Source organism: Veillonella intestinalis (assembly GCF_943192895.1).
GTDB lineage: Bacteria > Bacillota > Negativicutes > Veillonellales > Veillonellaceae > Veillonella_A > Veillonella_A intestinalis.
Genome location: NZ_CALPCB010000003.1, coordinates 173,014 through 230,684 on the forward strand (window position 1 = coordinate 173,014; position 57,671 = coordinate 230,684).

Consider the following 57,671-nt stretch of genomic DNA (forward strand, 5'->3'; position numbering starts at 1 on the left):
GTTCTGTGTGAGCCCATACTTTGTCGTGGCGATTTAAATAGCCTAAGAATGTAACCGGCACCCAACTATACATAAATAATGGATATACTAAATAATATAACCAAACTTTAGGTGGTACTTTGATACTTGCCAATACAATCAGCGGGAATAAATACTGTCCTATCCCAATAATCGTCCATACTGTAACCGGTAAAATCTGGTAAATAATATTAGTATAAATTGGCACATATGCATTGATATATGTCATAATCAAATAAAAAGTAGATACTAATAAGAAATATGGCTGACTAATTTGAACAATCCCATCTAAAATACGGAAATTGCCTTGTTTAATCCCTTCGACAAATAATTTAGGAATATAACGTTCACCACAATCAAAATGGCCTTGTGCCCAACGCTTACGTTGACGCCATGACTGCATAAAGCCTAACGGTTTTTCATCGTATACGATAGCATCATGTGCCCACGTTGTCTTAATTCCATGAATTAATAATTTCATAGAAAATTCCATATCTTCAGTCAAGCAATTACAATCCCAACCATAGTCTTTAATAATATCTGTACGAATACACATCCCTGTGCCACCTAGTGCCGTTGACAGGCCTAGATTATATTTCGCCAAATGCCACATATGGTTCACTTGCCAAAAAGCGATGGCAAATGTGCCAGCTACCCATGTATCAGTAGGATTTTTAGCATTTAAATAGCCTTGAATAACTGGTTCTCCTAACTCTAAATGGTGATTCATCTCCAATAAGAAATTAGGATGGACTAAATTATCGGCATCAAATATGACAAAGGCATCATATTTACGATCCATTTCATAAATCCGATTAAACATCCAGCCCATGGCATAGCCTTTACCGACTTCTTCGCGATTTTCACGCTCATATACACAAGCCCCTGCTTCACGAGCAATAATCGCTGTTTGATCGGTACAATTATCTGCTACTACAAAAATATCATATAACTCCTTAGGATAATCTAAAATTTTCAGATTTTCCACTAATTGGCCTACAACAGCCTCTTCATTATGAGCACATATGATAATGGCAAACGAGTTCTTAGGCGTATAATTCTTTTTTTCTTTCCTTCGCCACATTCCCGATACAGCTAACACAAAGTAATAAATTGTATAGAATACAATAATTACTTGTAAGGGAATCATGATAAGGTCAAGAATATAATCCATTTACGTCCTTCACCTCTCACCGTTTTACAAGATTAATAATAGTATTACAAATGCCAAAGACAGCGTATAACGCAAAGATAAGAACTGGCCAACTATGCCAATCAAGCACTAAGGCGATAATCCCTAAAATGGCAACAATAGCTAAGGCTAATGTATTAACTGGATCGGCCCCTTTGCCTTTAAAATCAGGATGATGAACACGGCTCACCATTAAATAGCCCACAATAATCATTAATATCATCAATACCCATTCTGGTAATTGAATACCTGATAACACATAGGTTGCCGCCATACAACCAGCTGCAGGAATTGGTAAACCTAAAAAGTAACCATGTACTTCATCCGTCATAATATTAAACCGCGCTAAGCGAAAAGCACCAAAAACAGAAAATGCCAACAATGGCACATAGCCAAGCCAACCAGTATGACTCAATTGATACATATATAACATATATGCTGGCGCTACACCAAAGCCGACTACATCAGCTAAGGAATCTAATTCGCGCCCCATTGGGCCTGACACGCCAAGTGCGCGTGCTACACGACCATCACAGCCATCAGCTAATAATGACAATAACACACAAATCGCTGCCCATGTAAATTCACCGTTAGCCGCCATAGTAATGCCTACGACGCCAAAGGATAAATTAGCAGCCGTAAACAAATTTGGAAATATTGATTTATCCATTTTTTTGCAGCCTCCCGATAATTGATTCTCCACCTCGTACGTAATCGCCTTTTTTAACGCAAATATCTACTGACTTAGGCACAAAAATTTCCGTACAAGAACCAAATTTAATCATCCCATATAATTGGCCTTTCGCTAATGTATTCCCTAAATCAGTCCACGATACTATACGACGGGCTAATAATCCTGCTATTTGTGTAACTAAAATTTCAATGCGTCCATTGTCAATGCCAATGGAGTGACGTTCGTTTTCATAGCCTACGCTTTTTTTATAAGCTGGTAAAAAACCGCCACATGTATATTGTCGGAACGTAATTTTCCCTTCCATCGGTGCCCGATTTACGTGCACATCAAAAACAGATAAGAAAATTGTTACCTTTTTACATTCTGTATTTAAGAATAAATCTTCATATACTTCACTTACTTCCATGACCTTACCATCAGCTGGTGAAACCAATACATCTGGATCAATAGGAATCACACGGTTAGGATTCCTAAAAAAGAACGTGAAAAAGCAAGCCAGTATTAAGGGTATAATCGCTATATAAGGGGATAAAAAATATCCTGTCAAAATAGCTATCAGAAAGGTTACCCCAATGAAAGGATACCCATCTTTAACAATAAACCCTGTGGGCATCTCGCACCACCTCTCTATTTTTTTGCTTGTTTCACTGCCCACATAAATTTAGGCAGTGCCATCATACGACCAAGCCGTTGAGGCTGATTTAACAATCGATATAACCATTCCAATCGATTCCGTTGCATCCATTTAGGAGCTCGTTTTACCGTACCAGCCATTACATCAAAAGAACCACCTAAACCAATAGCTACAACACCATCTAAATGAGCTAACTTAGTAGTCATCCATTTTTCTTGCTTAGGCACACCTAATGCGACTAATACTAATTTAGTCTGCCCTGCTTCAATCGCCTGAATAATCTTTGTTTCCTCTTGCTCATCAAAAAAGCCGGAGTGGATACCGACTACTTCTAACGAACCTACTTTAGCCTCCATATTTTTTACCGCTTGCTCAGCTACGCCAGGTGCGGCCCCTAAAAAATACACAGGCGTTTTATGTTGCGCTGCTTTTTGCAATAAAGCCACTGCTAAATCACAACCAGCTACGCGTTCTGGAATATGCTGCCCTAGTTGTTCGGCAGCCCATAATACACCAGCCCCATCTGGGACGGCTAAATCTGCTTGTTTTAAAATGTCGTGCAATTCTTTATCATGTCGGGCACGCATAACCATTTCAGCGTTAACCGTGACTACAGTATGTAGCCCCGGCTCAGAATATAAATTCTGTACACGCTGAACTGCTTCATTCATGGTTATAACATCAACCGGCACATCAAGAATGCTCAATTGATTACGCAAAACAAATACACCTCAATAATCAGCCGCTATAGTTAGGCGCTTCCACCGTGATGCTTACATCATGTGGATGACTTTCTTTAAGCCCAGCAGCAGTAATTTGGATAAACTGAGTATCATTAATCATTTCTTGGATATTATGACAACCACAATACCCCATACTTGCTCGTAAACCACCTACCATTTGGAATATAGTGTCCGCTAACATACCTTTATAAGGTACGCGTCCTTCAATACCTTCTGGTACAAGTTTCTTAGCTTCTGTTTGGAAATAACGATCTTTACTTCCAAGTTTCATAGCGCCTAAGCTGCCCATACCACGGTACACTTTGTAGCTACGACCTTGATAAATAACAGTTTCGCCTGGACTTTCATCAGTACCAGCTAGAATGTTACCCATCATAACAACATTAGCACCTGCTGCAATAGCCTTCGCAATATCGCCAGAATATTTAATCCCCCCATCAGCAATGATTGGAATATTGTAACGACGACCTACGGCTGCACATTCATAAACAGCTGTAATTTGTGGTACACCAATACCAGCAATAACGCGAGTAGTACAAATAGAACCAGGCCCAATACCAACTTTAACAGCATCTGCACCAGCTTCAATTAAAGCCTCTGTGCCCGCTGCAGTAGCTACATTCCCCGCAATTACTGGAATATGTGGGTTCGCTGCTTTTAATTCTTTTAAAGTACGTAACACGCCTGCTGAATGACCATGCGCTGTATCTACGATAATTACGTCAACTTTAGCAGCCACTAAAGCATCCATACGATCATATAAATCTTTACTTACCCCTACAGCCGCACCTACTAACAAACGGCCACTACCATCTTTTGCAGAATTAGGATATTTAGTTGCTTTTTCAATATCTTTAATGGTAATTAAGCCTTTTAAAATGCCCGCTTCATCTACCAAAGGTAATTTTTCAATACGATGTTGACGTAAAATCGCCTTTGCTTCCTCTAAAGAAGTTCCTACTGGTGCAGTGACAAGATTTTCTTTAGTCATAACTTCACCAATTGGTCGATTTAATTCATTTTCAAAGCGCATATCACGGTTCGTAATAATACCTACTAATTTACCATTTTCCGTAATAGGCACTCCTGAAATGGCATACTTACGCATTAATTCTTCTGCATCCGACAATAGATTTTGTGGACTCAAATAAATTGGATCAACGATGATACCATGTTCGGAACGCTTTACTTTATCCACCTCATGAGCCTGTTCTTCGATGGACATATTTTTGTGAATAACGCCCATGCCACCTTCACGAGCCATAGCAATGGCCATCCGAGATTCCGTAACAGTATCCATACCAGAACTAATCATTGGAATATTGAGCTTAATATCACGAGTTAGGTGCGTAGTCAAATCCACTTGATTTGGCAACACATCAGATGCTGCTGGCACTAATAATACATCATCAAATGTTAGACCACGTAACCCAAACTTATCTTCTCTCATGGTAACTTCCTTTCTCCTTAATTTCTTATCGATTCACTCTACTTAGCCATACAATGTAATTGGCTTATATTACCAATCCATTGTTAATACATCAAAACTGGTAATTCGCTTATTTTTCGCAGCGCATTACGCCAGCTTCCATAAAGTTATCTGCTTTCATATCAGTAAAAATAACTTTTACCGCTTCTTTAGGCACTTTAATAATTTCAGCTGTCGCTTTAGTAATCACTTCGCCTAATTCTTTCTTCTGTTCAAAGGTACGCCCTTCTACTAATTCTACACGAATAATTGGCATTCTACTCAACCTCCATCATCGAAAACGTCTTTACCTATACAAACCTTTATCATTTAGCTGTATAGACTTCTCTATCGTATTATTATACTTCAAAAGGCCTATTCTGTACATGCTAAAATACAGTATTTTCTCAAATTCTATCAAGATGAAAGCAGAATTTTTCATTCCCCCATATCATAATTAGCTTAGCTATAAATAATACGCTGAAAACTATCACCAAAACGACGTATCAATTCAGGTTTCATCTGTATAACACCCGCTTCAAAGCCAACTTGCTGTAACCACAATTTAGCATCTTGTCGTGCCGCCACAAGTAAATCTATATCTTTTAAAATATTCGCTAATCTTAAATCAGGTAATCCTGATTGGGCTAACCCAAAAAGTTGACCTGAGCCACGTAGCAATAAATCTTGTTCAGCTACCACAAAACCATCTTGTGTTTCAGTCATAACTTGTAAGCGCTGGCGACTCTCTTCACTACGGCTATCGCTCACTAAAACACAATATGACTGCGTACTGCCACGCCCAACTCGACCACGCAACTGATGTAGTTGGGATAGACCAAAACGCTCGGCCCCTTCCACACACATAATTGTTGCATTAGGTACATTAACCCCTACTTCAATAACCGTCGTCGACACCAAAAGCTTAGTTTGCCCTTTATAAAAAGCTTCCATAACCGCTTCTTTATCAGTCGCACTCATACGGCCATGAACAAGACCTACGCCAAATTTGCGATTATATTTTTCAGCTAACTCCTCATATAGTTGCTCCGCTGCTACTAAATCAAGTTTTTCAGACTCTTCTACTAAAGGACAGACTACATATACTTGATGGCCTGCGGTCATCTCTTTTTCAAAGAAAGTATGTAAACGCTCTTTATACGATGAATCTACCGCATAAGTAAGCACCGGCTTACGCCCTGGTGGCATTTCTTTAATCAAACTGACCTCTAAGTCACCATAAATAGATAATGTCATAGTCCGTGGAATCGGGGTAGCCGTCATAACTAGCATATGTGGATTTGTGCCTTTACGCTGTAAAGTCGCCCGTTGCTCTACGCCAAATCGGTGTTGCTCATCAACGATGACTATTGCCAATTTCTTAAACTGCACCGCCTCTTGAATAAGCGCATGCGTACCAATTACTACATCAATTGTCCCATCAGCTAGCCCTTCATAAATAGCCTGACGATCAGCGGTTTTAGTAGAGCCTGTTAATAAAGCCATCCGCAAGTTCGGAGCAACGTTTGCTAACTCCGCTTCATCACGAGTAGCTATACCCCTATCACCAAGAGTAAATAAATCCTCACTCTCATTTGGTTTAGTGTCTGTAGCTATTGGTTTTAGCCAAGGTTTCATAAGTTCTTGCAAACTCTCATAATGCTGCTGTGCCAAAATTTCCGTAGGCGCCATCAAAGCTCCTTGATAGCCATTCTCTACCGCTTTAATTAAAGCTAATGCCCCCACAACAGTTTTACCAGATCCAACATCACCTTGTAATAAACGGCGCATCGGTCGTTCCGCTTCCATATCTGTAGCAATATCCTGAAACGCTCGACTTTGATCGCCAGTCAATGCAAAAGGTAATTGTTCTAAAAACGCCCTTACCATAGCCCCTGAAGGCTGCATTTTGATGCCTTGCTCTTCTTGTTCTTTAGCGCGTAACAATAATAATCCTGCTTGCATAATAAATAATTCTTCATAGGCTAATTGTTTGCGAGCCAATTCATAGCGTTCAACCGTCAAAGGACTATGCATTTCTTTAAACGCTTCATAGCGAGACATAAAATTCTGTTCTTGCCTAATCTCAGCTGGTAGCAGTTCTGGCAGTGAATCATTAGCTGCCAACCAATTAGTAATAGCTTGGCGAACAACAAATTGACCTACCCCTTCAACCAAAGGGTATACTGGTACAATACCAGCCTCTGCCTGTTGTCCATCACGCAATGTTTCAATATGAGGCGTATTCATTTGTAAAGAGCCATAGGCAAACTCCACCTTACCATATACATGAAGACGCTGGCCTACTTTATAAAAGTTTTTCTTATAGCCCTGATTAAACAATACCACTTTCATGCGACCAGTAGCATCACCAATGGTAATCTCCAAAATAGATAGACCTCGACGAGGCTTCTTTTCCTGTATATGTAAAACAGTGCCTTCCGTAGCACCTACAGCGCCTTGCTTCAAAGCGCCAATACAATATGTAGCACTACGATCTTCATACGTGCGAGGAAAATATATTAACAATGAAGATACATCGGTAATGCCCAGCTTATTCAGCTGTTTCACACGGCTAGGCCCTACCCCTTTAATAGTTAACAGGGATTCTTCCATATATTTCACTACACCTCCTAACGTCCACTACCTTTATACAAACTTAAACTATTAAACTACTATTTAAACCTATATCTCACTGCGGAAAATCCATTTATAATCTGTAAATCTATGATATAATAATACTGTTAAGAAAGATAGTACGGCAATTTATATGATTCGTCAACGAATTTAATTATGTACTTGCTTTATTCTGTCCCCTTGTGATAAAATACATATGTTATGTTGTAAATTATGCTTGGAGGTGGAAATTATGGCAAACCTTTGCGAAGTATGTGGCAAAACCACCACTAGCGGTATGAACGTGAGTCACTCTCACATCCGCACGAAAAGGACCTGGAAGCCAAACATCCAGAGAGTACGAGCAATTGTAGACGGCGAAACCAAAAAGGTAAATGTATGCACTCGCTGCCTTCGTTCCGATAAAATTACACGCGCGTAAAAAATAAGAAGGTACATGTACTCTAAAAAAACTGCTATGACATTTGTCATAGCAGTTTTTTATTGCCCTTTTTAAGAAATACCATATTTTAATTAGCGGGATCCCAAATTCTAGGGATATATATCTCTTTAAACAGTTTAATAGCATACTGATCTGTTAAACCAGCCACATAATCTACAATATCAGTCAGTGTAATCATGCGCTCTGCATCACCACCATGACGGACGATTTCATGGCGCAATAATTCAGGATTCTCTAAATAATGTAAAAATAAATATTTCACTACATGAGCCGCTCGATTTCGATCAGGTATTAAAGTAGGTGCTTTATATACTGCTGTAAACATAAATCGCCTAAATTCATTCATCACATTGGTTACATCATCGGACATAAAAATTTCTGTTTTGTCCATTGATTCACGCACCATATCCATAACCATCGTGGTAATCATCTGCGATGGTGTAGTCCCCAATACTTCTCGCACTGAACTTGGCAAATCTTCAATGGATAACATCCCCGCACGCTGTGCATCATCAAAATCATGACACAAATAAGCAATTCGATCGGCTAAACGTATAATTTGCCCCTCCATAGTCATAGGTTTATGAACACCAGTGTGACCTAAAATACCATCACGCACTTCCTTAGTCAAATTAAGACCTTGCCCATCTTTTTCTAAAACTTCTAAGGTTCGCAAACTTTGTTCATTATGATTAAAATGTCCCACCAAATCACGTAAGGCATATTCCCCCACATGCCCAAACGGCGTATGTCCTACATCATGGCCCATAGCAATAGCTTCTACTAAATCCTCATTAAGGCGCAATGCTCGTGCTACAGTACGTCCTATCTGCCCTACTTCAAGAGTATGAGTCATCCGTGTTCTGTAATGATCCCCTGGTGCAATATATACTTGGGTTTTATGTTTTAAGCGACGAAAACATTTACTGTGAATAATACGGTCTCTATCGCGTTGAAAAGCTGTACGCAAAGGATCTGGCGCTTCTTCTCGATCTCGTTTAGCCGTGCTACTTTTAGTTGCCTGTGGCGACAATATTAAGTCTTCTCTCGCTTCAATTTCTTCTCGAATAGTCATGTAAGCCTCCTAACGGCCTTGCTCCTGCTGTTTATTTCGTTCAATAATCTGCATCACAAAAGAAGCTGTTTCTTCAATTGATTTATTCGATACATCCAATACAGGACAATGTACCCGGCGCATAACCGCTTTCGCATATGCTAATTCTTCTTCAATGCGAGCAACGGTAGCATAATTAGCTTCCCCATCAAGCCCCATTGTACGCAAGCGTTCACTACGAATATTATTCAATTTATAGGGATCAATAATAAGGCCCACTACTTTTTTAGGTGGTACTTTAAATAATTCTTCTGGTAATGGTACTTCAGGCACTAACGGCAAGTTAGCGGCCTTTATTTTTTTATACGCTAAAAACATAGATAATGGTGTTTTACTTGTACGAGAAACACCAATAATAACGATATCTGCTTTTTCAAAACCTGATGGGTTTTTGCCATCATCATACTTAACAGCAAACTCAATCGCTTCTACCTTTTTAAAATACTCTTGGTCCAATTTATGAATCATACCCGCTGTCAAACGTGGGCGAGTATCTGCTACACTCCCTACAGCATCCAAAACAGGTCCCATAATATCAACCGCTTTTACACCTTGATTTTGTGCTTCATTATGTAAATAGCGGCGCAAAGTAGGCGATACAATAGTATGACAAATAATATGTTTTCCTTGAGCTGCTTCTTTAACTACATCATCAATCTGCGATTCTTGACTAATATAGGGAATACGAATAATATCTATACTTTCTTTATCAAATTGACTGGCCGTTGCCCGAGCCACAGATTCAGCAGTTTCACCTAATGAGTCAGAAATTGCAAAAATAATCTTATTTTTTTCCATGCCACACCTCACTTATGAGAGCTTATTTAATCTACTTGTAATAGCCTAACCAAACTTGTACAAGCTATATACAATCTACATACGCTATATATTTATTATACAATGCTTATTACTATTAATGCACCTAAAAATTATAGGTATATATTATTTCACACCACAATCTAAAAATAATTTAGTCACGGTTGTTTTAGAAACACGCCCTAATACTTTATAGCGTCTACGGTTATTCTCTATTTCCAATTCAACAATAGGTAAGCAATCTACTTCATAATCAATCATGCGCTGCGCTGCCTCTACAACGCTATCTTCTATATAGCAGGAAATCATTTTACTTACGGGGGTCATAATCATAGAAATAGGCATTGTTTTGGGGTCATTTTGCCCAATCGCTGCACGCAATAAATCTTTACGTGAAACTAAACCTAGCAAATAACCTTCATCACAAATCAGCACGGTTCCCACATCTTCCGTAAACATGGTTACAATCGTATCATACAAATTAGTATCCGCTGTTACCGCTACTGCTTGAGCCATCACTTGCCCTACAGTAAATTGACGAATCTCATTAGCTACTGGGCTAACACCTTGTTGACCAATATAATAATACCCTACTTTAGGTCTTGCATCGAGCAGCCCCATCATAGTTAACACTGTTAAATCAGAACGTAACGCCGATCTTGTTAATTCTAATTTTGCGGCAATAGCTTTACCTGTAATAGGGCCTTCTTCCTTTACAATATGAACTATTTTATCTTGCCGTGCGGTTAATTGCAAAGTATACCCTCCTTTCACTTTAGTAGCTGAAACATAGTAGGCTTTATGTGCTTCTACTGTATATTACATATGTTTCCACATTATATTTCATATGATTCCATATTATGTTTCACATGTTTCCATATGATACTTAATAATTTCTATATAATACTTCATATAATACTTCACATGTTGCAGCGTCTATAAAAAACAGGAGGCTATGTAGCCTCCTGTTTATTTCACATAGTATTATTACCACTCTAATTCATTACCAAGAGTGCGACCGCGACCAGTCACAGCGTCAAGCATAATACGTTGTTCTAACTGAGCCACCATTTTCTTCGTAGCTTTTACAGCATCTGGATTTACAGAAATGGAGTCAATACCACTGCGTACCAAGAATTCACAGAAATCAGGATATACACTTGGTGCTTGTCCACAAATAGATACTGTTTTGCCATCACGATGAGCTACTTCGATTAGGTGATGAATCGCACGACGGATTGCCAAATTACGTTCATCATAAATATGTTGTACCGTTTCATTATCACGGTCACAACCAAGAATTAACATAGTTAAGTCATTGGAGCCGATAGAGTAGCCATCTACATATTGGTTAAATTGATCAGCTAAGATAATGTTTGCTGGAATTTCAGCCATGAGCCAAATTTTGAAATCAGCACTGCGTGCCAAACCATTTTCAGCCATTACGCGCGTTACTTCTGCAGCTTCTTGTACGGTACGGCAGAATGGAATCATAACTTGTAAGTTTTTGAAACCATATTCTTCACGAACTTTACGAATAGCTGCTAATTCCAATTGGAAAGCTGGTGCATATTTAGGGTCATAGTAACGAGAAGCACCACGCCAGCCAAGTAAAGCACTGGATTCATGTGGTTCGTGCTTATCGCCACCATTTAAATCACGATATTCGCTAGATTTGAAATCGCTTAAGCGAAGCACTACTTGACGAGGTGCCAATGCCTGACATACTTTACGCATACCTTCAGCTAATGTATCAATAGCGAATTGGCTACGACCAGTTTCAATCAAATGCAATGGATGTTCATGGATGAAGGTAGTCCAAATAAACTCTTCACGCATCAAACCAATGCCATCACATGGTAAAACACCATATTTTTCAGCTAAATCAGGGTCACCAAGATTCATATATACTTTAGTGCCTGTTACTGGAATATATTCACTAACTACTTGTGCCGAAGCTTCTGCTTTTGGTTTTACAGCATCTTCTAAAATGCCATCATATACGATACCATTTGTTGCATCTACAGTAATCATCTGACCATCAGCAATGCGTTTTGTGCCTTCTTCACTGCGGCTTTTAGTACCAACGATACAAGGAATGCCTAATTCACGACTTACGATAGATGCATGACAAGTCATACCGCCCGCATCAGTTACAATCGCTTTAGCTTTTTTCATAGCTGGTACCCAGTCCGGTGCCGTCATTGTAGTAACAAGAATTTCCCCTTCTTTGAAACTATCAATATCAGCTGGGTCTAAAATAACATGAGCTTTACCAGCCGCTTTACCAGGACTAGCTGGTAAACCTTTTACCACGATTTCACGAGATGTTGTAGTTTGTACAGCTTCTTCCGCTGGTTTTTCATCTTTATTTTTACGGGACCAAACTGTTTCTGGACGAGCTTGTAAGATCCAAATCTTATTATCTCGTTCATCAACGCCCCATTCCATATCCATGTAGCAACCGTAATGTTTTTCAATAGCTTTAGCATAGGAAGCTAACTCAAGAACTTGTTCATCAGTAAGCACTTGTGCCTTAGCTTGTTCTTCTGGAATTACTATTTCAGCACAGTCTCCATCAGGATTACGAACAAGCGCAATATTTTTATCGTTAATCATACGACTTTCGATTTTCATTGCTTTTTTATTAACAGTGAAGTTATCTGGCGTAACTGTTCCTTGTACTACATATTCCCCAAGGCCCCAAGACCCTTCAATTAAAATACTTTCATCATTACCAGTCACAAGGTCAACTGTAAACATAACACCAGCAGATTTGGAGAATACCATCATCTGAATAGCTGCACTCAAAGCTACAGTCATATGGTCAAAACCTTGTTTTACACGATAGTAAGTAGCGCGATCTGTAAATGTAGATGCGTAGCATTCTTTTACTTTTTGGATAATTACATCAGCACCACGAACATTTAAGTATGTATCTTGTTGGCCTGCAAAACTTGCATCTGGTAAATCTTCAGCCGTCGCACTAGAACGAACTGCTACGAAAGGATTGTCTTCATTTACTTTCTGTCCCAATTCAGCATAGGCTTTTTCAATAGCTTCTGCTAATTCCTGTGGCATTTCTGCATCACAAATTAATTTGCGAATATTAGCACAAATTTCACGTAACAAGGCAGAATTTTCTACATCATCTAATTTATCAAGTTCTGCTTTAATTTTGTCTTCTAAACCAGTACGTTCCATAAAGAACCGATAGCCATGAGCAGTTGTAGCAAAACCGTATGGTACAGGTACATTTGTGGAGGAAGTCATTTCCCCTAACGAAGAAGATTTACCACCAACTAAGGCTACATCTTCACGCTTTAATTCATCAAACCAAAGTACATATGCATTTTCACGATTCATTATATGAAACCTCCTGAAGAAAAGAAATACATCAACTAAGTAAATAGTACAACACATTTAATGAAATGTCAATTATATTTCACACTTTATAGAATATTATTCATATATTGCATAGCCATTAGCACAGAAACAACTACACTAAATATAGTTACATATACCTATTAAGCACTATCTAACTATGTAATCAAAATAAAAAGACCCAGAGTTAATTGTACGTTTTAACTCTGGGTCTTTTATACATTAAAGTATATTTCTTGTTATAGCTTATCTCATACAGTGTACGTTATAGCTTATATTCATATAATACATGTATAACTGCATTATATAGTGCAACATATTATATAGTGCAGCACATTAATTGAATTTAATTTTGATAAATTTACGTTTACCTACTTGTAGCACCATATCATCTGCTAGTTCAATATTTTCGTCAGCACATTTTTCACCATTAATTTTAAAGGCACCAGCTTTAATGGAACGACGTGCTTCACTATTACTTGCTGTTAAACCTGCATCTGTTAATAACTGTGGTACATATACAGGCTCTGATGGTTTTGCCATAGCATATTCAGGAATATCCGTTGGTAAATCATGCTTTTGGAATACCCGAATAAACTGTTCCTGCGCTTCATTAGCCGCCTCTTCACCATGATACAAACGAACAATGGTATGAGCCAATTTCATTTTTGTATCACGAGGATGCGCTGTGCCAGCTTCTAAGGCTTTGCCTAATTCTTCTTGTTCTTCAATAGACATATCCGTTACTAACATAAAGTAACGCATCATAAGCTCATCAGGAATTGACATAGCTTTACCATACATTTCTGCTGGAGCCTCGCTAATGCCAATGTAATTCCCCAAGGATTTACTCATCTTTTGAACGCCATCAAGACCTTCTAAAATAGGCATAGTAATAATTGTCTGTGGTGCTTGACCATATTCTTCTTGTAAATGACGCCCCATTAATAAGTTGAAGGTCTGATCAGTACCGCCAAACTCAATATCAGCTTCAAGTGCTACTGAATCATAACCCTGCATCAATGGATACATAAATTCATGAACTCCAATAGGGCGCCCTTCTGTATAACGCTTTTGGAAATCATCCCGTTCCAACATGCGAGCCACCGTATATTTAGCAGATAGTTTTAGTACATCTTCAAAAGATAATTTACTAAGCCATTCGCTATTATAAACAACTTTAGTCTTTGACTCATCAAGCACTTTAAAAATCTGTTCTTTATAGGTCATAGCATTATGTGCTACAGCCGCTTCATCAAGAGGAGGACGAGTTACACTTTTACCAGTAGGATCACCGATACGAGCTGTAAAATCACCAATCAAAATAATAATTTGATGACCTAAATCCTGGAATGTTTTTAATTTACGTAACACTACCGTATGTCCCAAATGAATATCTGGTGCGGTTGGATCAAGGCCCAGTTTAATTTTTAATGGTTTATTTTCAGCAATAGATTTTGCTAATTTCTTTTTAAAATCTTCTTCTGGAAGTAAATTTTCCACGCCATGTTTAATCAGGCGTAATTGTTCTTCCAATGTTTTCATCAATCTTCCTCCTCTAAACTAACTACTCATCTTTACTCGATTTTGATGATTTCTTAGCTGGCTTTTTAGCTGGTTCTTCTTTGCTCTCATCTTCAGAACTCGCAGACTCCTCGCTTACAGCTTCTTCTTTACTATCTTTATCGTCTTTTTTTACTTTATCTTTATCTTTCTCCTTAGGATCTTCTTTCTTAGGAGGAGGTGCATAGCCTTGGTTAGCAATAGCTGCAGCCCCTGGCGGCACCGTGAAATCACTAGCTGGAATATCCATAGCTGTTAACGCTTCAGACATAAAATCACGCCAAATTACTGCTGGTACAGTACCACCAGTAATTTCATTCAGTGTCTCAACACCATAGTCATCGCCCATCCAAACAGCAGCGACTAAATCAGGTGTGTAACCTACAAACCACGCATCTTTTGATTCATCAGTTGTCCCTGTTTTACCAGCTGCAGGACGACCAATTGAGGCGCCACCACCAGTACCACCAGACATAACTGATTCTAACATGTTAGTGATAACATACGCATATTTAGGATCTACTACGCGTTTTTCTTCAGTGCTATTTTCTTCAACCACTTGTCCATTGCGATCCACAATCTTCGTAATCGCTACTGGTTTTACTTTAACACCACCATTAGCAAGGGTACCATAAGCAACAGCCATGTCAATCGGTTTAACCCCTTGTGTTAAACCACCCAAGGCAACTGCCAAGTTATAGTCATTAGGCTCGCCATCTTTAACTAAGGTAGAAATACCCAATGCGGAGGATAAATCAATGATTTTATTCATCCCTACTTTATCCGCTAACTGCACGGCAATGGTATTAACCGAATGCTGTAACGCATAGCGAAGGGTCATATTACCAGAATAAGTGCCTTCATAGTTTTTAGGACTCCAACCATTAAAGTCGAGCTTCTTATCTTCCATAACAGTACCTGGTGTCATGCCATCTTGGATAGCCGCCAAGTAAACAAATGGTTTAAAAGCTGACCCTGGTTGACGTTCTGCTAGCACAGCACGATTAAAGGAGTCATCACCACGACCACCTACCATAGCTACAATATACCCATTGTGTGGATTAATCGCTACCAAAGCGCCCTGTGGTTGTTGTAAACCATTAGAATCAGTATAGAAGTCAGGCAAATTATGCATAGCTCTAACAGCTGCTTCCTGAGCTTTCATATCAATTGTAGTATATACTTTCAACCCATCTTTATAGATAGCATCATCACCATATTTTTCAGCAATTTCTGAAATAACATAATCGATGAAGTATGACGCATTTGTATCACTATGAGCTACTTCAGCCTTTTCACGAAGCCCTAAATCAGCTTCTTTAGCTGCATCGGCTGTAGCTTGATCAATATATTCATACTTTGCCATCTGATTTAATACAATGGCTTGACGCGCTTTACCAGCTTTTAAATTCGTCAATGGCGAATAATAGTTAGGGCTTTGTGGTAAGCCAGCTAACATAGCACATTGTGCTAAATCTAAGTCCTGTACATTTTTACCAAAGTATACATGAGCCGCTGCTTGCACACCATAGGCCCCTTGACCGAAGTATATTTGGTTCATATACATTTCTAAAATTTCTTGTTTTGTATAGTACTGTTCTATGCGCAACGCCAACATAGCTTCCATAATCTTACGTTTAAGCGTGCGGTCTTGCGTTAAAAAGGCATTACGCGCTAATTGCTGCGTAATGGTACTACCACCTTCAGCTACTCCATCATGAGCAATATTTACCCAAATAGCACGCATAATGCCGACGGGGTCAATACCATGATGACTATAAAAACGAACGTCTTCTGTAGCAATAAAAGCATTTTGCAAGTTTTTTGGTACTTGCGATAATTTTACAGGTAACCGATTTTCCGTAGCATGAACGGTAGTAAGCAGATTACCATGCACATCATAAATTTGCGAGGATGCAGCTGGTTTTACATTGGCCACTTCTGGCAAATCTGACATAGTGGCACCAATAAAGCCACAGCCAGCTCCTGCAATAATCAAAAACAGTAGAATGCCCACAATCCATAGGAAGCGACGGACTGGAGACTTCTTCTTCGGTGATTTACCCGCTGTTGTTCTACTCTTAACTTGTCGCCCTCTTTGGGACGAACGTTGTAAACTCATACGACACCTCTCATTACGAATAATAAGTCATATAGCTCATTATATCATACCTATGCCACATATGGTATCACCTTACACTATAGAAGTAAACAGCTTAAGGCCACATTTCTAACAAAAGTTATCTTTATTTTAAATATACTAAAGTCGCGCCTGCACCGCCTTCATCATAGCCGGCAATTTCATACCGACTAATATGTGGCAATGTTTTTAAATACTGATGAATACCTGCCCGCAACGCGCCTGTACCTTTACCATGTACAATCCGCACTGGTGAAATGCCCGCCATCAAAGCTTGGTCAATAAAATGACCTACATTCTGATTAGCTTCATCCACAGTTTGTCCAATTACATTTAACTCTGTCGTAGCATGCTTTTGTCGTTCAACAGCAGAACCACCAGCACGTTTTCGTGGTTTTGGTTGTACCGCCTCTTGCTTACGCCGTAAATTATTAGTTTCTTCACGACTAGCCAGTGCTAAATCAGCCACTTTCACATTCGCCGATAAACCATTCACCGCAACTTGAATTCGTTTGCCTTGAATCGCTTCAACTGTACCCACAGCATTTAAAGACGTCACAAAAACAGTTTGACCCACCTGAAGCTCTTTTACATTCACAGGCGTGCGTGTTTCTTGCTCCAATTCTGGCACATGTACGCCAGAAATATTTTTTCGTGCTTTTGTAATCGCCTCTTGGCGTTTTGTCTTATTGGTTTCAGAGAACTGAGACTTCAACTCTTTAATAATCTGCTCCCCTTCTACACGAATAGACTGTTTCAACTGTTGAGCTTCTTCTTGTGCCTTACTTAAAATCTGCTTACGTCGTTCATTCAGTTGTTTCTTTTCACGATCAGCTTGCGTGCGCATGCGTCGTGCTTCATCTAATTCTTTCTTAAGAGCTCGCTCCTTCGCCTGATTTTTGCGTAATTGTTCATTTAGGTCGCTCAACACTTCTTCCATGTCACGATGATCTGACCCTTCACGATGTTGTTTCGCATAATCAATCACTTCTCGAGGAACCCCTAAGCGTGAAGCAATACTTAAAGCATGACTACTACCAGCCACACCAATATGAAGTCGATACGTTGGTCGCAAGGTGCGCTCATCAAATTCCACATGACCATTTTCAATACCTTCCGTATTATACGCATAACGTTTTAGCTCATTATAATGCGTACTTACCATCATAAGAGGGCCTCGTTTGCGGAAATATTCGAGTAACGCTACCGCCAAAGCACTCCCTTCTTCAGGATCGGTGCCAGAGCCCAATTCATCAAGTAACACTAAGTCTTTAGCACCCGCTACTTTTAAAATACGCACCACTTGGGTCATATGAGCAGAAAAAGTACTTAAACTAGCTTCAATACTTTGTTCATCACCTATATCAGCATAAATCGTGTTAAATATAGGTAATATCGAGCCTGTATCAGCAGGAATATGAAGACCTGCTTGATTCATTAAACTAAGTAGACCTAAGGTCTTCATAGCTACCGTTTTACCACCTGTATTAGACCCTGTAATCAGCAAAATACGATAGGATGTACCTAATGTAATCGTAGTCGGTACCACTACATTAGCCGGAATCAGAGGATGCCGTGCATTCATCAATTTTACTTCACGAGCACCACTAATAATAGCTGGTGTAGCCTTCATGGCAATAGCCAAAGAAGCCTTACCATATACAAACTCTACATGAGACACTCGTTCACAAGCATCCATCAAAGTATTGCTATCCTTGCGTACTGCTAAGGACAAATCCTTATAAATACGGCGCACTTCTTCTTCTTCTGCCAACATAGCTTCTTGTAAATCATTATTTAAATTAACAAGGCGCATCGGCTCAATATACAGAGTAGCCCCCGTAGCAGAGCGATCATGAATAAGCCCTTCAAAGGCATACCGATACTCTTGTTTGACTGGAATTACATAGCGATTATTGCGCTGTGTAACCAATGCTTCCTGAAAATATTTCTGATTATCTGGGTCATGAATAATAGCCTGAATATCAGACTTGATCCGTTCTTTCGTACGCACAATAGTTGTCCGCAAATGTTGTAATTTAGGCGAAGCCGAATCCATAAGATTCCCTTTTTTATCAAATACTCGCTCAAATTTGCGTTCCAATCCATCATGGCGTGGCATATCTTGAATCCACAACGAAAGCAATGGATAGGATGTATATTTACTGTGAAAAAAACTATACATCCGTTTATACGCACTTAGCGTTGTGTAAATATCCCATAACTCATCATGAGTTAAAATAATCTCTTTACGGCTTTTAGAACAAGCTTCCCGAATATCTCGAGTCCCTCCGATAGGCTGTTCAATCTCCATTTGTAGTGAATTAACAGCTTCTACCGTTTCATCTAAGGCCGTCTTTATGGCAATCGGATCCGTTAAAGGCGTAAGCTCACGAGCTAATTCCTTAGCAATCCGTGACGAACAAGCCTCTGCTAACCGTTCCCGAATTAAATCAAAATCTAACAGTTTTTCACTGTTCATAGATATATCTATCCCTCCTATATTAGGTAATACTCTATATAACTTCTAGAAAATCATGACTTCTAGAAAATCCCTTTAAAATAGTGACCTCTTGTCACTGGTACAGCTTCATTTTTAGGTGGTACTGGTAATGAACCTTGTAAAATCCCTACATAGGCTTGTACCGTTTCTTGCAACCATGCTTTAGATTGTTGTCGACCATCAATACGCAATATAGCAAGCTTACGTCTTACTAAATCTGGTATATACGCTCTCATATCAAGCATGCGACTATTCATTATATGCATGCGACAATACGGATCCGTACGGAGCGAAAATTGCTCGCCCAAACGATCTTTTAATACATATGAATCCTTTAAACATGGAGCTGGACAGCCTTCTTTTTTACCAATACCCGCAAAGCTACTGATTACACAATATTCCGAAATCATCAATTCTGTCAAGCCATGGACAATGCATTCAATTGGTAACGACGTCTGTTTTATAATACTACTAATCTGTTTAAGCGTCGCTTCTTGAGAAAGCACTACACTTCGCAACACAAACTGAGCTACCTGCTGTACTGCTTCTTTATTAAAAAGTTGCAAACTGCTATCCCCTTCAATAGAACCTGTATAGCCTAACTCTTGTAACCATTCTAAAGCGCCTAAAAAATGAATGCTAATCCCATCAGGCTTGGCCTCAATCATCGCTTGTAACGTTGGCAAATAGCTGGTTACTTCACTATCTCGCACAATACGAGGCGTTGCCAATACGCAAGGTACCTGGTGCGTTTTACAAAGCGCCACCACTCGTGCATATACATCTAAATCATAAGGTGTCCGCTGTAAACGATCACCACCAAATATAATTTTTTGTGCCCCCGCTAAAATAGCTGGTTCAATTTGCCACTCTTCATCTAACTGTACCGACACTAATGGCAAATCCGGATTCCCCATTAATGACTTAGCCGGTAAATTTGCGGTTGTCATAGAGGCATAATTTGGACGATTGTGAAACTCTTGTTGAATTGCTGATTCTATGCGCTGTAAAGTGGTGTCCATTTCCATTTCATGCTGTGCTAGTAACAATTCTTCTAACCGAGCAACTCCATCCCGGCGCATCTGATTTAGCACACTGCTAGGCCACATAAACGGCTCATCGGGCATATATAAAGAAGCTAATGAAAAAACAGTCGTACCTAAACGACCTAATTGCTCCATTACTTTTTCACGACTTGTTGGTACTTTTTGTGCCCGTTGCACCACATAATCAGCACTTACAGTAACCGATTTACCATCTTCTAATAATAACGTCAACTGTGGTGCTGCCCCTTCTACACCATCTAAGTAAGCATGCACTTCATATTTCCGACCAAAATCTTGCAAATTTTGCCATACTGTCTTTTTAGGGCCATCATCACTAGGTCCAATTCGCTTACCACGATTACCTGGTGCTACCGCTGTAATCATTTCACGACTCGAACGATTTTCTAAATAAGCTGTTGAAAAACCGCGATTAAATCCTTCCTTTAAACGGGCTTGCTCTTTTTTAGTCGATTTGCCCGCTCGATCAATAATCGTTCGATACGAGCCAATCACTTCACGTACATAAGAGGCCTTTTTCATGCGCCCTTCTACTTTAAAAGAAGCAACACCTGCTGCCATGAGTTCACTCATATACTCGCTATAATTTAAATCCTTAGGACTCATAATATACGCTTCATCAGCGCCATTAATAGTTTGGCCTTTGCCATCTAATAATTCATAAGGCAATCGACATGGCTGAGCACAAGCGCCTCGATTACCACTGCGACCACCGATGAAACTACTCATCAAACATTGCCCAGAATAACATACGCAAAGAGCACCGTGAACAAAAACCTCAATCTCTGCCTTAGCTTCTTTACAAATATGCTGAATCTCAGCCAAACTCATTTCACGAGCCAATACAACTCGGGTAAAGCCCATTCGCTCTAAAAAACGGACCGTTCCCAAATTAGTGGCAGTCAACTGTGTACTCGCATGTAAATGTAACTTTGGTGCCACCTGCTTCGCTAACTGCGCTACCGCTAAATCTTGCACAATAATAGCATCTACCTGAATTCGTTCTAACTCCTGCAAATAGGCTTTTAAATCAGCTAATTCTGTGTCGCCAACTAAAATATTTACAGTTACAAATACAGATACATTTAACAAATGTGCTAACCGTACGGCCTCTTCTAATTCCGCTATATCAAAATTAGCTGCATTAGCCCTAGCATTGAATACTTTACCACCTAAGTAAATAGCATCAGCGCCAGCTTCTAAAGCGGCTAAAAAATTCTCCGACGTTCCTGCCGGTGCTAATAATTCCATGAGACCCTCCTTAAGGGTGATTAAACTGTATGTACACTCAAATTATATCACATTCGACAATATCACTGGCACAAAAAAAGGACAAAGAAATCTATCTCTTTATCCTTATTACTTCATATATTATAGCATGAATTACCTATCTCTACCATAAAGCTACTAGGCTTCAAAAAACGTTTCAAAGGTTGAATTATAGGACAACATATATTAACAAAATAAACCTAACGTAAAAAGTACCTGAAATACTCTTTTACATTAGGTTTATCTTTCATTGTAATTTATAATTTTACGTTAACTTACCGCAATTTACAACCGATTTCATTCAACGCTTCAATAATTTCATCAATATTAGGTTGAATGTCTTCATCAGTCAACGTTCCTTCATTACTGCGGAAGGATAAGTTATAGGCTAAGCTACGATGGCCCGCTTCAATATGTTCCCCTTCATATACGTCAAAAATGAATGTCCGCTCTAAATGTTCACCACCATGCTGGTAAATAAGACGTATAATATCTTGAGACGTAATTTCTTTTGGTGCCACAATAGCAAGGTCACGACTTGTACCAGGGAATTTACTAATCTCTTTGTACTGTAAATGTCCTTTTGGAATATTAAGAATAGCACTTACATCAATATCAAAGATATAAGCTTTACCAGGTAAGTCATAGGCTTTCATTACTTGCGGGTGTAATTCACCAAAAGTAGCAATTACAGTGCCATCTACTACATATTGAGCACTTACGCCTGGATGTAAATATGGTTCTGTAGAGCGCTCTATAGTCGCTTCAAAACGACTATCCGCTAACATGCGTTCTAATACACCTTTTACATCATAAAAATCGGTATCCCGTTGCGCTTCTTCCCATTGTACTTCATTCGTTTTACCCATCATAAGGCCCGTTACACGATAACTTTCTGTTGGTAGTTCCGTAATTGGTAAGCTCTTCGGTTGATATACAGCACCACTTTCAAAAATCCAAAGATCCTGATTTTTCTGTGCAATATTACGAGCTGCTACATCCAAAATACTTGGAATCAAGGTTGTGCGCATAACTGGGAAATCTTCTGTAATTGGATTCATGATTGGCACCGCTTGATAGCGACTATCCGTTTCAGGCAGCAATAATTTTTTCAAACTATCTGGATGCATGAAGCTAAATGTAATCACTTCACTAAGGCCACGATCAACTAAACTATTGCGAATGGCTTTGAATAACAATTTCTTGTCACTCATAGTACCACTGTTAAGATTGGCCCAAGGTGTACGATTTGGAATATTATCATAACCATAAATACGCGCTACTTCTTCCGCAATATCTGGCATAACCGTTACATCACCACGCCAAGATGGCACGCCAACAGTCACTACACCATTAGCTTCTTCCCATTGGAAAGATAAAGTAGTTAAAATTTCCTTCATGCGATTAGCTTCAATTTGGGTGCCCAAGTATGCATTAATTGCATCTACAGTAAAGGCAACCGTACCTGTTGTTGCCTTTACTGGATATACATCCACAACACCTTTAGCAACCACTACATCACTCGCTAATTCTTGTAATAATTGGGCTGCTCGATCTAATGCGACTGGTGTATATTCTGCATTGATGCCACGTTCAAAACGACCAGAGGCTTCACTGCGCATACCAAGCGCACGCGCTGTGCGACGAATAGAAGCACCTTTAAATACAGCAGCCTCTAAAATGATAGATGTAGTTTGTTCTGTTACTTCGCTATCTAAGCCACCCATCACACCAGCTACACCAACAGGACCATTAACATCAGCAATAACAAGCATGCCTTCTGCTAATTCACGGTCGGTTCCATCTAATGTAGTAATTGTCTCACCCGCTTTAGCAGGACGTGCCGTTAACTGATGGCCTACCACTTTATCATAATCATAGGCATGCATAGGTTGACCAAGTTCTAACATAACATAATTAGTGACGTCCACTACATTGTTTATTGGTCGAATACCACCATTGCGCAAACGATTTTGTAACCATAATGGAGATGGGCCAACTTTCACATTAGTAACTAGACGAGCCATGAACCGTTGACATAAGTCAGTATCTTCAATCTGAATATCTACACAACCTTCAATGGAATTTCCTGTTTCAGTAACAGTTACTGCAGGCTCTGTATTTCGCTGGTTAGTAAGAACTGCAAATTCACGGCTAAGGCCAACCATGGAGAAACAATCCGCCCGATTTGGGGTTAACTCAAATTCATATACAGTATCATTAAGCATTAAGGCATCACGAATATCCATACCAATAGGAGTACTTTCTGGCAAAATATAAATACCTTCTGCTTCACCAGGCATAACCATATCTTTTGGCACACCTAATTCAGCTACGGAACAGAACATCCCATCGGACACTTCACCACGTAATTTACCTTTTTTAATTTCTGTACCATCAGCCAAACGAGATTTGTGATACGCCACAGGAACGACTTGTCCTACAGCCACATTAGTTGCAGCTGTTACAATTTGTTTTGTGATTTCCTCGCCTGTTTTATCATCTAAACAAGCTACTTTGCACACTTGTAATTTATCTGCATCAGGGTGTTTAGTAATTTCTACGATTTTACCGGTATAAATCTTTTTCAAACCAGGGTCCATATTAATTACATCTTCTACAGGAATCCCTGCTTGCGTTAATACATCGGCTAGTTCCTGAGCCGGTTTTGTTGTGTCTACAGGAACATAGTCCTTCATCCATGTTAAACTAGCTTTCATTGTCTTACCTCCTAGAACTGCTTCAAGAAACGCATATCATTTTCATAGAATAAACGTAAATCACCAATGCCATAGAGTAGCATAGCAATACGTTCCACACCCATACCGAAGGCAAAGCCTTGCACTTCATTAGGATCATAACCATTCATTTCTAATACTCGTGGGTGTACCATACCGCAGCCTAAGATTTCAAGCCAACCAGTGTGTGAGCATACGCGACAGCCTTCACCACCGCACATGCAACAAGAAATATCCACTTCTGCACTTGGTTCTGTAAATGGGAAGAAACTTGTACGGAAACGCACCTTTGTGTCTTCGCCAAACATGTGGCGCAAGAAAATTTCCAAAGTACCTTTTAAATCTGCAAAAGTAATCCCTTTATCCACAACTAAACCTTCTACTTGATGGAATACTGGGGAATGAGTAGCATCATAATCCCAACGATATACTTTACCTGGTGCAATCATACGCACAGGACTATTTGGTTCTTGGCTCTGTAATGTTCGTGCCTGTACTGGCGATGTATGCGTACGCAATAATACAGAATTTGTAATATAGAAAGAATCCTGCATATCACGAGCTGGATGATCGGCTGGTAAATTCAAGCATTCAAAGTTATAGTGATCACTTTCAATTTCAGGCCCTTCAGCGACGGTGTAACCCATTTTCATAAAGAATTGTTCAATCTGTTCATTAACAGCCGTTAAAGGATGTACATGACCTTTACGAGTTACACGACCAGGCAAAGTAATATCAACTTTTTCAGCTTTCAATTTAGCTTCCATTACTTTTGCTTCTAAACTAGCCTGTACTTCGCTAATCATACCTTCTAACTCTTCACGTACGGTATTTACAAGCGCCCCCATGCGTGGACGTTCTTCTGGGGATAATTTACCAAGACCTTTCAATAATGCCGTTACTTCCCCTTTTTTACCTAAATACTTAACGCGCGCCTCTTGTAAAACGTTTAATGCATCAGCACTTTTAATCCGTGCTTCAGCTTCCGCTTTTAAGGCTTTTAACAATTCTTCCATTTGTTACGACCTCCTGCTAACAAAAAAACCTCCGCCCCAGCAAGGGGCGAAGGTATAAATTCGCGGTACCACCCTAATTAGTACTCTAAGACCTTAACGCGGTCACACGATGAATCTACTCTTAGTTCAATCCATGGCTCCAAAAGGAAATGCTCTCCACAGGCTATTTATGAAGCTCCCACCAATACTTCACTCTCTGAAAAATACTCATGTGGCGCCAATTTTGTCATCGCCATATTATCTTATCAATATAAACCTAAGTATACCAAGTCTTACTAGTCCTGTCAAAGGTAATTCTATGTACCTTTTATAAACGCCAAGGTAACTGTGGCAATTCAAAGCCATCAATGACATAAAATGTACCCGAGCTCATATAAACTAACTCACCTAAATCATTGTAAATGCGGCCCGTCGTTACCATTGTATTTTTGCCATTATGCTCTACATTGGCTACAGCCCGCAAACGCTGTCCTGATTTCACAGCTTTAACAAAGTTCCCCTTCATTTCTAAGGTAACAACTCGCTTCCCCAAAGTGAAACAAGCTACGCCCATAACAGTATCAGCTAAACTCATGTATACACCACCATGAATATTGCCAATAAAATTACCATGTTTTACAGCATCGCTCAAAAAAGTCATTTCCAAATGACCAGGGTCACCACCAGTGACACGTACATATTGTGACCAATCAAAAGTATGTTCATGACACATGTGATCAAAAAAATCGACTAAGGTACGCATTTCTTTTTGCTTACTCATAACCTATCCTTTCATAAAATAAGCGTAGCCACGAATTGTAACTACGCTTATGTGATTACATCTAACTAGCCATTGCTTACTGTTTAATAAACAATTAACCTCAAGCTATATAATCATTATACCTATTCATAATGTAAGGCGTCAATTGGATTTAATTTAGCCGCTTTGCGGGCAGGATATAAGCCAAAGACAAGACCAATAACCATGGAGAAACCAAAGGATAATAAAATTGGTCCCATAGATACAACCGTTTGCATACCTGTCAATGCACTAATTAATTGTGCCGAGCCTATGCCCACAACAATCCCAATAGCACCACCAACAAGGCTGATTACCACCGCTTCAATAAGGAACTGCATAACAATGACACGATAAGTAGCTCCTAACGCTTTACGAACACCAATTTCACGAGTACGTTCTGTCACAGATACGAGCATAATATTCATAATGCCAATCCCCCCAACTAATAAGGAGATAGCTGCCACAGAACCTAAGAACAAGGTCATTGTCGCTGTTGTTTGCTCTACAGTTTCCATGATAGTTGCCATATTACGCACATTAAAATCATCTAATTCTGGATTTTTAACATTATGACGAACTCGTAAAATATTTTCTACGTCAGATTGTAAGCGGTCAAGGTCAGCCCCTTCTTTAGCTTTAATATAAATCATCCGCAAATAGTCGACCCCTTGAAGCCGCTCCATGCCAGTAGTATATGGAATGTATATAATATCGTCTTGGTCATTCCCAAAACTACCTGACCCTTTTGCTTCTAAAACACCAATAACTTTGTACGGATTATTTTTAATACGAATATCTTTACCTACAGGGTCTTCCGCACCAAACAAATTAGTTGCTACAGTGCTACCAATAACGGCAACACGTTCCCGTCGATCAACTTGAGTGGCCGTAATAAAACGTCCTGATTTTACCGTCCAATTATTAATATATTGAAAATCAGAATTAACCCCAGTTACAGATGTGGTCCAGTTTTTATTGGTGTAAATCACAATATAAGATGAACCAGAAGATACTGGTGAAGCCATTTCAATATCATCAAGATGTGAAATCGTTGTATAGTCTTCCATCTTGATTGTTTTTTGTGAATCTGCCGTTGGTCGTACCCCCGGTGTTCGTGGCGCTCCTGGATACACCATTAACAAATTACTACCTAAACTGGATATAGAGTCCTGAATCTGACTACGTACCCCATAACCAATCGATACTAAGGCAATAACAGCTGCTACCCCAATAATAATCCCTAACATAGTCAACAAAGAACGCATCTTATTGGCTACTAAGGAGGCCCAGGCCATTAAAAAGCCCTCTTTATACATGGGCAGCACCTCCTTTACGTAGTAATCCTGCCATATTAGGATTTACTGTATCTTCAACAATATTGCCATCTCGCAATACAATATTACGACTTGCATAGGTAGCAATATCTGGTTCATGGGTAACCAAAATAATAGTACGCCCTTCTTTATATAAGTTGGTGAAAATATCCATTACATCAACACTAGACTTAGAATCCAAATTACCAGTTGGCTCATCAGCCATAATAATGGATGGATTATTGGCTAAAGCACGAGCAATAGCAACACGCTGTCTTTGTCCGCCGGATAATTCAGCTGGCACATGATCAAGTCGTTCACCTAAGCCTAAAGAGTCTAATAACTCTGCCGCACGCTCATTGCGTTCTTTCTTAGCCACACCAGCATATACCATAGGTAACGCTACATTTTCTTGGGCCGTCAATTTAGGCAATAAATTAAAGCTCTGAAACACGAAACCAATCCGTTTATTACGAACAAAGGCCAACTCATCATCACTCAAATTGGCTACTTCCTCGCCATCTAGTTTGTAAGAACCAGACGTCGGTCTATCTAAACAACCTAAAATGTTCATAAATGTGGATTTACCGGACCCTGATGGCCCCATAATGGATGTAAACTCACCTTCATAAATATTAAGGTCGATCCCATGCAATACAGGTACTACCAACTTGCCATTCACATATGTTTTAGTAATACCTTCTAATGAAATTACTGCGTCTCTCATATATATCCCTCCTAGAACATAGGGCCGCCAGAGCTAGCCTTTTTTGTTGCAGAAGAGCCTACATCACCACTGACTACAATTTCATCGCCTTCATTTAAGCCTTTAGAGATTTCAATCGTCGTTTCACCAGTAATACCGGTTGTCACACTAGTCCGTTCTGGTTTACCATTGCGAATTACATACACATATTCGCCTACTTTATCTGTACGAACAGCGGCTAATGGCACGACTAATACATTACTACGTTCATCACCATAAATAGTGGCACGAGCTGTCATAGTAGGGAAGAAATTCCCCGCATCAGCTTCTGAAATAGCTACTTTCACTGTATAATACACTACACTACTCGAGGTAGTACCCATATTACCTTTAGTACCTAAAGCAATATCACTTACATAACCTGTAAAGGTTTTACCAGGATGCGCATCAACAGTAAAATCAACACGAGCTCCTTTTTTTACACTGCCAATATCAGTTTCATCCACAGTAAGATAGATTTCAAGATTACTTAAATCAGCTACCGTAGCAATAATCATCTGTGTAGAAATACCTGTACTAATCGTTTGCCCTGCTTTTAGTGGTGTACCAATTACAGTCCCATCCATAGGCGAAGTAATGGTTGTATCATCCAAATTAGCTATTGCTCTATCATATGCCGCTTGTGCTTTTTGATAATTCATCAATGCTGTATCATACGTCTGTTGTGGAATAGCCCCTTGTGCTACCAAGGTTTTATAACGGTCTAAATCAGCCGCTGTATTTTCTAAAGAGGCTCTCGCGTCATCAGCGGTAGCTTGTAATTGACGCGCATCAATTGTTGCAATAATTTGACCTTGCGTAACATGATCATTCTCTTTTACAGATACACTTTCTAACGTACCTGCTACGTTCGTAGAAATATCGACATAGTTTTTAGGGTTAATTGTCCCTGTAGAGGTAATTACTGATGAAATATTCCCTCGCTCTACTTTACCCGTTGTATAGGCCGTAGTTTCACTAGTGTCTTTAGACTTAAACCAATACAATCCCCCTAACACTATAACCAAAATAGCTATGAGGATCCCCCAAAATTTACGTGTTCGCCACATCTTATAAACTCCTTTGCTTCTGACGATATACCTGGAAACTTTAGCTTATCTTGAAAAGACTTTGTATCCTGCTGCACCTAAAATCCCCAATGTATACTTACTATATATAAGTCCTAACTGAAGTAAAGCCCTCCTCAAACAACATGAAGAAGGCCATACATCTATATGTATCTATATGGTTATTATAAATTTTTACTGTGAGTTCTTCATGAATCTAAAGCGTATTTAACCACTATATTCACAATTCACTAAAAATTATTTATATTAGCGAGCTAACACAGAAATCAATTCATATTCTTCATCGCTAATTGGATAACGTCTCCGTTGTGCCTCTTCATAGGGTATAGCTTCAATCACAGCCCCAGTTAATCCTATTAAACAATTATAAGTACCAACCTTTAAGGCATCAATAGCACGTTCACTCATTAAGGCCGCCATACTAGCATCTCGTGCTGACGGTGAACCACCACGTTGTAAATAGCCCAATACAGTAACACTAGGGGAAATCTGTAATACTTTGTTAATATATGCGTATACTTCAAAACTATGATACGCCCCTTCTGCTACCATAATAATACTATTTGTTTTGCCGGAGGCATGAGAATCACGAAGATGATTACATACAGTATCTAAGCTCATAGGCTTTTCAGGAATAAGCACCAGTTCAGCCCCACAGGCAAGGCCGGCACGCACTGCTAAGTGTCCGGCATGACGCCCCATTACTTCTACAATAGCTACACGGTCATGAGCCGTCGTAGTATCACGAATCTTACTAACTGCATCTACCACTGTATTTAGGGCTGTATCAAAGCCAATCGTATACTCTGTACCACACATATCATTATCAATAGTACCTGGAATCGTAATAGTCGGAATTCCTTGCTCAGCTAATGCCATGGCCCCCGCCATAGAACCATCACCACCAATAACGACTAAAGCATCGATGGCGTGTTCACGCAATATCTGTGCCGCTTTTTGCTGTTGCGCTAATTCTGAAAACTCAACGCAACGAGCCGTCTTTAGCATTGTACCACCTTTATTAACAATAGCCCCTACATCTCGACGATCTAATAGCTGAAAATCCCCTTTCAAGAGGCCTTCATACCCTCGATTAATGCCATATACTTCAAAGCCTTCATAAATCCCCTTACGCACTAATGCACGCACAGCTGCATTCATGCCCGGTGCATCACCGCCGCTCGTCAGAATTGCTATTTTTTTCATGTTCCTTTACCCCCGTATAAGGGCGACGTTTTTTAAACATAACGCCCTCCCGTGCTAATATATCATGAATTAATTCAATCAAATTTTCGGTACGGCCGTAGGTCGTATCAATGACACAGTCACACTTCTTATATACTGGCTTCCAACGTTGCATCATAGTTTCTACAAAACCCGGCACATCAGAATAATCCATAGTTGGTCGTTTACCAATACGACGATTCACACGCTTAACAATACGATATTCTGCAGCACGAATGCCAATAATATACGCATACCGCTGTAAATAACGAACCGTACGTACATCTAAGGGGAAATTACCGCCTACCGAAATGACCGACTCATGATACATACACACTTTTTTAAGTATTTCTCGCTCCGCATGGCGGAACATCTTCTCGCCTAATTTCTCGTAAATATCAGCAATAGGTAAATTATAGCGACGCTCTAACAATCGATCAGTATCCACAAATTGCCAACCCTTTGCCTCTGCTAGATTGCGCCCTAAGTGGCTTTTGCCGCTCCCCATAGTGCCAATTAATATTATATTTCGCTTCATCACGTAATCCCGCCTAATTTTTATTCTCATAGTTCACCTATGATAGTACTTTGTTTCTATTCTACTACATAATTTTTTAAAATTCAAAATTAACTCGCCATATACTAAGAGTTAAAATTAGCCTATTTACGCTATTTTCCTAACTTATTATTCAACACATGCGTTACTCTAATACATGCTATTTCTGTAGTACTTACTAGTTCTTTAAGCCCTAACAAAAGATAAACTAAGGAAACTATAAAACTCAATATATACAAAATAACCGCATATACAAAATAACCGCTTACTTTGGTAAGCGGTTATTTTTCTTGTTTAAGAAACTTTTTTTCTTCAAATGCAATGCTAACAATTTCTATATCTAATTCTTCTTTTGCCATATTTATCATATTTTATGTATATTTTTTGTCATATTTTTTATATATTCTAAAATCACAATTAGATTATCAATATCTCATCGCCCATATACTATAACATTCTGCTGGACACAGTAAATAAAATATGTAACTGACCATTTTCTTTTTTCAATTCCTGTGGCTTAATTTCAAGCGTTGGATGGGCTTCTGTCAATTCAGTAGCAAAAGTAAAATAGTCCTGCAATGCTCCATTTACTTCTATATTCAACTGATTACCCCGTTTCGTCTCTTGTTCTTCCATCGCTATAATTGTCAAAGCTTTACTCCCGATTATTTGCATAATTACATCTTTTAAATGACTTCCTTCTGAAATCTCATTATCAGTTGACGTAATTAGTTCATAGGCCGGACTTGCTACTACTACTGAATCTCCTTCATTTTGCAAAGACTGTTCTTCTTGAGCGGCCACCAACATTGCTTGTTCACTATGAAACCAAAAAGCAAGCACAGCACCTAGGATTGTAATAAAGCAATAACTACTTATTAGTTTTATTATCAGCTTTCTTGGAATCGTCATTCTTGCCATAGCGTCCTGATAACTGAAACGTATGAACTTTACGAGTTGCATCAATGCCTTGCTTCTCATTAATTGTCACTCCCCTTAATACACTCTTTAATTTTTGACTATATGCCAATACGACTTCTGGAGTTGTACTAATACCTGCAATAGTAAATCCTGTATCCGTAAATGTAATCGTATCTAAAACTATGTGAGAGTTAGCACAATCTACCATATGCACTAACATACTTGCTTCTGTAGTATGACTTAAATCCTTCGCCATTAAACGTTTAAGACGTGCATTATATGAAGTTACAGCTTCGTGATTAGATTGACCCATTTCAACTAATTTTTGTGTACTAGCCTCAAGTTCACAATTTCCCATATACCAATAAAAAACTAAACTCCAACAAATTATCGGCAATAATAACAGAAATACTATTCCTCCTATTAACCGACTTTTATGTAGTTTACATATATATTCTAATCTCATAGACCATGTCATAAAATTCATACAATGCTTAACTACCTTTCTAATGCCCTTAACGATCTTCCAGAACCATGCCTTTATATACAGCTATTATCACTTCCCATAATAAAAAAGCTACCTTTTTGCCCCTATACCACCTCGATAAGCAAGACCTAAGGCCATATCCCATAATACTGGTTTTGCAATAGCTCTAGTCTGTTTACTAGCTACTGTATTTAACATAAGGTCCTCTTCAAAAGGAATCGGCGTCAAACGTCCATATTTTTCATATATAAGCTCCCACTGCAAAGGTTCAACTGTTTCCTCCCTTGCTGCCATCTCTTTTTCCATCGGATTTATCTCACCTAACTCTAGTCTGGACGAATTTGTCATACCCCTGTTCAGTTCAGGGTAATCCACAGTCGTTTCAATTTTCATCGGTTTATAATCATCTTCATAGATTTGAACGCCTGCAATTCCCTGTATACCATAGCTATAGAAATCTACTTCCATTTCATCTAAAGCAGAGATTATAGCCTGCATATCAAGGGAGACTAAATAGGTACTCATACAAAGACCATTATACCAACCAGTAAATTCAATTGCATTTTCACTTACAATGCCTATAACAGCACCATTCTTTTCTACAAAACGACGAGTTAATGGAGCTGGTGCCGCATCAATAATCTTCAAATTGCCACCACCTTTTAATGCGCCTGTGGCTAAATCTGTAATATGTTGCTTTTGAAGTGCTACTACGTAGAGTAATTGCTGTTCTGCTGCGTCCACAGCCTCTGGGGGCATATCCTCTAAAACAAAATCATAATAATAAGAATCTTCTGGCCAAGTAACAAATTCAGGTACTGTCCAACGCAACATTTCAGCAACTTCAATTCGTGGTAATCGAGGCAAGATCATAATCTTATCTTGTCGTTCTCCCAATGCTACAATCCCCATTGCTACGCCTTCCAAAGAATATGTCTTAATTAGCCGTTTACAATCTTCAAACAAACTGCCTTGTCGTTCTACTACAATACTATCATTAACCACCTCACCATTTTTTGTCTGCTCCATCTTAATGGCAACCATTTGCGTAATACCTATAGCGATGCCAATAAATTCTGATTTCATATTATTTTCTGTATCCCTTCCACACTTATTGAATCCGTGAAACTCGCTCCACAATCACCGTCTTCTTATCCCCTACACCATACGTATTCTCCTTATGTGAAGCGCCCCCTCTATCTTCTAAGGATTTATTTTCTTCTCTAAATACTACATAGTATCTCACTTGTTGTCCCGTTAATTTATTACGATATGCGACTCTAAAATCCCCTTTTTCGTTAAAGGGACTAGGTGGTGTCAAAATATAAGTAACAACACTTTGTTCAGACTGCTCATATATTACTTCACGCCCCGTAGGCATAGTTATTCCTTGCTCACTATAAGTCCGTAGCAAACAGCCAATGATACCTTCCGCATAATAATTCATGGCAGTTAAGCCCACTTCATCATGAGTCATACTCACTACTATATGCATAGTCGTACTAATAGCGCTCCAAAATAATAATAAAATAGTCCCTAAAATTAAAGCTATATATGTAAAAAATCCACGTTCATTCACATGTAAATCACAGCCTAAGTATTTCATAAGGCTACATCCATCCCGTTTCTAAACTACCCATTCACCAAAATATAATCTTAAAAGTTCCCCTTTGAAAAGCCAAAATAAAATATATTAGGATATATGACAACATCAGTAATTTGCTCATAATCACTACCTCTAATAGCATTAGCACGCCCATCTACACGAGTTCGCCAACTCATTCGAATAGGTCCTTTTTTCATAAGTTGAGAAAAAGGGGGCATTCCTTTTATGGGTGCCACAATCAATTCACCCCATTGTGGGCTTAAGGAAGATGATGAAATAGCTTGTGCCTGACCATCACTCAAAATACGACTAGCTTCACCACCAACAATGCCATATTGTCTAAAACCATCTTGCAATACATAATTGCCCGTACGACTTACCGTCATTTGTTTTGGACTTTGCTTCGTATAATTAGCAATTGTCAAACGAGTTGTTGTTGCATCTAAATATACTTCATTACTAATTTGCCATTGTTGCCACCATTTTACTGATGTTCCCATAAGACTTAGTAACGCTAATAAAGCCATACAAATAATAGTAGAACTTATAAGTAACTCAGCTAATAAAAAACCGCTAGCACGGTTCCCATAATATCGTGCATGACGATTTATTCTAATCAGAAATCCCTTCCCAGATATATGTTTTGAAATGAACCAATTCCTGTTGTTCATAATATCCTATAACCTCTAATTCTTTAACCTCCATATCATGCGCTGTCGTACTATGAACTGTACGTTCCAATCTATAAGGAACTTCTACCTTTGGTATACGCCCTAATATGCCCGTATGTTGATAATTATATTTTCCCTCTTCCATAGCTGTTATAGCTACTTGAATCAATTGTTGTTGTATATTAGCTTTACGCCATTGCATTATCAAAGATCCCATCAATGCAGTAATTGTTAAAATAAATAATACTGTAATTACAGTACCGCCTAAGGCTTCGGCATAGAGATAACCGGCTCTATAATCTGCTCTATGATCTTCTTTATGATCTACTTTGCGCCTATCCAATTTGCTAAATAATCCCCTAATACACTGCACCGTCATAGTTAAAAACTCCCCTCCACCCATCTAATACGAGGTGTTTGCTGTGAAAAAATAAATTTACGATATAAGTGCAATGGATAATCATAAAGTTCATAACTAAATACATCATTTTGACCATCATAACTACCTAAGTATACCGCTTGCTGTGATCTTGAATTATTAACAAGTTTCATAGTATTCGGTAAATGTATATACTGCGTCCCCCAAAGTTCGCCATATAAATTACTACTATATTCATCTGGCCTAATATACATTGTATTTACTGGACTTATTATAGCCCCTGTACTGCCATTAAAAGATATAAACTGCATTCGTTTTAATGTATAGTAAAACTGTCGACTCACCTCATCAAAGCGCCTTGTCTCACTCAAGTTAGGAGATAAAGCTAAATGAGCCATACTAAGTAATAAACCGAGCAGTGTTAAGTAAATTAATACTTCAACTAATAAAAAGCCTTGTTGAGATTGTTTAAATGCAGTATATTTATGGCCTATCTTTTTTCTTCTAGTTAGTAAATCAATATCTGGCCACCTCCCTGCTCCCAAATATACAAACACCAGGTAGCCATACATAAAAAAGGACCAAAGGGTAGTACATATAGTTTTTTTCTAGTTAATAGCCAATACATAAGAAGCCAACAAGTACCACTAACAAAAGCCAATACTATTGCATACCAAAGAGCTACTGATGATAACCATAAAGCAAATGTACTGCACCATTTTATATCACCTAATCCTAACCCTTCATTTGATACTTTTCGAAGTAAGAATCCACCTAACCAAACTAAGGCTGCTGAAATTATTACACTCTTCCAAGCTCCATTTATTAGCCATATTCGACCTAACCCACTTATAGACAATAAAATAGCACCTTCATCAGGAAGAATCAGATACTGCTTGTCGATGGTAGCGCCTATAAAAAGAGTAACTCCGAAGATTATGGTTAAAAATAACTCACTTAGAGAGTTCATAAAATATGCACCACTTAATCCAACTAGTAAACCTATACATACGCAAAGTAGATAAAACTTATCAGAACGCCGTTCTCGTCCTACAATAAACTCCCTTAAGAGATAGAAACTACCTATACCTGCTAATAGGCCACATATACTGCCAATACTAATTTGAAACCACATATACTAACCACAACGTCCCTTTTATACAATAACAGGCCTTCTTAAAACCTATAAATATTTATAAATAAATATAACCATACATTTAATAAATGAATATAAATAACCATATATTCTAAATCTACATATTCTAAATCTATATGTTTTAATTATTTAATAATATTCTTTAATTAGTTTCACTAGCACTATCCGAAGCTGTTACTACAATATGGCTACCAGCTCCGCCTCCATTGCTTTCAGAAGTAACTGTATATTCACCACCTTTAGGTGTTTTAACCGCTTCAGATAAATAACCAGCTTTATATAAATCATCTACCGATGGTACTTGATTAGTTGATTTATCTACCATATAAAGCTGAGCTGCATTAGCAATCGTTTGTGTATCAGCTTTGATTTTAGCATCTCGAGCCTTATCACCAGCCGATAAAAATTGTGGCATTGCAACTACTGCTAAAATTGCAATAATAGCAACTACTACCATTAATTCAACTAATGTAAAACCACCTTGCTTCTTGCGCTTCATTTGTATAGCTTTACGATACGCCATCACCCATTGTTTCACACGTTCTGTAATTGACATCATAGATATTGTTCCCATAACTAACAATCCTTTCTAAACCTAATATTTTTATACATTTTGCATTGCTGTTACAGCATTAAACATTGGTAACATAACAGCAATCACTAAAATAGCTACCCCTATCCCCATAAGAGATACCATGATAGGTTCTAACATTTGTTGCAGTTTATTCATATAGCGATTAGTCAATTGTTCATAATACGTAGCGCCATGATGTAACATGTCGCCCATATCCCCCGTTTCTTCCCCAATCATCACTAACTCCCATAGAAATTCATTACCTAGCTTAACTTCTTTCAAAGATTCCCCCAATGTACGACCATGACTAATTTCTTCACATACCCTATGCTGTAATTGTTCTGCATACGGATTTCCCCAAAGTGAGCCTGTTAAGTTGAGCATTTCTGTAATCGTCAAACCGCTATCTAGTAAAATAGCCCATACCTTTGTAAGCCTAGCTAAATAAAAACAATCAAACCATTCGTGGCCACTACCACATTGCCAAAACTTTCGTAATATTTTAAAACGAAACTTCGATTGTTGCCAGAGCCACCATATAAAAGTCCCTACACTTAATAACAATGCACTGCAAAGCCCTGCATGAAGCGTAACAAAATCACCAAAACTAAATAGTAATTTTGTCAACCACGGTAATGGTACTTGCATGGACATAAACACTTTTTTAAAGGCCGGTAAAATAAAACCTACAGCTACGCCAATAAACAGCAACATTAGGCCTAGTAAAAACAAAGGATATGCTGCTGCACTACTAATTTGGCGTTGCCAAACCATTTGTTTCTCATAATACCCTTTAATCTGTCCAAAGCTATTGCCTAAAGTTCCTGCCGCTTCACCAGCTTGTAATAAAGCACAACCTATGGTAGGAAATCCTAACTGTCCCAATACTTCGGATAATACATGCCCCCGCTGAACCGCTTCATTAATAGCCTTATAAGGAATTCGCTTTGTCGGCTTATCACTCAAAAATTGCATAACACGACGTATAGAAATCCCCGCTTCTAATAAAAGTGACATGCGATAAGAAAACTCTACAATATCCTTATAAGCCCACTTTTTATTCCCTGTCTTCGTTTCCTTAGCAATATGCAATGATAAAATCTGAAAACCTCTATGTCGCAACTTTTGCACGACTTCTTCACTAGCTTCTGCCCACATGGTATCTTCTTGTATCACCCCCTTTGCATCGAAGGCGCGATAACTATAGCATTTCATAACTCTGTTCCAATACCTCCTTAAATTCAGGACGAGAACCCCACTCTTTTTCAAGCGCTGCCACTGCCATTTCCATCGTTTGCATCGGCGGCTGCGTTTCTTGAATAGAAACAATTTGAGGCTCCTTGCGTTGCCTGATTAAATTGGCTACTGCTGGCGTATTCAATAAAATATCCCGCGCCACAATAAATTGATTGTCTATGCGAATTAAACGTTGACACAATACGGCACGCAAGACTTGCGATAACTGAGCACGCACCTCTTCTTGTTGTTCCGCTGAAAATACAGATATCATTCGATTAATAGCCATAACAGCCCGCTGCGTATGCAAAGTAGCAAAAACTAAATGCCCTGTTTCAGCTGCATGCAAAGCGGCCTCCAATGTTTCTCTATCCCGCAATTCCCCAATCATAATCACATCTGGATCTTCCCGAAGTGCATCACGCACACCCTCTGCCATAGAATCCATATCTTGCCCTAACTGTCGCTGATGAATTAAACTTCCTTTATTTTGAAACGTAAATTCAATAGGATCTTCTAGTGTAATAATATGTTTATGAGCTTCCTCATTAATACACGCCAAACAAGACGCTAATGTATAGCTTTTGCCAGAGCCTGTAGCCCCTGTAATGAGAACTAACCCTTCTTGTAATTTCACTATATGATGCAATAATTTACCTGCTTCGCCTTTAGGTAAAGCTAAAGATTGATTATATAAAATACGCAAAGTACCACACATTGTCTGTTGTGATTTATATAAATGAACGCGAATACGAACTGTTTGAAAGGTAAAAGCACTATCTTTTGATTTAGATTTCATCAACCCCTTATCACTCATTAAGTCATCTTCATTCTTTAGCTCCCCCCGTTCACAAGCAAACTGAATCTCATCAAATACACAACTCGAAACACTACTATTTTCACCTACTTGTAGGTCACGACCTAATCGAAAATAAGGCTCTTTTCCCGTTTCCAAATGAATATCGGTAGCCCCTATGGCTATAGCCTTATTTAATAATTCAACTAACTTCATCCGCTCATCCCTTACTATCCGTATGCTCTGCTTATTCACAACATTCTATGTATTTGTAATTTTCTACTACTCACAATATTTAACTTATTCACACTGAAAGAATTCGTATCTAACTATATGTCTATACAAATTCCACTTTGAAGAATGGCTTGTTGCGTAGTTAAGCCCTGTTGTACAACAGTCTTAGCTGATGTTTGTAATGTTGGTTTTACATATCTTGCTAAAGTGTCTGTATTCCAACTACTTAAATGAGCTGGTACCGACCATAATTCATATAAAGCTAAACGTCCATGAGTGCCCGTGGTAGTAACTCGGCGTACCAACCGCTGAGCTAAAGCCCCTAATAAAGTTGCCTTTAATAAATAATCTTCAACACCCATATCTAGCAAACGTTCCCGCACACCAAGCGCAGTATTCGTATGAATAGTCGCCAATACACGATGACCCGTAAGAGCCGCTTGAACAGCCAATTCTGCTGTTTCTGTATCACGAATTTCACCAACCATAATCGTATCCGGATCTTGTCGCAATACAGCCCGCAAAGCTCTAGGAAATGTCAACCCAGCTTTAGGATTAATCTGTACTTGAATAGCCCCAGGAATATCTGCTTCTACAGGATTTTCTAAGGAAATAACATTCTCAGCCTTAGTATCCAATAATCTGAGCAATGCATATAAAGTACTCGTTTTACCCGATCCAGTAGGACCCGAAATCAAAAACAAACCATACGGCCGTTGTAAAATTTCTCCAACAGCTTCTCGCACCTCTGCTGACATGCCTAATTCAGCTAAACTTTTATAACAATTTTCATTCCCTACAATACGACATACAATCGTTTCGCCATAAATTGCCGGCAACGAAGACACTCTAAGCAACACTTCCTTAGCAGATACTATTTTAGAATTATTGGTAGCACCTCCCACTTTCTCCACATCTACACTAGTAAGACTTCTCGATTTATCTACAATGGATGAATCATGCCAACACCAACGACCATCTTGAGGCAAACGCTTTTCACTAATATCTAGGCCACTTAAAATTTTAATACGATTTATAACTTGTTCCGCTTCACGACCAGTTATAGTTCGATACGCTTCCAATACTCCATCAATACGAAAACGAATTAAAATCCCCTCTTTTACCGCATCAAAATGAATATCACTAGCTTTCGCTACCATTGCCTCATGAATAATTGCATCTAGCTCAAATTCTACTTGAAACATAAAAATAACAACACCGCCCTATCATCTACCAAAATATCTTTCAACTCTATAAAAGCAACTTACAACTCAACCTATTTCAAATATCATACATACACCTTTAAAAATCACTGCTAACGAAGAATTCTCGAAAAAATTTTTAACTCCTGCCAAATTACACTAATGGTATGAACTCGCACTGACAGTGTGAATAAAAAATAGCCAATAAAAAACTAGACTGAAATATTGACTAAGCCAACATTTCAGTCTAGTTTTTAAAATACACATGTTATATTCTTCTATTCTCTTAATTATTTAAAATAGCATTTTATCTAACATTATAAATTGAGAAGTTACACTACCGCCAGGAAATACGGCCAAATAAAGTGCTTACTACTTACCTTACTTATACTAACTCAATTAAAATAAATTCCACCAAACCACCATGTAAAAGCTCGGAAAATATACCACAGAATAAATGCAATATTTAATATGTACATCCATATAAAAAATAAAATTCGAACCTTTCTAGAATAATTTCTCCATAACATATTAATTTTATAATAGTATGTAAATATAGAAAGTGAAAGCCCTAACAATATAGCAAGTCCCAATTCAAACCCAATATTAGCTACAATAGGAGATAGAAAAGATATTGCAACAAATAATATGCCTAAAGGTAGAAATAAATAAATTTGCCATATATTTCTATTAATATGTTTTCTTTTACCATAACGAAACCCATAAAATAAGAAAAAACATACAGCTCCAATTATTATGCCACCAGGGTTCACTTTTAATTCTCCTTTATTTAAAATACGTTCCCGTTCATTTTATTAACTCCAATATATATGGAATTAAATCTTCCCCTAAAGTACAAAAATACAAAAAATAATACTGACACACCATAATATAAAAAAGGAAAGGAATTAATCTTAACTATACCATATGTGCAAATATAATAAATCAAAATCAATGAAAATATATTGTAGGATAGAATCAAAAAAGAAAAATATAACTTTAAAATCAATATGATCATTTTCTTTCAAAAAATGACTTGCTTTTTTAAATATTTATATAAAAATAAATCTAATTGAACTAAAGAAGCTATCATCAAAAATAACTAGATTAATAATTTATCAGTCATGTTCCTTCCCTCATCTCTCTTTTTTCATATTAAACTTTAAGTAGTAACTATAGTTATAGTTTTGCCTTAGAGAGTTTCACCTATATCCTGAATCATACCAATCTTATCAATGCCATTACTATTACCTATAGTGATAACCTGTTCTACTCTATCACTCTACTGTGAAAATATAAAATAATACCCCAAACTATTTTACGATTATCCACTTATTTTCTTTAATAAACTTTTTTAATTCATTAATTTGTAATACGGTAATCTCATCTCCTGCTTTCACATTATCATTTATAATCATTTGTGGATTAGTATTTACTTGACTTGATATATCTTCTAAATATTTCCAATTATTTAATTTTACTATGCCTCCTGTAAATGGTCCCAATCTTGTATAAAAGGAATCTATAAAATACCAAGTATTATATGCTTCTCTATATATTAAATATGCATCTTTTTCATTACTACTAGCTTCTTTTATTATCAGCACTTTTTTTCGTTCAGAACCAATCGGTGTTTCTTCAATTATTTTATATGCTTTAGCATTTAAAGCTATTACATTATCTTTTTTTTGATTAAAATCTAAAACCATACCATTATTCAATATTTGAATATTATAATTATCAACTTCTACTACCATATCACTACTTTCTTTAAACACTCCTGAATTAATATAAAAGTAAATCAAAAATATAATATTAACCACTATCGAAAGATTTAATATAAACCATAAAACACTATTTCTCTTTAACATCTTATTTATTAACCTCTACAACCATCTCAAACTCTACATATATTTCAATAGGATTGATTGCCCCAGTTCTTTGCCAATCTATTCCAATTACATTAAAAGTATTGAAATTTAAATCCAGTCTTAAATATTACTCCGAGCAAAAAAATTATTATAATGAAATATTACAACCCACTCATTAGTAAATTCATCTTTACCTGTAATCTTATTTTTTTTCATTATTGGTTCTGCTATAAAAAAATATTGATTATTATAAGCACTAAAGTCTTTATATTTTATACCAATTTCACTAATCACCCACCCCATTCGCTCAAACTGTTCAATTAATTCATTTAATATTATATCCGGAGAATCATTAGTATGTACTATAAAGCTTATTTTCTTCTCAATCTGCAAATAACCTTTAACTTTCATTTCACTATGCTCATATTTTTGAACAAACTCTATTTGTTCTGCAGCCTGCTTCAAGAGTTCTACCCTCTGATCAATATAAGAGTGAAAAACAATTTGATACAAGCAGCCCAATAAAAATACGGAAATTAAAACGCCTCCATATATATATCCTAATTTACGAATAAATTTCCTCACTTTACAAATCTCCTTTATCCATTAAAGAATATCCCCATCTGTTGTAAGCCGCGCCCTTCTGCCATACTGGCTTGTAACGCACTCGCTGTATGGCTTTGGTAATATTCATATTTATAAGCTAATGCTAGATACCTAAAAAGCACCTTGAGATTTATATGTATTATTGTGACTCTTCAAATACTCATAGTTATAACGTATTTTATAAGGCATTTCTTCTAATGATTTAAAAATAATGGTATTATATTTATTTTTTATAAGTTCTATTTTATAACTATTTTGATATTCCATCTCATCTAAATATAAATAGATATCATCATTATCATCAGAAAATATAATATAAATTCCCTTTTTATAGGCATAATAAGTTCCATCTTCTTTAAGTAAAGATTGACCTTTATCAATTAACTCTATTTGCTTTTTTTTATCAAAAATACTATTATACTTTTCCATAATAACATATCGATATGTATAATATTCATATTGATGCCATAAAAATAAACCTATTATTTGAAAAAAAGCTATAGAAACTAGAATTAGAATCAAAATGCTTATAACTTTTATACTATTTTTAAATAAATTCTTCATAATACTATATAACTCCATTGAATTTTATTATATATACATATGATTCCAAATATTCTGCGCTTAGAGCTCTGTAATAAGACATCATTTGCCCCTATAGCTTCACTAACGGCCTGAATAGTACCTTTTGTATCATCATTACTCGTAGCCGTAATGGATATTTGACTATCTTTCGAAATGACATTACCAGCAATATATGTTGTCGAATGAAACGATTCCGATTGTGACGAGGTATAGGCGCCCTAAACTAACTGTTAGGCCTGAGCTAGAGCGTTTAACATAATATGTTACATCTGCTGTAATTCTAAAGTCGTCGCTAAAAAATATTCATACCATAAAAATAATGCAAACTTTAAATCCATATAATATTATGATAAAAACTCTTAAAATATGACATATTACATAAAAAAGGCGCCTAATATTTCTGCTAAATTTATTCCAGACCTTTCCTAATTTATAATACCTAATAATTATAGAAATCCATGTCCAACCTAAAAGCCCTGCTCCAAATTCAAATAAAACATCTCCTACATAAGATAATGATAGCAAAGAAGCCATAATAAAAACTATACCTAGTGGCAGAAATAAAATTGTATACCATATTGTTCTATTTATATCTCTTCTATCACCATATCTAGAATAGTAAAAAGATAAAAAACATGAAACAGCCATAAAAAAACCGCCTGGATTTATCATCTTATTACTTACCTACCTTTTCTAAATCAGTTTTAGCTCTTGCCCTAAATGTTATACATTTAAGGTATCTCCTTCACAAAACCAAAAACCAAACTCCCATGACGTGATTAAACGCCCTTCACTAAAACATACAACCTAAGCGAACAGACAATAACATTAACTACAAAGTTTCAAATTTAATATTTTACTCCGAAGTACATACTTATAAGGCAATAAAAAAGAAGATCCCATCTCATCTACTGTACTTACTATTTCAGTGGACGTACGGATACCTTCTATCTCTACTCGCTTTGTCTGGTTTTGTTCATTACAAGCCTCTGCTCGTTGCCGTTCCATTGCTAATTGTTCTTGCTGTACTACATTCAGCATCACTAAATCAGCGGCACTCACTAGTACAATCCCCCATACAGGTGCACTGATAGCCATAACTATGGCCATTTTAACACAAGCCTGTCTCATACTAACACTCCTAGCCTCTCACTTAATCAATATATTTTATACCTATATTCATTCTATTTATGACAATTTTATCTCATATATAAGCGTTTGTCCATCATCATTTTTTCATGTATAAATAAGATATCACTATCTTACAAAAAATATAGCAATTATTTTTGTATCCTTTTAAAATTTAGGAAATAAATAAAAAATATCGTACTACCTTATTTAATATTAAATAAGGTAGTACGATATTTTTACTTCTATTAAATTATGTCATTTCTAAATAAAACAACAATATCCGACTTTTCAAGTAGCCAAAAATTTAACCACTAAATTTATATAGCGCCTTGTCGTTCGGCTATTAATCATAATAGATTGATTAACCTATGCTTGATATACTACTTTACCTTTTTTAATAACAGTTTCTACAATATTCACACCCGTATGGTATGGCAAGAATTTATAGGAAGGATATTGAAGAATCACAATGTCAGCTTGTTTTCCTTCTTCAATAGAACCAATCTGATCCGCCCGTCCTACAGCAGCTGCCCCATTTAGGGTAAGTGCTGTAATCGCTTCTTCCGCGGTCATCCCCATATAAATAACTCCAAGAGCAATCATAAGTGGTACAGAATTTGTAAAACCACTACCTGGATTAAAGTCAGTTGCTAACGCTACGGCACAGCCTGCATCAATCATTTTACGAGCTGGTGCAAATTGTTCTTTTAAACAGAATGCGGTTGTCGGCAATAAAGTTGCCACTGTATCACTGTTCGCTAATGCCTTAACACCTTCATCAGAAGCATGCAATAAGTGATCCGCCGAATGACATCCTAGCTCAGCACCTAATTCAGCACCACCTAAGGTTACAATTTCATCGGCATGAATTTTCAAATCGAACCCCATATTTTTAGCTTGTTGCAAGAATTGACGGCTCTCTTCAATAGAGAATACACCTTTTTCACAGAAAATATCGCAGAATTGAGCTAAATCTTTTTGTTTTACTTCTGGCATTACCTCATCGACTAAGAATTGTAAAAATTCTTGATTCCGCCCTTTAAATTCAGGTGGAATAGAGTGAGCCCCCATAAAGGTACGCACAATTTCAACAGGTTGACGATTTTCAAGCTCTTTCATTACTTCCAACTGGCGAATTTCAGTATCATGGTCCATACCATAACCACTTTTACCTTCTACCGTAGTAATACCAAAGGCCAACATTTTATTTAAAATATCTAAGCTATGATCAATTAATTCCTCAGCCGATGCATTACGAGTAGCCTGCATTGTATTATTAATGCCACCACCACGTTCCATGATTTCCATGTAGGTCATGCCTTCCATGCGCCACAAGAACTCATCAGCACGATATCCACCAAATACAAAATGAGTATGAGAATCTACAAAACCTGGTAAAACTGTTTTTCCAGTAGCATCAATTTGCTTATCTGCTGGTACGCTTGCTTCCCAACTTTGGTCATTACCAATCGCTTTGATACGTCCATCTTCAATAAGTACTGACGTATTTTCATAAATACGAACATCTTTCATAGCAGCACCTTTAAGAGCAGTATGGCCTAATGGGGTTACTACTTGAGATGCATTTTTTATTAGTAATTGTTCTGACATATATCTCTCCTTAAATGGAACAGTAACCACTGCTAGGCCAAACAGGCCTAACAGTGGTTGCTATTATAATAAACTACTTAGTATATAATTTTTCTACCGTGTCTAAATCCTACCGAGCTGTATTTATATATGACTAACGGTATCTACCGAGCATTAATGACTAAGTAGAACGTTAGCTGTTAGAGCTAACATTTTTAGTGTATCACTTAATTGCTACTTTGGCGAGTCGTTATGATAATTGCGAGTCAATCATAACTATTTAATAAGTAGACAATGTAAGCTTAGTCTTTAATCACTTTAGCAGTGGGATATACTTTAGCTACAGCGGCTTTTACTTTTGCATCATCAGCTACAAACGGAATTGTAATATGGCCTACCCCTGCGCGTGTTTTATTAAATTCCACAGCAGTTTCCATAGCATGTTCATTACGAGCCCAAGAACGACGAGCTACACCACCAATTACGTCCCAAGACATAGCGGAACGAATAATTTCATCCACACGATGGCTACCATCAAGCACAAGGCCAAAACCACCATTGATAGCTTTACCAATACCAGTGCCGCCACCATTATGAAGAGCAATCAAACTCATGCCACGAGCTGCGTTACCTGCATATGTTTGAATCGCCATATCAGCCATTACATTAGAACCATCTTTAATATTTGATGTTTCACGGAATGGGGAATCTGTGCCAGATACGTCATGATGGTCACGACCAAGCATAACAGGGCCAATTTCACCTAAACGAACTAATTCATTGAAACGAAGAGCAATGCGTACACGCCCAACTTCATCTTGGTATAAAATACGAGCTTGTGTACCAACAACCATCTTGTTTTCTTCTGCATCACGAATCCAGTTATAATTATCGCGGTCTTGGTAACGACGATCTACTTCAATACATTCCATAGCTGCTTGGTCTGTTTTATGTAAGTCTTCTGGCTTACCACTTAAGCAAACCCAGCGGAATGGACCATACCCATAGTCAAAGAGATGTGGCCCCATAATATCTTCTACATAACTTGGCCAAATGAAGCCATCTTTATCATCAATACCATTTTTAGAAATTTCTTTTACGCCCGCATCATAAACAGCTTTCATAAAGGAATTACCATAGTCAAAGAAGTAAATACCTTTGCCAGTTAACTGTTTTAAAGCTTCAAAATGAGCTTTCAAAGTTTCATCAACTAAACTACGGAATTTAGCTGGATCCTCTGCCAATAAACGAGTCCGTTCTTCAAAGGAAATACCTTGTGGGCAATAACCACCATCATATACATTATGGCAAGATGTTTGGTCAGAAATTAAATCTACATGCACATCATTAGCTGCAATATATTCTAATAGGTCAACAATATTGCCATGGTAAGCATAAGCTTTACCTTCTTTAGCGGCCATAGACTCTTGCGCCATCTTAATAATTTCAGGTAAAGAATCAGATACGCCTGAAATCCAACCTTGATCTAAACGAGTTTTAATACGAGAGTAGTCAACTTCAGCTACAATAGCTACACAATTAGCAATTTCAGCCGCTTTACCTTGTGCACCACTCATACCGCCAAGACCAGATGTAACAAATAATTTGCCACTTAAATCGCCATCTACTGGAATACCAAGTTTCATACGCCCCGCATTTAAAATGGTATTAAAGGTACCGTGTACAATACCTTGTGGGCCAATGTACATCCAGCCACCCGCTGTCATTTGACCGTAGTTAGCAACGCCCATTTCTTCAGCAATTTCCCAATCTTTAAGATTATCAAATAAACCTACCATCATACCATTCGTAATAATTACGCGTGGCGCTTCTGGTTTAGATTTGAATAAGCCTACAGGATGTCCAGAAGCTACAACTAACGTTTGATCTTGAGTTACTTCTTCTAAATAGCGTTTAATTAATAAATATTGCATCCAGTCATGGCAAACGCTACCAGTTTCACCATATGTAACGAGTTCATATGGATATAAAGCAACTTCAAAGTCTAAGTTATTATCAATCATAACTTGGAACGCTTTACCTTCTACACAATTGCCTTTATATTCATCAATTGGTTTACCATATAAACGACCTTCTGGACGGAAACGATATCCATAAATACGTCCTCGTGTAGTCAATTCTTCTAAGAATTCAGGAATCAATTCATCATGATATTCTTCTGGAATATAGCGAAGTGCATTTTTTAATGCCACTTCCGTCTGTTCTGGTGTCAAACGAAAACCACGATCAGGGGCCCGTCGAATCCCTTCTTCAAAGGTTTTCTTTGGCGGTAAGCCTTGAGAAAAATCAAGTTTAATGGTCATAGCGTCTTGTACAATTTTGTTATTCATAGGTCCACCCCTTTTGAAATGACTACAATATTTGCTTACGCATTGTATCGACTATACTGATTACATTTATTGTATACATTACTCATCTGAAAAACGTCTAACACTATTCGATTTATCTTGATTTTTAACATTGATTTTTGTTTATATATATTAACGCCATTAATTCAATTAGACATAATCGTTAGACACATCAAAGAAAGACTTTTATACATAATTATAATCAAAAGCAAACTCTAATTATTTGATTACATTACAGAAGAAAACAGAAAATAAAAAATCAGCCTCTACCCATAGGATAGAAGCCGATTTCTTAACGTCTAAATATTATTTTAGTAACTATTTTATTTAGATAAATATTCATCAATCGCTGTAGCAGCTTGTTTACCCGCACCCATAGCTAAAATTACAGTCGCAGCACCAGTCACTGCATCACCACCAGCAAATACGCCTGGTCGTGAAGTAGCACCTGTACTTTCTTCTGCAATAATACCACCCCACGATTGAGTATCAAGCCCTTTTGTAGTGGAGCGAATCAATGGATTTGGATTAGTTCCCAAAGACATGATAACTGTATCACATGGAATAACAAATTCAGAGCCTGCAACCTCTTGTGGACGACGGCGACCGGATGCATCAGGCTCACCTAATTCCATCTTAATACATTTAACACCTGTTACCCAACCTTTATCATCATGAAGAATTTCAATTGGGTTTGTTAATAAATTAAACTCAACTCCTTCTTCCTTTGCATGATGTACTTCTTCAGCACGAGCTGGAATTTCATCTTCACTACGACGATATACAATCTTAGACTCGGAGCCTAAACGCAACGCTGTCCGCGCAGCGTCCATAGCCACATTACCAGCCCCTACAGTAACACATACTTTGCCAATAGCAATTGGTGTATCATAACTATCATCATAGGATTTCATAAGATTGGCACGCGTTAAAAATTCATTAGCCGATAATACACCATTAGAAGATTCACCAGGGATATGCATAAATTTAGGTAAACCTGCCCCAGAGCCAATGAATACAGCTTTAAAGTTTTCTTTATCCATCAATTCGTCAATAGTCACGGTACGACCAATAATTACATCCGTTTCAAACTTAACGCCTAAATTTTTAATATTTTCTACTTCTTTATTTACAATGCGGTCTTTTGGTAAACGGAACTCAGGGATGCCATAAGCTAATACGCCACCTAATTTATGAAGTGACTCAAATACGGTTACCTCATAGCCCTTCTTAGCTAAATCACCGGCACAACTAAGCCCTGCTGGACCAGAGCCAATAACAGCCACCTTAATACCTTTAGCCGGCTCTTTTTCACCAAAGACTACACCATTTTGAAGATTAGTATCCGCTACAAAGCGCTCCAATTTACCAATCGCAACTGCTTCATTGCGTATACCCATAACACATGCACCTTCGCATTGTTCTTCTTGTGGACATACTCGACCACAAATAGCTGGTAAAGCACTTTGCTGTGCTATAATACGACCCGCTTCTTCAATATTCCCTTGCTTTAAGGCTTGAATAAAGCCTGGAATATTAATATGTACTGGACAAGCTTGTACGCAACGAGGTACTTTGCAATCTAAACACCGTTGAACTTCTAGCATAGCTTCGGTTTTACTATAGCCATAACATACTTCTTCAAAGTTAGTAGCGCGCACCGCTGGATCTTGCTCACGTACTGGAATTCGTTTACTTTTATCCGTCAATTCCGTAGTTTCAACACTATCCTCCGCTTTACAAGTACAATCAGGATTAGGATGAGCTTTATCCATTTCACGAATTAGTTTACGCCCTTCCTCCGATTTATACATAGTCTGACGTTGCATAGCATTATCAAAATCAACTAAATAGCCATCAAATTCAGGACCATCTACGCAAGTAAACTTAACTTCATCTCCAATAGTAACACGGCAAGCACCACACATACCGGTACCATCAACCATAATTGAATTTAAGGACACAACAATCGGAATCCCCAATTCTTTAGCTGCTAAAGTAGCAAATTTCATCATAATCATGGGACCAATGGCAACAATATGATTATATTCTTTACCGTTGGCAATTAAGTCCTTCATACAAGCTACTACATTACCATGAAAGCCTGTAGAACCATCATCAGTCGCTAAATATAAATTACCCGCTACCGAACGCATATGCTCTTCATAGATAATTAAATCTTTATTACGAGCCCCTATAATCACATCGGCTTCACAGCCACGAGATTTTAAGTATTTAACCTGCGGATACACAGGCGCCGTTCCAACCCCACCGCAAAGGAATAATATTTTCTTTTCTTTTAATTCTTCATCAGAAAGTTCTGCCAAATCAGTTGGATTCCCTAAAGGACCTACAAAATCAGAAAGTAAGTCCCCTTCTTCTAATTTAGCTAATTTTTGAGTAGAGTCACCTAAAGTCTGAAATACTATACTAACAGTACCAGCTTCACGGTCATAGTCAGTAATAGTCAATGGCACACGTTCACCGTATTCACCATGTTTTACAATAACAAATTGACCTGGCAAAGCAGACTCGGCCAAACGAGGGGCTAAAATATCATACTGATACATATTAGCATGTAAAACTTCCTTTTTGACAATTTTATACAAGAGAACTCACTCCTTTAATACTAAATACCTATTAGAGCATTGACAAAAGCTATCAACACCTTACCTCATCCCTGAAGTTACATCAAATACTATCTGTCAAACGCGAACGTTATAACTATCAAGTTTTGATGTCATTACTATCATTTTACACCCATTATAGTAATAATTAAAATTACATTTACGCATAATAACTGTATTATATTTATCAAAAACAGTTGCAGGCTACAACATTTGTCATAAAAAGTATACCTTACTATGTATTCCACTGTTGGCCCTTAGAGTAAATGCTGAAAAAAACAGAGCAGTCACAACATGCCTGCTCTGTTTTACTGTCAACACGGTTTATATATTATAAAACAACTTTACTTAATAAGCCTTGTTCTTTTTCATCGACACTATTTTCAATAGCTTCCATTTTAGCTGTTAAATCAGCTACAAAGGCTTCATCTTTAATGCTACCCAAATTGATTTTTACATTTAAGAACGCACCATGTACGGAAGTACGCGCATTCATAGTAGCTACAGCACCATCAGTAATAGCGTTTTGATTACCTTTTTCAATAACAGTCGCTGCCATTGGTAGTAATTCATTCGCTAATTCGCCAATTTTAAATGGCACCAAAGCAGCCCCTTTAGTGGCTTCTTGAATCGCTACGGAGCGAGCTTTTTTATCTTCGTCACTTTCTTTTGGTAATTTGAAAGCATCCATAATTTTATTAAATGCTGCACTATCTTCGTCAATATATGCCAAGAATTGTGCTTTCATTTCATGTGCTTTAGCTTGAATGTCTTTCATTTCAGCTTCTACAGCTGCATATTTTTCTTTACCAATGGTCAAAGATGCTACCATTTCAATCAAAGCAGCTGCCGCTGCACCATTAAGGGCTGCTACACTACCGCCACCAGGAGCTGGTGAACTTGAACCAGTTTCATTAATAAAACCTTCTACGGATAATGCTTTTAATTCCATTGTGCCTCCTATAATTGAAGTATGTTTTATGATATGTTTTATAATATGTTTTATAATTAGTGGTTTACCATAACCGAACTAGAATAAACCTGAAATCTTGCCATCTGCATCAATATCCATATTTAAAGCTGCTGGTTTCTTAGGTAAACCAGGCATTACCATAATATTGCTAGTTTGACAAACAATAAACCCAGCCCCATTAGCTACACGGACATCTTGCACATTAATAGTAAAGTCTTTTGGTGCCCCTAATAAGGCAGGATCATCGCTCAAAGAGTACTGTGTTTTAGCAATACATACTGGTAATTTGTCGAGACCCCATTCTTCTAATTGCTTAATTTGTTTTTTAGCATTAGCAGTAAACTCTACACCTGTACCACCGTAGATTTTTTGTACAATCTTAGTCAATTTTTCAGGAATAGACTCTTCTTTATCATACATTGTAACTGGTTTAAGATTAGTACCTTCTACCATAGCCGCTACTTGCTTAGCCATATCGATACCACCATCGCCACCTTTTTCCCAACATTCATTGAGTGTTACATCCACGCCATAGCTATCACATTTTTGTAATAACTTTTCAATTTCAGCTGGTGTATCTGAGGAGAATTTGTTGATAGCTACCAATACAGGCAAGCCATAGGCCCGCATGTTTTCCACTTGTTTAGCAAGATTTACAAAACCTGCATTAACAGCCTCTACATTTTCTTCACCGAGTTCAGTTTTCTTAACACCACCGTGCATTTTTAATGCACGGATAGTCGCTACGATAACAACTGCTTTCGGGAAAATATCGCCATATGGGCATTTAATATCAAGGAATTTTTCAGCCCCTAAATCAGCACCAAAGCCAGCTTCAGTAATAACAATATCACCTAATTTAAGTGCCATCTTAGTCGCTAAAATAGAGTTACAACCATGCGCAATATTGGCAAAAGGACCTCCATGTACTAAGGCTGGTGTATGCTCTAATGTCTGTACTAAGTTAGGCTTAATAGCATCTTTCATAAGCATTGCCATAGCCCCTTCACAGCCTAATTGATGTACATATACTGGATCTCCTGCATAATTACAGCCAATTACGATACGACCAAAACGTTCTTTTAAGTCTTCAATGCTAGTTGCCAAACAAAGAGCCGCCATAATTTCAGACGCAACAGTAATCATAAAATGGTCTTCACGAGGGAAACCACATACTTTACCGCCCATGCCAACGACTACATTACGTAACGCACGGTCATTCATATCCATAACGCGCTTCCACGTAATTTGACGCACATCAATATTAAGGTCATTCCCCTGATGGATATGGTTATCAATCATAGCCGATAATAAGTTATTTGCCGCTGTAATCGCATGCATATCACCAGTAAAATGTAAGTTAATATCATCCATTGGCACAACTTGTGCATAACCGCCACCAGCAGCACCACCCTTAATCCCAAACACAGGCCCTAAAGATGGTTCACGCAAAGCTACAATGGCATTTTTACCAATTTTATTAAGCGCTTGGGTTAAACCAATACTTGTAGTTGATTTACCTTCCCCTGCTGGTGTTGGGGTAATAGCTGTAACAAGCACTAATTTACCATCCGGTTTATCTTGTAACCGTTTTAACACATCTAAGGATACTTTGGCTTTATAATGGCCATATTGTTCCAACTCTTCTGGCAAAATGCCGCATTTTTCGGCAATGGCAGTAATTGGTTCCATCTGATTCGCTTGCGCAATCTCAATATCACTGAACATGAATGCACCTCCTATAGGGCTGATATGCGTTTGAAAAATAACTTTATACATTCTAATTTACACTAAATATGCACTTTTTTCAACTCCTATTACACATATAGGCGTTATAATCGACCCTAAATCGGCACTTACGCATCAAATCAAACCCTAATATGATAATATAAGCAGTTTTATTGTAAATTAGTCTACTCTTAGTCTAATAATTGTTTTTCTAAAATTTGATTAATATCAAAGTTTTCTACTTGTAAATAATATTCAGCAGCCATCATTAATGCAGCCATTGGTACAGTACCAATAATTTCACTACCTACAATGGATACACCATAGCGTTTAGCTTCCATTTTAATCATTTCAAATGCTTGATATACTGAGGATTTTTGGTAGTTTACTAAGTTCATGGACACTTGTACTTGATTACGTTCTTCTAACATAACGCCCATAGCTTTTACATAACGTAAACCACCGCCAATATGACGAATTTTCTTAGCAATCGCATCAGCTACAGCTAAATCGCTAGTGTTCAAATTAACATTAAATGCTACCAAAGATACACGAGCGCCTACAGCGGAGCAACCAGATTTTTCATTCATTTCACTTGGACCATAATCAGGTTTCCAGTTTTCATCTTTAATTTTTTCAAAGAAACCTTCATACTGACCTTTACGAACAGACGCTAAATTACGACGATCTTCTTTAGTACAAGCATCTTCATAAAGGTATACAGGAATACCCATTTCACCATATGCTTTACCAACTGTATTCGCAATTTCTACACATTCTTCCATTGTTACTTCAGAGATTGGTGTGAATGGTACTACGTCAACAGCACCGAAACGAGGATGAGCCCCTTCATGAGTGCGCATATCAATTAATTCTACAGCTACTTTAGCCATATTAATCGCTGCTTCAGTTACAGCTTCTGGAGAACCAATTAAAGTCACTACGGAACGATTGTGATCAGCGTCACTTGAATAGTCAAGAATTTTTAAATCTTTAATTTTGCGCGCTTCATCAACAATTTTCTCAACCTTTACCTTATCCCGACCTTCACTAAAATTTGGAACAAATTCAACTAACTTAGCCATACGATTGCCTCCATTCTGAAATGAACTCACTATAATCATGATGTTATAAAACAAAACATGAATTCTATACGTCCAATATACATCAACTATAACCAAAAAAACATCAAATTTTTTATATTTTAAAAAATTTTTGATTTTTGACACTTTTTAGACGTAGCTGACTTATAGTGTATATAGCGAATAGATGAAGTACCCAATAGGAGGCTTTATGGAAATTACAGTGATTGCTCGTCACCAAGCGACTACTTCTACCTGGTCCGGTGGCTCCACAACAGAGTTCTTTATATATCCACCGCAAAGCTCTTATGCACGAAGAGATTTTGCTATTCGGATAAGCTCAGCAACTGTGGATGTAGAATCATCTGAATTCACCTTACTTCCGGGGTATACCCGTCTAATTACTCCGCTAACAAATCAATTATACCTATCTTTTAAAGAAACAGCAGACACATATCATTTAAAACCATATGAAGAAGCTTACTTCGATGGTGCTTATCACACCTTTTCAAAGGGGAAAGCAACTGACTTTAATGTTATGGTCCAACAAGGAATGAAGGTTAACTACTCTGTGTTAACTTCTTCTTCTCAACTTAATCCTCACGAACATAGATTTATCTATGTTCCCAACTTACCTTTTGTACCCTCTGCCAAGGCTCGAATAGGTAACCTCCAAATACAACCGGATACATTATATTATTTATCCGATTGCACGGAAACGGTGCCTTTATTCCTTGAGGATGCTGCTGTTAAGGTTCTCTATGTTGAAATATCCTCTTAGGATACTCTATACAAACTTCATCTTCTTTACAAAACGGCAAAACCCCTAAGTCTCCACACTTAGGGGTTTTGTTATGTTATAAAACTATTAATTATTTAGCTTCGAATTCTAAAGCTTCTAATTCTTCCTCAGTAAATGGTTCTTTCATTCGCTTAGTTAATTCTTCTGGCGAAATTTCATTTTCCCAACGTGCCACAACAGCGGCCGCTACACAGTTACCGGTTACATTACAGAAGGTACGCGCCATATCTAGGATACGATCAACACCAAGAATAATAGCAATCCCTTCAACTGGCAAGCCAAACGCTGCAGCAGTACCAGCAATAACGATTAAAGAAGCCCCCGGCACAGCAGCAATCCCCTTCGTTGACAACATCAAGGTTACTAACATCAAAAGTTGAAGTTCTAAAGGAAATGGAATGCCATACACTTGAGAAATAAATACAACGGCTAACGCACTATATAATGTAGAGCCATCTAAGTTAAAGGTATAACCTAAGGGTAATACAAAACTTACAATATGCTTAGGTAAGCCCGCACGCTCTAGCTTTTCCATAGCAATTGGCAAAGCCGCTTCACTCGCTGCCGTAGAGAAGGCTAATACTAATGGCTCTTTCAATACTTTTAACAGCGGGAACAAATTTGTTTTTGTCAAAAATGAAGCAATAGAAATAACAATAACTAAGAATAAAATTAACGCTGCATAAAGACATAAAACAAGTTTTAACAATGGCAATAACATGCCAAGACCAAATTCACCAACAGTATAGGCAATCGCACCAAAAATACCAATAGGCGACACATACATAATATAATGAGTCACTTTGAACATTATGTGTGCCAAGTCCTTAGACAGATCGATAATTTGACGGCCATCTTTACCAGTACTAGCTGCCGCAATAGCAAACAAACAACTAAAAAAGATAATCTGTAGCATATCGCCACGTCCCATGGCATCCACAATATTCGTTGGTACAATATTAACCAACATTTGAATATGGTCTACCCCTTGAGCTGAAGCGGCTTTATTAACCACTTCAGAAGCTCCATTTTGCGTTAACGCAACACCTACACCTGGTTCCATCACATTAACCGCAAATAAACCTACAATAAGAGCTAAGGTTGTAGCAAATTCAAACCAAAGAATGGCCTTACCACCTAATCGCCCTAGCTTTTTGAAATCACCAGTACCAGCAATCCCCATAACTAAAGAGCTGAAAATTAAAGGGACTACAATCATCTTAATCATACGGATAAATACATCGCCTAATGGCTTCATGGCTTTACCAACTTCAGGTGCTACACCACCAACGAGAACACCCGCTAATAAGCCAATTATAATCCAAGAGGCAAGGCTTAATTTTTTTAGGATTTGCATATTTCACTTCCTTTACTAACACTAGACTACTGTCCAACATACATTTTTTCATAAATAATATATAATACCAAGCTATTTTTAAAAGTCACCTTAAAATAGCATCACTGAATTATTATATATTTATAAATTTAGATTCGTCAACCAATTTTTAAGGTCACTCCCTCTTAAGTATTCCTATTTAACAATTGTCTACACTAGCTTTACATGATATTATGAGAATATATTTATTAACCTATATTTTTAGTAGAGAATAGTATTTATATACACTTTTATGAGAAATTAATGCGATTTACGCAAGGAGGTTTTCCTATGTACTCTCTATCAGCTACTAATCATTATGAATGCATTTCCTATCGACAAGGTGAAGGTGCTAAGCAAGAACAGCTAGATATTTCACAAGAAGTGGCTTACAAATTATATATAGAAAATAAGCTCATCTCTACTTTAATTGCTTCGCCCCATGATTTTCGCGATTTAATTATCGGTTATTGCCTCATGGAAGGGCACGTAGAAAATGCAGATGATATTGCTTCTATTTTTATGAAT

General features: G+C 37.7%; 52 protein-coding genes (2 of these 52 only partly in view). 3 read left to right on the forward strand and 49 right to left on the reverse strand.

Annotated elements, in window-relative coordinates:
- The 7 genes from NFR27_RS03550 to recG all read right to left on the reverse strand — a co-directional run.
- Positions 1-1,192, reverse strand: the 5' portion of a protein-coding gene (locus NFR27_RS03550) for a glycosyltransferase family 2 protein (protein WP_251454164.1). Its footprint begins 74 nt before the window's first position; only the first 1,192 of its 1,266 coding nucleotides appear in the window; the start codon lies at positions 1,190-1,192; the stop codon falls past the left edge of the window.
- Positions 1,193-1,208: 16 nt separating this feature from the next.
- Positions 1,209-1,880 carry a CDP-diacylglycerol--serine O-phosphatidyltransferase gene (pssA, locus tag NFR27_RS03555; RefSeq protein ID WP_251454167.1) on the reverse strand — a complete coding sequence of 224 codons (672 nt, stop codon included), beginning with the start codon at positions 1,878-1,880 and terminating at the stop codon, positions 1,209-1,211.
- Positions 1,873-2,517 (reverse strand): phosphatidylserine decarboxylase family protein, encoded by a 645-nt coding sequence (locus tag NFR27_RS03560; RefSeq protein ID WP_251454170.1) that lies wholly within the window; start codon positions 2,515-2,517, stop codon positions 1,873-1,875. The genes pssA and NFR27_RS03560 overlap by 8 nt, the downstream gene beginning before the upstream one ends.
- Positions 2,518-2,531: 14 nt before the next feature.
- The gene (locus tag NFR27_RS03565; protein WP_251454172.1) at positions 2,532-3,257 is read right to left on the reverse strand and encodes a WecB/TagA/CpsF family glycosyltransferase; all 726 of its coding nucleotides are present in this window, start codon (positions 3,255-3,257) and stop codon (positions 2,532-2,534) included.
- Between the two features lie 19 nt (positions 3,258-3,276).
- Positions 3,277-4,731 carry an IMP dehydrogenase gene (guaB, locus tag NFR27_RS03570; protein WP_251439891.1) on the reverse strand — a complete coding sequence of 485 codons (1,455 nt, stop codon included), beginning with the start codon at positions 4,729-4,731 and terminating at the stop codon, positions 3,277-3,279.
- Positions 4,732-4,840: 109 nt separating this feature from the next.
- Entirely contained in the window at positions 4,841-5,026 is a 186-nt protein-coding gene (locus tag NFR27_RS03575; protein WP_251454174.1) for a 4-oxalocrotonate tautomerase, read from the reverse strand.
- 185 nt (positions 5,027-5,211) lie between these two features.
- On the reverse strand, positions 5,212-7,365 hold the full coding sequence (recG, locus tag NFR27_RS03580; RefSeq protein ID WP_251454176.1) for an ATP-dependent DNA helicase RecG: 2,154 nt from the start codon (positions 7,363-7,365) through the stop codon (positions 5,212-5,214).
- Positions 7,366-7,618: 253 nt separating this feature from the next.
- Here recG and rpmB point away from each other — a divergent pair, with 253 nt between their 5' ends.
- Positions 7,619-7,807 (forward strand): 50S ribosomal protein L28, encoded by a 189-nt coding sequence (gene rpmB / locus NFR27_RS03585; RefSeq protein ID WP_251439886.1) that lies wholly within the window; start codon positions 7,619-7,621, stop codon positions 7,805-7,807.
- Positions 7,808-7,895: 88 nt separating this feature from the next.
- Here the strand turns inward: rpmB and NFR27_RS03590 are convergent, their stop codons facing one another.
- From NFR27_RS03590 to ftcD, 41 genes are all read right to left on the reverse strand, one after another.
- Positions 7,896-8,903 (reverse strand): deoxyguanosinetriphosphate triphosphohydrolase, encoded by a 1,008-nt coding sequence (locus tag NFR27_RS03590; RefSeq protein ID WP_251454178.1) that lies wholly within the window; start codon positions 8,901-8,903, stop codon positions 7,896-7,898.
- Between the two features lie 9 nt (positions 8,904-8,912).
- Complete coding sequence (locus NFR27_RS03595; protein ID WP_251439881.1) at positions 8,913-9,740, reverse strand: pyruvate, water dikinase regulatory protein; 828 nt, start codon at positions 9,738-9,740, stop codon at positions 8,913-8,915.
- Positions 9,741-9,884: 144 nt separating this feature from the next.
- Entirely contained in the window at positions 9,885-10,514 is a 630-nt protein-coding gene (locus tag NFR27_RS03600) for a helix-turn-helix transcriptional regulator (RefSeq protein WP_251454192.1), read from the reverse strand.
- Positions 10,515-10,745: 231 nt separating this feature from the next.
- A complete protein-coding gene (gene ppsA / locus NFR27_RS03605; protein ID WP_251439877.1) occupies positions 10,746-13,124 on the reverse strand; it encodes a phosphoenolpyruvate synthase in 2,379 nt (792 codons plus the stop codon).
- Positions 13,125-13,478: 354 nt separating this feature from the next.
- Positions 13,479-14,687: a tyrosine--tRNA ligase gene (tyrS, locus tag NFR27_RS03610; RefSeq protein ID WP_251454195.1), complete on the reverse strand. Its 1,209-nt coding sequence runs from the start codon at positions 14,685-14,687 to the stop codon at positions 13,479-13,481.
- Positions 14,688-14,709: 22 nt separating this feature from the next.
- Complete coding sequence (locus NFR27_RS03615) at positions 14,710-16,827, reverse strand: transglycosylase domain-containing protein (protein WP_251454198.1); 2,118 nt, start codon at positions 16,825-16,827, stop codon at positions 14,710-14,712.
- A gap of 124 nt (positions 16,828-16,951) precedes the next feature.
- Positions 16,952-19,327 (reverse strand): endonuclease MutS2, encoded by a 2,376-nt coding sequence (locus NFR27_RS03620; RefSeq protein ID WP_251454199.1) that lies wholly within the window; start codon positions 19,325-19,327, stop codon positions 16,952-16,954.
- 62 nt (positions 19,328-19,389) lie between these two features.
- Complete coding sequence (locus NFR27_RS03625; protein WP_251454202.1) at positions 19,390-21,663, reverse strand: U32 family peptidase; 2,274 nt, start codon at positions 21,661-21,663, stop codon at positions 19,390-19,392.
- Between the two features lie 293 nt (positions 21,664-21,956).
- Entirely contained in the window at positions 21,957-24,401 is a 2,445-nt protein-coding gene (pheT, locus tag NFR27_RS03630) for a phenylalanine--tRNA ligase subunit beta (protein WP_251454205.1), read from the reverse strand.
- Positions 24,402-24,412: 11 nt separating this feature from the next.
- Positions 24,413-25,435: a phenylalanine--tRNA ligase subunit alpha gene (gene pheS, locus NFR27_RS03635; RefSeq protein ID WP_251439860.1), complete on the reverse strand. Its 1,023-nt coding sequence runs from the start codon at positions 25,433-25,435 to the stop codon at positions 24,413-24,415.
- Between the two features lie 307 nt (positions 25,436-25,742).
- Entirely contained in the window at positions 25,743-26,195 is a 453-nt protein-coding gene (locus NFR27_RS03640; protein ID WP_251439857.1) for a PaaI family thioesterase, read from the reverse strand.
- Between the two features lie 122 nt (positions 26,196-26,317).
- Positions 26,318-27,532 carry an ABC transporter permease gene (locus tag NFR27_RS03645; RefSeq protein WP_251454208.1) on the reverse strand — a complete coding sequence of 405 codons (1,215 nt, stop codon included), beginning with the start codon at positions 27,530-27,532 and terminating at the stop codon, positions 26,318-26,320.
- Entirely contained in the window at positions 27,525-28,256 is a 732-nt protein-coding gene (locus tag NFR27_RS03650; RefSeq protein ID WP_251439851.1) for an ABC transporter ATP-binding protein, read from the reverse strand. The genes NFR27_RS03645 and NFR27_RS03650 overlap by 8 nt, the downstream gene beginning before the upstream one ends.
- Positions 28,257-28,267: 11 nt before the next feature.
- Positions 28,268-29,344: an efflux RND transporter periplasmic adaptor subunit gene (locus tag NFR27_RS03655; RefSeq protein ID WP_251454212.1), complete on the reverse strand. Its 1,077-nt coding sequence runs from the start codon at positions 29,342-29,344 to the stop codon at positions 28,268-28,270.
- Between the two features lie 264 nt (positions 29,345-29,608).
- Positions 29,609-30,568 carry a 6-phosphofructokinase gene (gene pfkA, locus NFR27_RS03660; protein ID WP_251454215.1) on the reverse strand — a complete coding sequence of 320 codons (960 nt, stop codon included), beginning with the start codon at positions 30,566-30,568 and terminating at the stop codon, positions 29,609-29,611.
- On the reverse strand, positions 30,534-31,124 hold the full coding sequence (locus NFR27_RS03665) for a shikimate kinase (protein WP_251439843.1): 591 nt from the start codon (positions 31,122-31,124) through the stop codon (positions 30,534-30,536). Before NFR27_RS03665 ends, pfkA begins: the two co-directional genes overlap by 35 nt.
- Positions 31,125-31,589: 465 nt before the next feature.
- Positions 31,590-32,054, reverse strand: coding sequence for a hypothetical protein (locus NFR27_RS03670; RefSeq protein WP_251454229.1), 465 nt, complete (start codon positions 32,052-32,054; stop codon positions 31,590-31,592).
- Positions 32,014-32,421, reverse strand: a complete 408-nt coding sequence (locus tag NFR27_RS03675) for a hypothetical protein (RefSeq protein WP_251454232.1) — start codon at positions 32,419-32,421, stop codon at positions 32,014-32,016. Before NFR27_RS03675 ends, NFR27_RS03670 begins: the two co-directional genes overlap by 41 nt.
- A 219-nt stretch (positions 32,422-32,640) precedes the next feature.
- On the reverse strand, positions 32,641-33,636 hold the full coding sequence (locus NFR27_RS03680; RefSeq protein ID WP_251454234.1) for a hypothetical protein: 996 nt from the start codon (positions 33,634-33,636) through the stop codon (positions 32,641-32,643).
- 25 nt (positions 33,637-33,661) lie between these two features.
- A complete protein-coding gene (locus NFR27_RS03685; RefSeq protein ID WP_251454236.1) occupies positions 33,662-34,156 on the reverse strand; it encodes a hypothetical protein in 495 nt (164 codons plus the stop codon).
- 50 nt (positions 34,157-34,206) lie between these two features.
- A complete protein-coding gene (locus NFR27_RS03690; protein ID WP_251454238.1) occupies positions 34,207-34,683 on the reverse strand; it encodes a hypothetical protein in 477 nt (158 codons plus the stop codon).
- Positions 34,684-34,768: 85 nt separating this feature from the next.
- On the reverse strand, positions 34,769-35,206 hold the full coding sequence (locus NFR27_RS03695) for a hypothetical protein (RefSeq protein ID WP_251454240.1): 438 nt from the start codon (positions 35,204-35,206) through the stop codon (positions 34,769-34,771).
- A gap of 2 nt (positions 35,207-35,208) precedes the next feature.
- Positions 35,209-35,550 (reverse strand): hypothetical protein, encoded by a 342-nt coding sequence (locus NFR27_RS03700; RefSeq protein WP_251454242.1) that lies wholly within the window; start codon positions 35,548-35,550, stop codon positions 35,209-35,211.
- A gap of 164 nt (positions 35,551-35,714) precedes the next feature.
- Positions 35,715-36,341, reverse strand: coding sequence for a prepilin peptidase (locus NFR27_RS03705; RefSeq protein WP_251454244.1), 627 nt, complete (start codon positions 36,339-36,341; stop codon positions 35,715-35,717).
- Positions 36,342-36,504: 163 nt separating this feature from the next.
- Positions 36,505-36,936: a competence type IV pilus major pilin ComGC gene (locus NFR27_RS03710; RefSeq protein WP_420910577.1), complete on the reverse strand. Its 432-nt coding sequence runs from the start codon at positions 36,934-36,936 to the stop codon at positions 36,505-36,507.
- A 30-nt stretch (positions 36,937-36,966) separates the two neighbouring features.
- Positions 36,967-38,151, reverse strand: a complete 1,185-nt coding sequence (locus tag NFR27_RS03715; protein WP_251454245.1) for a type II secretion system F family protein — start codon at positions 38,149-38,151, stop codon at positions 36,967-36,969.
- Positions 38,138-39,184 (reverse strand): type IV pilus twitching motility protein PilT, encoded by a 1,047-nt coding sequence (locus NFR27_RS03720; protein WP_251454247.1) that lies wholly within the window; start codon positions 39,182-39,184, stop codon positions 38,138-38,140. The genes NFR27_RS03715 and NFR27_RS03720 overlap by 14 nt, the downstream gene beginning before the upstream one ends.
- Positions 39,185-39,297: 113 nt before the next feature.
- Positions 39,298-40,407 carry a GspE/PulE family protein gene (locus tag NFR27_RS03725; protein ID WP_251454252.1) on the reverse strand — a complete coding sequence of 370 codons (1,110 nt, stop codon included), beginning with the start codon at positions 40,405-40,407 and terminating at the stop codon, positions 39,298-39,300.
- A 392-nt stretch (positions 40,408-40,799) separates the two neighbouring features.
- Positions 40,800-41,177 carry a hypothetical protein gene (locus tag NFR27_RS03730; RefSeq protein ID WP_251454255.1) on the reverse strand — a complete coding sequence of 126 codons (378 nt, stop codon included), beginning with the start codon at positions 41,175-41,177 and terminating at the stop codon, positions 40,800-40,802.
- Positions 41,178-41,717: 540 nt separating this feature from the next.
- Positions 41,718-42,161, reverse strand: coding sequence for a hypothetical protein (locus NFR27_RS03735; protein ID WP_251454258.1), 444 nt, complete (start codon positions 42,159-42,161; stop codon positions 41,718-41,720).
- A 234-nt stretch (positions 42,162-42,395) separates the two neighbouring features.
- A complete protein-coding gene (locus NFR27_RS03740) occupies positions 42,396-42,860 on the reverse strand; it encodes a hypothetical protein (RefSeq protein WP_251454261.1) in 465 nt (154 codons plus the stop codon).
- A 14-nt stretch (positions 42,861-42,874) separates the two neighbouring features.
- Complete coding sequence (locus NFR27_RS10090) at positions 42,875-43,003, reverse strand: hypothetical protein (RefSeq protein ID WP_277612522.1); 129 nt, start codon at positions 43,001-43,003, stop codon at positions 42,875-42,877.
- Entirely contained in the window at positions 42,993-43,445 is a 453-nt protein-coding gene (locus NFR27_RS03745) for a hypothetical protein (RefSeq protein ID WP_251454264.1), read from the reverse strand. Before NFR27_RS03745 ends, NFR27_RS10090 begins: the two co-directional genes overlap by 11 nt.
- Before the next feature lie 324 nt (positions 43,446-43,769).
- Positions 43,770-44,138, reverse strand: coding sequence for a hypothetical protein (locus tag NFR27_RS03750; RefSeq protein WP_251454266.1), 369 nt, complete (start codon positions 44,136-44,138; stop codon positions 43,770-43,772).
- A 156-nt stretch (positions 44,139-44,294) separates the two neighbouring features.
- Positions 44,295-44,597, reverse strand: a complete 303-nt coding sequence (locus NFR27_RS03755) for a hypothetical protein (RefSeq protein WP_251454269.1) — start codon at positions 44,595-44,597, stop codon at positions 44,295-44,297.
- A 366-nt stretch (positions 44,598-44,963) separates the two neighbouring features.
- Positions 44,964-46,208, reverse strand: coding sequence for an imidazolonepropionase (gene hutI, locus NFR27_RS03760; RefSeq protein ID WP_251454272.1), 1,245 nt, complete (start codon positions 46,206-46,208; stop codon positions 44,964-44,966).
- A gap of 281 nt (positions 46,209-46,489) precedes the next feature.
- A complete protein-coding gene (locus tag NFR27_RS03765; RefSeq protein WP_251439814.1) occupies positions 46,490-48,538 on the reverse strand; it encodes a urocanate hydratase in 2,049 nt (682 codons plus the stop codon).
- A 341-nt stretch (positions 48,539-48,879) separates the two neighbouring features.
- Entirely contained in the window at positions 48,880-51,165 is a 2,286-nt protein-coding gene (locus NFR27_RS03770; protein ID WP_251454275.1) for a bifunctional dihydroorotate dehydrogenase B NAD binding subunit/NADPH-dependent glutamate synthase, read from the reverse strand.
- 349 nt (positions 51,166-51,514) lie between these two features.
- Positions 51,515-52,135, reverse strand: coding sequence for a cyclodeaminase/cyclohydrolase family protein (locus NFR27_RS03775; RefSeq protein ID WP_251454278.1), 621 nt, complete (start codon positions 52,133-52,135; stop codon positions 51,515-51,517).
- 78 nt (positions 52,136-52,213) lie between these two features.
- Positions 52,214-53,884, reverse strand: a complete 1,671-nt coding sequence (locus NFR27_RS03780) for a formate--tetrahydrofolate ligase (RefSeq protein ID WP_251454281.1) — start codon at positions 53,882-53,884, stop codon at positions 52,214-52,216.
- A 191-nt stretch (positions 53,885-54,075) separates the two neighbouring features.
- Positions 54,076-54,969 carry a glutamate formimidoyltransferase gene (gene ftcD, locus NFR27_RS03785; protein WP_251439802.1) on the reverse strand — a complete coding sequence of 298 codons (894 nt, stop codon included), beginning with the start codon at positions 54,967-54,969 and terminating at the stop codon, positions 54,076-54,078.
- Positions 54,970-55,177: 208 nt separating this feature from the next.
- On the opposite strand from ftcD, the gene NFR27_RS03790 reads away from it, so the two are divergent.
- Positions 55,178-55,747 (forward strand): HutD family protein, encoded by a 570-nt coding sequence (locus NFR27_RS03790; protein ID WP_251439800.1) that lies wholly within the window; start codon positions 55,178-55,180, stop codon positions 55,745-55,747.
- Positions 55,748-55,838: 91 nt separating this feature from the next.
- Here NFR27_RS03790 and NFR27_RS03795 read toward each other — a convergent pair whose 3' ends face one another.
- Entirely contained in the window at positions 55,839-57,125 is a 1,287-nt protein-coding gene (locus tag NFR27_RS03795; protein ID WP_251454284.1) for a dicarboxylate/amino acid:cation symporter, read from the reverse strand.
- Between the two features lie 309 nt (positions 57,126-57,434).
- On the opposite strand from NFR27_RS03795, the gene NFR27_RS03800 reads away from it, so the two are divergent.
- Positions 57,435-57,671, forward strand: the 5' portion of a protein-coding gene (locus NFR27_RS03800; RefSeq protein ID WP_251454287.1) for a formate dehydrogenase accessory sulfurtransferase FdhD. Its footprint extends 507 nt past the window's final position; the window shows 237 of its 744 coding nt (coding positions 1-237); it begins with the start codon at positions 57,435-57,437; its stop codon lies beyond the right edge, outside the window.

Coding starts and splice junctions, on each gene's coding strand:
- hutI (WP_251454272.1), bottom strand. CDS start 46,208: ATGTCAGAACAATTACTAATAAAAAATGCATCTCAAGTAGTAACCCCA.
- guaB (WP_251439891.1), bottom strand. CDS start 4,731: ATGAGAGAAGATAAGTTTGGGTTACGTGGTCTAACATTTGATGATGTA.
- NFR27_RS03720 (WP_251454247.1), bottom strand. CDS start 39,184: ATGAAGTTAGTTGAATTATTAAATAAGGCTATAGCCATAGGGGCTACC.
- NFR27_RS03650 (WP_251439851.1), bottom strand. CDS start 28,256: ATGAGAGACGCAGTAATTTCATTAGAAGGTATTACTAAAACATATGTG.
- ppsA (WP_251439877.1), bottom strand. CDS start 13,124: ATGAATCGTGAAAATGCATATGTACTTTGGTTTGATGAATTAAAGCGT.
- NFR27_RS03695 (WP_251454240.1), bottom strand. CDS start 35,206: ATGACGGTGCAGTGTATTAGGGGATTATTTAGCAAATTGGATAGGCGC.
- NFR27_RS03715 (WP_251454245.1), bottom strand. CDS start 38,151: ATGAAATGCTATAGTTATCGCGCCTTCGATGCAAAGGGGGTGATACAA.
- NFR27_RS03750 (WP_251454266.1), bottom strand. CDS start 44,138: ATGATAAATCCAGGCGGTTTTTTTATGGCTGTTTCATGTTTTTTATCT.
- NFR27_RS03645 (WP_251454208.1), bottom strand. CDS start 27,532: ATGTATAAAGAGGGCTTTTTAATGGCCTGGGCCTCCTTAGTAGCCAAT.
- NFR27_RS03680 (WP_251454234.1), bottom strand. CDS start 33,636: ATGAAATCAGAATTTATTGGCATCGCTATAGGTATTACGCAAATGGTT.
- pheS (WP_251439860.1), bottom strand. CDS start 25,435: ATGGAAGAATTGTTAAAAGCCTTAAAAGCGGAAGCTGAAGCACGGATT.
- NFR27_RS03655 (WP_251454212.1), bottom strand. CDS start 29,344: ATGTGGCGAACACGTAAATTTTGGGGGATCCTCATAGCTATTTTGGTT.
- pfkA (WP_251454215.1), bottom strand. CDS start 30,568: ATGAAAAAAATAGCAATTCTGACGAGCGGCGGTGATGCACCGGGCATG.
- NFR27_RS03620 (WP_251454199.1), bottom strand. CDS start 19,327: ATGAACAGTGAAAAACTGTTAGATTTTGATTTAATTCGGGAACGGTTA.
- NFR27_RS03640 (WP_251439857.1), bottom strand. CDS start 26,195: ATGAGTAAGCAAAAAGAAATGCGTACCTTAGTCGATTTTTTTGATCAC.
- NFR27_RS03755 (WP_251454269.1), bottom strand. CDS start 44,597: ATGAGACAGGCTTGTGTTAAAATGGCCATAGTTATGGCTATCAGTGCA.
- tyrS (WP_251454195.1), bottom strand. CDS start 14,687: ATGAAAACATTGGAAGAACAATTACGCCTGATTAAACATGGCGTGGAA.
- NFR27_RS03590 (WP_251454178.1), bottom strand. CDS start 8,903: ATGACTATTCGAGAAGAAATTGAAGCGAGAGAAGACTTAATATTGTCG.
- NFR27_RS03765 (WP_251439814.1), bottom strand. CDS start 48,538: ATGAATAACAAAATTGTACAAGACGCTATGACCATTAAACTTGATTTT.
- rpmB (WP_251439886.1), top strand. CDS start 7,619: ATGGCAAACCTTTGCGAAGTATGTGGCAAAACCACCACTAGCGGTATG.
- NFR27_RS03575 (WP_251454174.1), bottom strand. CDS start 5,026: ATGCCAATTATTCGTGTAGAATTAGTAGAAGGGCGTACCTTTGAACAG.
- recG (WP_251454176.1), bottom strand. CDS start 7,365: ATGGAAGAATCCCTGTTAACTATTAAAGGGGTAGGGCCTAGCCGTGTG.
- NFR27_RS03745 (WP_251454264.1), bottom strand. CDS start 43,445: ATGAAGAATTTATTTAAAAATAGTATAAAAGTTATAAGCATTTTGATT.
- pheT (WP_251454205.1), bottom strand. CDS start 24,401: ATGAAAGCTAGTTTAACATGGATGAAGGACTATGTTCCTGTAGACACA.
- NFR27_RS03665 (WP_251439843.1), bottom strand. CDS start 31,124: ATGAAGCGAAATATAATATTAATTGGCACTATGGGGAGCGGCAAAAGC.
- NFR27_RS03675 (WP_251454232.1), bottom strand. CDS start 32,421: ATGGGAAATTGTGAACTTGAGGCTAGTACACAAAAATTAGTTGAAATG.
- NFR27_RS03690 (WP_251454238.1), bottom strand. CDS start 34,683: ATGGCTTTATTAGCGTTACTAAGTCTTATGGGAACATCAGTAAAATGG.
- NFR27_RS03560 (WP_251454170.1), bottom strand. CDS start 2,517: ATGCCCACAGGGTTTATTGTTAAAGATGGGTATCCTTTCATTGGGGTA.
- NFR27_RS03615 (WP_251454198.1), bottom strand. CDS start 16,827: ATGAGTTTACAACGTTCGTCCCAAAGAGGGCGACAAGTTAAGAGTAGA.
- NFR27_RS03795 (WP_251454284.1), bottom strand. CDS start 57,125: ATGCAAATCCTAAAAAAATTAAGCCTTGCCTCTTGGATTATAATTGGC.
- NFR27_RS03670 (WP_251454229.1), bottom strand. CDS start 32,054: ATGACGATTCCAAGAAAGCTGATAATAAAACTAATAAGTAGTTATTGC.
- NFR27_RS03780 (WP_251454281.1), bottom strand. CDS start 53,884: ATGTTCAGTGATATTGAGATTGCGCAAGCGAATCAGATGGAACCAATT.
- pssA (WP_251454167.1), bottom strand. CDS start 1,880: ATGGATAAATCAATATTTCCAAATTTGTTTACGGCTGCTAATTTATCC.
- NFR27_RS03735 (WP_251454258.1), bottom strand. CDS start 42,161: ATGGTAGTAGAAGTTGATAATTATAATATTCAAATATTGAATAATGGT.
- NFR27_RS03725 (WP_251454252.1), bottom strand. CDS start 40,407: ATGTTTCAAGTAGAATTTGAGCTAGATGCAATTATTCATGAGGCAATG.
- NFR27_RS03790 (WP_251439800.1), top strand. CDS start 55,178: ATGGAAATTACAGTGATTGCTCGTCACCAAGCGACTACTTCTACCTGG.
- NFR27_RS03685 (WP_251454236.1), bottom strand. CDS start 34,156: ATGAAATACTTAGGCTGTGATTTACATGTGAATGAACGTGGATTTTTT.
- NFR27_RS03775 (WP_251454278.1), bottom strand. CDS start 52,135: ATGGAATTAAAAGCATTATCCGTAGAAGGTTTTATTAATGAAACTGGT.
- NFR27_RS03710 (WP_420910577.1), bottom strand. CDS start 36,936: ATGGGAACAATATCTATGATGTCAATTACAGAACGTGTGAAACAATGG.
- NFR27_RS03705 (WP_251454244.1), bottom strand. CDS start 36,341: ATGTGGTTTCAAATTAGTATTGGCAGTATATGTGGCCTATTAGCAGGT.
- NFR27_RS03595 (WP_251439881.1), bottom strand. CDS start 9,740: ATGGAAAAAAATAAGATTATTTTTGCAATTTCTGACTCATTAGGTGAA.
- ftcD (WP_251439802.1), bottom strand. CDS start 54,969: ATGGCTAAGTTAGTTGAATTTGTTCCAAATTTTAGTGAAGGTCGGGAT.
- NFR27_RS03625 (WP_251454202.1), bottom strand. CDS start 21,663: ATGGAATTATTAGCACCGGCAGGAACGTCGGAGAATTTTTTAGCCGCT.